49 protein-coding genes and 1 pseudogene (1 of these 50 only partly in view) are annotated in these 57,483 nt (G+C 72.4%); 37 read left to right on the top strand and 13 right to left on the bottom strand.

The window, feature by feature from the left end; all coding sequences use genetic code 11:
• The 6 genes in view from IE172_RS21265 to mnhG are tightly spaced (each overlapping or abutting the next) and all read left to right on the top strand, a layout consistent with a single transcriptional unit that may run on beyond the window.
• On the top strand, nt 1-533 hold the final stretch of the coding sequence (locus tag IE172_RS21265) for a Na+/H+ antiporter subunit A (RefSeq protein WP_190098863.1). Its footprint begins 2,296 nt before the window's first position; 533 of the gene's 2,829 nt are visible here — the last part of the coding sequence; its start codon lies beyond the left edge, outside the window; the stop codon is at nt 531-533.
• The gene (locus IE172_RS21260; protein ID WP_190098862.1) at nt 530-955 is read left to right on the top strand and encodes a Na(+)/H(+) antiporter subunit C; all 426 of its coding nucleotides are present in this window, start codon (nt 530-532) and stop codon (nt 953-955) included. Before IE172_RS21265 ends, IE172_RS21260 begins: the two co-directional genes overlap by 4 nt.
• Nucleotides 952-2,484 carry a Na+/H+ antiporter subunit D gene (locus IE172_RS21255; protein ID WP_190098861.1) on the top strand — a complete coding sequence of 511 codons (1,533 nt, stop codon included), beginning with the start codon at nt 952-954 and terminating at the stop codon, nt 2,482-2,484. The genes IE172_RS21260 and IE172_RS21255 overlap by 4 nt, the downstream gene beginning before the upstream one ends.
• Nucleotides 2,481-3,092 (top strand): Na+/H+ antiporter subunit E, encoded by a 612-nt coding sequence (locus IE172_RS21250; RefSeq protein WP_190098860.1) that lies wholly within the window; start codon nt 2,481-2,483, stop codon nt 3,090-3,092. Before IE172_RS21255 ends, IE172_RS21250 begins: the two co-directional genes overlap by 4 nt.
• A complete protein-coding gene (locus tag IE172_RS21245; protein WP_190098859.1) occupies nt 3,089-3,355 on the top strand; it encodes an MrpF/PhaF family protein in 267 nt (88 codons plus the stop codon). Before IE172_RS21250 ends, IE172_RS21245 begins: the two co-directional genes overlap by 4 nt.
• Nucleotides 3,352-3,744: a monovalent cation/H(+) antiporter subunit G gene (gene mnhG, locus IE172_RS21240; protein ID WP_190098858.1), complete on the top strand. Its 393-nt coding sequence runs from the start codon at nt 3,352-3,354 to the stop codon at nt 3,742-3,744. Before IE172_RS21245 ends, mnhG begins: the two co-directional genes overlap by 4 nt.
• Nucleotides 3,745-3,830: 86 nt before the next feature.
• Here the strand turns inward: mnhG and htpG are convergent, their stop codons facing one another.
• On the bottom strand, nt 3,831-5,729 hold the full coding sequence (gene htpG, locus IE172_RS21235) for a molecular chaperone HtpG (protein ID WP_190098857.1): 1,899 nt from the start codon (nt 5,727-5,729) through the stop codon (nt 3,831-3,833).
• Between the two features lie 188 nt (nt 5,730-5,917).
• On the opposite strand from htpG, the gene IE172_RS21230 reads away from it, so the two are divergent.
• The 7 genes from IE172_RS21230 to IE172_RS21200 all read left to right on the top strand — a co-directional run bounded on the left by IE172_RS21230 (nt 5,918) and on the right by IE172_RS21200 (nt 14,310).
• Entirely contained in the window at nt 5,918-6,724 is an 807-nt protein-coding gene (locus IE172_RS21230) for an alpha/beta fold hydrolase (RefSeq protein WP_190098856.1), read from the top strand.
• Entirely contained in the window at nt 6,721-7,998 is a 1,278-nt protein-coding gene (locus IE172_RS21225; RefSeq protein ID WP_190098855.1) for a PP2C family protein-serine/threonine phosphatase, read from the top strand. Before IE172_RS21230 ends, IE172_RS21225 begins: the two co-directional genes overlap by 4 nt.
• Complete coding sequence (locus IE172_RS21220; protein ID WP_190098854.1) at nt 7,995-8,315, top strand: STAS domain-containing protein; 321 nt, start codon at nt 7,995-7,997, stop codon at nt 8,313-8,315. Before IE172_RS21225 ends, IE172_RS21220 begins: the two co-directional genes overlap by 4 nt.
• A gap of 187 nt (nt 8,316-8,502) precedes the next feature.
• Nucleotides 8,503-9,699 carry a carboxylate-amine ligase gene (locus IE172_RS21215; RefSeq protein ID WP_190098853.1) on the top strand — a complete coding sequence of 399 codons (1,197 nt, stop codon included), beginning with the start codon at nt 8,503-8,505 and terminating at the stop codon, nt 9,697-9,699.
• A gap of 184 nt (nt 9,700-9,883) precedes the next feature.
• A complete protein-coding gene (locus IE172_RS21210; RefSeq protein WP_190098852.1) occupies nt 9,884-11,668 on the top strand; it encodes an N-acetylglutaminylglutamine amidotransferase in 1,785 nt (594 codons plus the stop codon).
• 2 nt (nt 11,669-11,670) lie between these two features.
• Nucleotides 11,671-13,776 carry a S9 family peptidase gene (locus IE172_RS21205; RefSeq protein WP_229886243.1) on the top strand — a complete coding sequence of 702 codons (2,106 nt, stop codon included), beginning with the start codon at nt 11,671-11,673 and terminating at the stop codon, nt 13,774-13,776.
• 90 nt (nt 13,777-13,866) lie between these two features.
• Nucleotides 13,867-14,310 carry an ATP-binding protein gene (locus IE172_RS21200; protein WP_190098851.1) on the top strand — a complete coding sequence of 148 codons (444 nt, stop codon included), beginning with the start codon at nt 13,867-13,869 and terminating at the stop codon, nt 14,308-14,310.
• A 24-nt stretch (nt 14,311-14,334) separates the two neighbouring features.
• Here the strand turns inward: IE172_RS21200 and IE172_RS21195 are convergent, their stop codons facing one another.
• Nucleotides 14,335-15,267, bottom strand: a complete 933-nt coding sequence (locus IE172_RS21195; protein WP_190098850.1) for a phosphotransferase family protein — start codon at nt 15,265-15,267, stop codon at nt 14,335-14,337.
• A gap of 117 nt (nt 15,268-15,384) precedes the next feature.
• Between IE172_RS21195 and msrA the strand changes: the two genes are divergently transcribed.
• The gene (gene msrA / locus IE172_RS21190; protein ID WP_190098849.1) at nt 15,385-15,897 is read left to right on the top strand and encodes a peptide-methionine (S)-S-oxide reductase MsrA; all 513 of its coding nucleotides are present in this window, start codon (nt 15,385-15,387) and stop codon (nt 15,895-15,897) included.
• Between the two features lie 61 nt (nt 15,898-15,958).
• Here the strand turns inward: msrA and IE172_RS21185 are convergent, their stop codons facing one another.
• Nucleotides 15,959-16,432 (bottom strand): carboxymuconolactone decarboxylase family protein, encoded by a 474-nt coding sequence (locus IE172_RS21185; protein WP_190098848.1) that lies wholly within the window; start codon nt 16,430-16,432, stop codon nt 15,959-15,961.
• Between the two features lie 177 nt (nt 16,433-16,609).
• On the opposite strand from IE172_RS21185, the gene IE172_RS21180 reads away from it, so the two are divergent.
• The 10 genes from IE172_RS21180 to IE172_RS21135 all read left to right on the top strand — a co-directional run bounded on the left by IE172_RS21180 (nt 16,610) and on the right by IE172_RS21135 (nt 29,426).
• Nucleotides 16,610-16,834 carry a hypothetical protein gene (locus IE172_RS21180; protein WP_190098847.1) on the top strand — a complete coding sequence of 75 codons (225 nt, stop codon included), beginning with the start codon at nt 16,610-16,612 and terminating at the stop codon, nt 16,832-16,834.
• Between the two features lie 293 nt (nt 16,835-17,127).
• Nucleotides 17,128-19,404: a catalase gene (locus tag IE172_RS21175; RefSeq protein WP_190098846.1), complete on the top strand. Its 2,277-nt coding sequence runs from the start codon at nt 17,128-17,130 to the stop codon at nt 19,402-19,404.
• 230 nt (nt 19,405-19,634) lie between these two features.
• Nucleotides 19,635-20,816, top strand: a complete 1,182-nt coding sequence (locus IE172_RS21170; protein WP_190098845.1) for a spore photoproduct lyase family protein — start codon at nt 19,635-19,637, stop codon at nt 20,814-20,816.
• Nucleotides 20,817-20,894: 78 nt separating this feature from the next.
• Complete coding sequence (locus tag IE172_RS21165; RefSeq protein ID WP_190098844.1) at nt 20,895-21,749, top strand: ABC transporter ATP-binding protein; 855 nt, start codon at nt 20,895-20,897, stop codon at nt 21,747-21,749.
• Complete coding sequence (locus IE172_RS21160) at nt 21,746-22,720, top strand: ABC transporter substrate-binding protein (protein ID WP_190098843.1); 975 nt, start codon at nt 21,746-21,748, stop codon at nt 22,718-22,720. The genes IE172_RS21165 and IE172_RS21160 overlap by 4 nt, the downstream gene beginning before the upstream one ends.
• Nucleotides 22,721-22,724: 4 nt before the next feature.
• On the top strand, nt 22,725-24,791 hold the full coding sequence (locus IE172_RS21155) for an iron ABC transporter permease (RefSeq protein WP_190098842.1): 2,067 nt from the start codon (nt 22,725-22,727) through the stop codon (nt 24,789-24,791).
• 399 nt (nt 24,792-25,190) lie between these two features.
• A complete protein-coding gene (locus IE172_RS21150) occupies nt 25,191-26,849 on the top strand; it encodes a DEAD/DEAH box helicase (protein ID WP_190098841.1) in 1,659 nt (552 codons plus the stop codon).
• A gap of 146 nt (nt 26,850-26,995) precedes the next feature.
• On the top strand, nt 26,996-27,349 hold the full coding sequence (locus tag IE172_RS21145; protein WP_190098840.1) for an SCO5918 family protein: 354 nt from the start codon (nt 26,996-26,998) through the stop codon (nt 27,347-27,349).
• A gap of 143 nt (nt 27,350-27,492) precedes the next feature.
• Nucleotides 27,493-28,260: a sulfite exporter TauE/SafE family protein gene (locus IE172_RS21140; RefSeq protein WP_190098839.1), complete on the top strand. Its 768-nt coding sequence runs from the start codon at nt 27,493-27,495 to the stop codon at nt 28,258-28,260.
• A 119-nt stretch (nt 28,261-28,379) separates the two neighbouring features.
• A complete protein-coding gene (locus IE172_RS21135) occupies nt 28,380-29,426 on the top strand; it encodes a glycoside hydrolase family 5 protein (RefSeq protein WP_190098838.1) in 1,047 nt (348 codons plus the stop codon).
• Nucleotides 29,427-29,518: 92 nt separating this feature from the next.
• Here the strand turns inward: IE172_RS21135 and IE172_RS21130 are convergent, their stop codons facing one another.
• Nucleotides 29,519-30,316, bottom strand: coding sequence for an SDR family NAD(P)-dependent oxidoreductase (locus tag IE172_RS21130; RefSeq protein ID WP_190098837.1), 798 nt, complete (start codon nt 30,314-30,316; stop codon nt 29,519-29,521).
• Between the two features lie 170 nt (nt 30,317-30,486).
• Between IE172_RS21130 and ppk2 the strand changes: the two genes are divergently transcribed.
• On the top strand, nt 30,487-31,494 hold the full coding sequence (gene ppk2, locus IE172_RS21125) for a polyphosphate kinase 2 (RefSeq protein ID WP_190098836.1): 1,008 nt from the start codon (nt 30,487-30,489) through the stop codon (nt 31,492-31,494).
• Nucleotides 31,495-31,500: 6 nt separating this feature from the next.
• Here ppk2 and yicI read toward each other — a convergent pair whose 3' ends face one another.
• Complete coding sequence (gene yicI / locus IE172_RS21120) at nt 31,501-33,771, bottom strand: alpha-xylosidase (protein ID WP_190098835.1); 2,271 nt, start codon at nt 33,769-33,771, stop codon at nt 31,501-31,503.
• A 294-nt stretch (nt 33,772-34,065) separates the two neighbouring features.
• On the opposite strand from yicI, the gene IE172_RS21115 reads away from it, so the two are divergent.
• The 4 genes from IE172_RS21115 to IE172_RS21100 are packed head-to-tail and all read left to right on the top strand — an operon-like array spanning nt 34,066 to nt 38,535.
• Nucleotides 34,066-35,325, top strand: a complete 1,260-nt coding sequence (locus IE172_RS21115; RefSeq protein WP_190098834.1) for an ABC transporter substrate-binding protein — start codon at nt 34,066-34,068, stop codon at nt 35,323-35,325.
• A gap of 11 nt (nt 35,326-35,336) precedes the next feature.
• Nucleotides 35,337-36,290 carry a carbohydrate ABC transporter permease gene (locus IE172_RS21110; RefSeq protein WP_190098833.1) on the top strand — a complete coding sequence of 318 codons (954 nt, stop codon included), beginning with the start codon at nt 35,337-35,339 and terminating at the stop codon, nt 36,288-36,290.
• A 5-nt stretch (nt 36,291-36,295) separates the two neighbouring features.
• Nucleotides 36,296-37,123 (top strand): carbohydrate ABC transporter permease, encoded by an 828-nt coding sequence (locus IE172_RS21105; RefSeq protein ID WP_190098832.1) that lies wholly within the window; start codon nt 36,296-36,298, stop codon nt 37,121-37,123.
• Nucleotides 37,124-37,155: 32 nt separating this feature from the next.
• A complete protein-coding gene (locus IE172_RS21100; protein WP_190098831.1) occupies nt 37,156-38,535 on the top strand; it encodes a GH1 family beta-glucosidase in 1,380 nt (459 codons plus the stop codon).
• A 19-nt stretch (nt 38,536-38,554) separates the two neighbouring features.
• On the opposite strand, the gene IE172_RS21095 is transcribed toward IE172_RS21100, so the two are convergent.
• Both IE172_RS21095 and IE172_RS21090 read right to left on the bottom strand, forming a co-directional pair.
• Nucleotides 38,555-39,769, bottom strand: coding sequence for a PP2C family protein-serine/threonine phosphatase (locus IE172_RS21095; protein ID WP_190098830.1), 1,215 nt, complete (start codon nt 39,767-39,769; stop codon nt 38,555-38,557).
• Between the two features lie 101 nt (nt 39,770-39,870).
• On the bottom strand, nt 39,871-40,623 hold the full coding sequence (locus IE172_RS21090) for an IclR family transcriptional regulator (RefSeq protein WP_190098829.1): 753 nt from the start codon (nt 40,621-40,623) through the stop codon (nt 39,871-39,873).
• Between the two features lie 139 nt (nt 40,624-40,762).
• On the opposite strand from IE172_RS21090, the gene IE172_RS21085 reads away from it, so the two are divergent.
• The 5 genes from IE172_RS21085 (at nt 40,763) to IE172_RS21065 (ending at nt 45,606) form a co-directional block, all read left to right on the top strand.
• Nucleotides 40,763-41,968 carry a glycoside hydrolase family 64 protein gene (locus IE172_RS21085; protein WP_190098828.1) on the top strand — a complete coding sequence of 402 codons (1,206 nt, stop codon included), beginning with the start codon at nt 40,763-40,765 and terminating at the stop codon, nt 41,966-41,968.
• Between the two features lie 146 nt (nt 41,969-42,114).
• Nucleotides 42,115-43,215: an AI-2E family transporter gene (locus IE172_RS21080; protein ID WP_190098827.1), complete on the top strand. Its 1,101-nt coding sequence runs from the start codon at nt 42,115-42,117 to the stop codon at nt 43,213-43,215.
• A gap of 34 nt (nt 43,216-43,249) precedes the next feature.
• Nucleotides 43,250-44,467: a cysteine desulfurase-like protein gene (locus tag IE172_RS21075; protein WP_190098826.1), complete on the top strand. Its 1,218-nt coding sequence runs from the start codon at nt 43,250-43,252 to the stop codon at nt 44,465-44,467.
• Nucleotides 44,460-44,987, top strand: coding sequence for a DUF1990 family protein (locus tag IE172_RS21070; protein ID WP_190098825.1), 528 nt, complete (start codon nt 44,460-44,462; stop codon nt 44,985-44,987). Before IE172_RS21075 ends, IE172_RS21070 begins: the two co-directional genes overlap by 8 nt.
• A 46-nt stretch (nt 44,988-45,033) precedes the next feature.
• Nucleotides 45,034-45,606: a GNAT family N-acetyltransferase gene (locus tag IE172_RS21065; protein ID WP_190098824.1), complete on the top strand. Its 573-nt coding sequence runs from the start codon at nt 45,034-45,036 to the stop codon at nt 45,604-45,606.
• A gap of 24 nt (nt 45,607-45,630) precedes the next feature.
• Here the strand turns inward: IE172_RS21065 and IE172_RS21060 are convergent, their stop codons facing one another.
• Both IE172_RS21060 and IE172_RS21055 read right to left on the bottom strand, forming a co-directional pair.
• Nucleotides 45,631-47,547, bottom strand: a complete 1,917-nt coding sequence (locus IE172_RS21060) for an AMP-dependent synthetase/ligase (protein WP_190098823.1) — start codon at nt 47,545-47,547, stop codon at nt 45,631-45,633.
• Between the two features lie 104 nt (nt 47,548-47,651).
• Nucleotides 47,652-49,213: pseudogene (locus IE172_RS21055) on the bottom strand (vWA domain-containing protein).
• Between the two features lie 284 nt (nt 49,214-49,497).
• On the opposite strand from IE172_RS21055, the gene IE172_RS21050 reads away from it, so the two are divergent.
• The 3 genes from IE172_RS21050 (at nt 49,498) to IE172_RS21040 (ending at nt 53,222) form a co-directional block, all read left to right on the top strand.
• Nucleotides 49,498-50,520, top strand: coding sequence for a LacI family DNA-binding transcriptional regulator (locus IE172_RS21050; RefSeq protein ID WP_190098822.1), 1,023 nt, complete (start codon nt 49,498-49,500; stop codon nt 50,518-50,520).
• Between the two features lie 241 nt (nt 50,521-50,761).
• Nucleotides 50,762-51,889, top strand: a complete 1,128-nt coding sequence (locus IE172_RS21045) for a glycoside hydrolase family 12 protein (protein ID WP_190098821.1) — start codon at nt 50,762-50,764, stop codon at nt 51,887-51,889.
• 247 nt (nt 51,890-52,136) lie between these two features.
• Nucleotides 52,137-53,222 carry a lytic polysaccharide monooxygenase gene (locus IE172_RS21040; protein ID WP_190098820.1) on the top strand — a complete coding sequence of 362 codons (1,086 nt, stop codon included), beginning with the start codon at nt 52,137-52,139 and terminating at the stop codon, nt 53,220-53,222.
• 122 nt (nt 53,223-53,344) lie between these two features.
• Here IE172_RS21040 and IE172_RS21035 read toward each other — a convergent pair whose 3' ends face one another.
• The 4 genes from IE172_RS21035 to IE172_RS21020 form a co-directional block, all read right to left on the bottom strand.
• Nucleotides 53,345-54,049, bottom strand: a complete 705-nt coding sequence (locus IE172_RS21035) for a S1 family peptidase (protein ID WP_229886241.1) — start codon at nt 54,047-54,049, stop codon at nt 53,345-53,347.
• A 248-nt stretch (nt 54,050-54,297) separates the two neighbouring features.
• A complete protein-coding gene (locus IE172_RS21030) occupies nt 54,298-55,539 on the bottom strand; it encodes a PP2C family protein-serine/threonine phosphatase (protein ID WP_190098818.1) in 1,242 nt (413 codons plus the stop codon).
• A 146-nt stretch (nt 55,540-55,685) separates the two neighbouring features.
• Entirely contained in the window at nt 55,686-55,892 is a 207-nt protein-coding gene (locus IE172_RS21025) for a hypothetical protein (RefSeq protein ID WP_190099081.1), read from the bottom strand.
• 1,156 nt (nt 55,893-57,048) lie between these two features.
• The coding region (locus tag IE172_RS21020; protein WP_190098817.1) for a LacI family DNA-binding transcriptional regulator at nt 57,049-57,483 on the bottom strand (435 nt) is incomplete at its 5' end.

Raw genomic sequence — 57,483 nt, 5'->3', positions numbered from 1 at the left:
TCCCGACCGCGCACTGGGACGAGCCCGTGCGGACCTGGCTGCCCGGCGCCGACGAACGCTCCGGCGGCGAACGATCGGTGCTGCTGGAGGTGGCCACCCGTCTGCTGTTCCCCTCGATCCTGCTGTTCTCGCTGTTCCTGCTGTTCTCCGGCCACTACCGTCCGGGCGGCGGCTTCTCCGGCGGCCTGGTGGCGGGCCTCGCCTTCGTGCTGCGGTACCTGGTGGGCGGACGGGCCGATCTCGGCGCGGCCGCACGGGTGCCGGCGGGCGTGGTCGCCGGCACGGGACTGCTGCTCGCGGCCGGCGTCGGCCTCGCGCCGCTCGCGTTCGGCGGCGTACCGCTGGAGAGCGCGCTGGTGACGGTCCGTCCGCCGGTGCTGGGCACGGTCGAGATCGCCACCAGCCTGTTCTTCGACGTCGGTGTCTACCTGCTCGTCGTCGGAGTCGTTCTCAAACTGCTGTCGGGGGTGGGCGTCGCGCTGGAACACGACGGCACCCCGGCGGACGAGGAAAGCGAGGGAAGCACCCGGTGAACTCGGTCGACGTGACGATGGCACTGGTGGTCGGCGGCCTGTTCACGGCAGGGTTCCACCTCATGCTCCAGCGGTCGCTGATGCGGATCGTCTTCGGCTTCATCCTCCTCGGCCACGGCACCAACCTGCTGTTGCTGGTCGTCGGGGGCAGCCCCGGACGGCCACCGGTGCTCGACGGGGAGGAGACCGCGCCGACGGCCGACCCCCTGCCGCAGGCCATGGCGCTCACCGCGATCGTGATCACCTTCGGGCTCACCGTCTTCCTCGTGGCCCTGGCCTACCGGTCCTGGCGCCTGTCCGGGCACGACGAGGTGCGCGACGACGTGGAGGACCGGCGGATCGGCACCGCCCGGGAACGCGCCCGGAACGAGCCCGGCCCTGAACACGATGCGCACGGCACGACGAACGGGGGGAACCGATGACGGGGGCACTGCCGGCCCTTCCCGTCCTGCTGCCGGTCCTGGGCGCCGGCCTGGTCCTGTTCCCCCTGCCCCACGCCGTGGTGCGGGCCCTCAGCACGGGTGTCCTGACCGTCGTCCTGGTCTGCGAGGCCGCGCTCCTGGTCCTGGCCGACAGCCGCGGACCACAGGTGCTGCACGTCGGCGGCTGGCCCGCGCCCCTCGGCGTCACCCTCGTGGCGGACCGGCTGTCGGCCCTGCTGCTCACCGTGTCGACGCTGGTCGCCCTGGCCGTGCTCGTCTTCGCCATCGGACAGGGCACGGCCGAGGAGCGGCCCCGCGCGGCGGTGGTCTTCCACCTCGCCTACCTGCTGCTCGTCACGGGCGTCAGCCTGGCGTTCCTCTCCGGCGACCTGTTCAACCTCTTCGTCGCCTTCGAGGTGATGCTCGCCGCGTCCTACGTCCTCATCACCCTGGACGCCGACGAGAGCCGCACCAGCGCGGGCATGACGTACACGATCGTCAGCCTGACGTCCTCCCTGCTGTTCCTCTCCCTGATCGCCCTGGTGTACGCGGCCACCGGCACCGTCACGCTGGCCCAGCTCGGCCCGCGGCTCGCCGAACTCCCCGACGGGCTGAACGGCGCGTTCGCCCTGCTGCTGCTGTCGGTCCTCGGGATCAAGACGGCCATCATCCCGATGCACTTCTGGCTGCCCGACAGCTACCCCACCGCGCCCTCGCCGATCACCGCCGTGTTCGCCGCACTGCTGACCAAGGTCGGCGTGTACGCGCTCCTGCGCACCCAGACACTGCTCTTCCCCCGCACCGACGTGTGGACCCTGCTGGCCTGCGCGGCGATCATCACCATGATCGTGGGAATCCTCGGCGCCATCGCCCAGGACGACCTCAACCGGCTGCTGTCCTTCACCCTCGTCAGCCACATCGGCTACATGCTGTTCGGGCTGGCCCTCTTCGACACCCGGGGCCTGACCGGTTCCATCCTGTACGTCGTCCACCACATCGTCGTCCAGGCGGCCCTCTTCCTCGCCGCCGGCCTCGTCGTGGGCCGTGCCGGGACCGCGGCCCTGCACCGCATGACGCGACGGCCGTACCCGGGTGTCCTGGTCGTCGCGCTGTTCGCGGTCCCGGCGATGAGCCTGTCGGGGATCCCGCCGTTCTCCGGCTTCATCGCCAAACTGGCCCTCCTCCAGGCCGGGGCCGCGCAGGGCGGCCCGGCGGCGTACGCCCTCGCCGCGTCGGCCCTCCTCACCAGCCTCCTGACGCTGTACGCGATGACCCGGGTGTGGACAGCGGCCCTCACCGCACGGGCGCCCGCCCACGGCGAGGAGCCACCGCCCGAGCCGGACACCCCCACGGCGCGCACGAGCGGGACGGGGCGGCTCATGCTCGCCGCGGCGGCCGGCATGACGGTGACCGGACTCGCGATCGCCGTGTGGGCGGGCCCGCTCGCCGACCTCGGCACCCGAGCGGCCGAGGACCTGCTGCACCCGCAGGCGTACCGCTCCGCCGTCCTGGGGGAGGGGAACCGGTGACCGGCCCGCCGACCCCGCCGCGACGCGCCCGCCGGGCGCTGCGCCATCTGCCGCTGGTCGTCTGGCTGTGGTTCCTGTGGATCCTGCTGTGGGGATCCACCGGATCCACGGGGCCGGTGGTCCTCGTCGGCGGCCTCCTCGTGGCCGTCGCCGTGGTCCTGTCCTTCCCCCTTCCTCCCCTCCAGCCGGGAGCGGTGCCCCGGCCGCTGCGGATCGCGCGACTGCTGGCCCACGTGTGCACGGAGATCGTCGGAGCCGGAGCGGCCGTCGCCTGGCAGGCCCTGCGCCACGGCAGGAGAACCTCCACCGCGATCATCGAGATCCCGCTGCGCGTCGACACCGACCTGCTGATCACCCTGGTGGCCGAGGTCGTCACCATCAGCCCGGGCACCGTGGTGACGGAGATCGACCGGCGCCGCGGGGTGCTGTACGTGCACGCCCTGCCGACACGCGACGAACAGGACGTCGCCCGCCGCCGCGACGAGGTACGGGCCGTGGAACGCCGGGTCGCGCGCGCGGTCGGCCACAGCCACCGTGCCGACGCCCAGGAGCCCGGTTCCGGTGAACGGGACGGGCGGGAGCAGCAGTTCCGGGAGGGAGAACGATGACCGTGCTCTACGGGATCACGCTGACCGTGCTGGCGGTGGCGGGCCTGCTGACCCTGCTGCGCCTGGTCCGCGGCCCGGCCGCGCTCGACCGCATCATGGCGCTCGACGTCCTCGTGACCATGGTCCTCGCCGGGACCGCGGTGGGCATGGTCGCGCGGAACGACACGACGTCCGCCCCCGTGCTCGTCGTCGTCGCCCTCCTCGCCTTCATCGGGTCGGTGACCGCGGCCCACCTGATCGAGAAGCGGAAGGGAATGCGATGACCGTCCTACGGGACGTGGTCACGGCGGTGCTCCTCCCGGCCGGGGCCGTCTTCTGCCTGCTGGGCGCGGTGGGACTGCACCGCTTCCCCGACACCGTGAGCAGGCTGCACGCCGCCGCCAAGGCCCAGACGCTGGGAGTGCTGCTCATCCTCGTGGGAGCGGCCGCGCAGATGTCCCTGCGGCACGCTCCGGTGCTGCTGCTCGTCGCCCTCTTCCAGCTGTTCACCGTCCCGATCACCAGCCAGATCATCGCCCGCACCGCCTACCGCACCCACGGACTCGACCGCGACCGGCTGCTGCGCGACGACCTGGCCGACCGCCTGGCCCGGGACGGCACCCCCGTGGAGGCGGAGGACGGCGCCGGACGGGACGACGACGCGGAGCGCTGACCGCCACCGCGCCCGGCATGCGCGGGCGGCCCGGCGGCGCGCCGGGCCCCGTCCGCGTCCGGACGCGGACGGGGCCCGCGGTCACCTCACAGGGTGCGCTCCAGCCGGTTGGCCATCTGCTGCACGAAGCGCGCCGGGTCCTTCGGCCGGCCGCCCTCCGCGAGCACGGCCAGCGAGTGGAGCAGTTCGGCGGTCTCCGTGAGCTCCGCGTGGTCCTCGCGCTCCCCGTACGCCTCGTTCAGGCTCTTCACCAGGGCGTGGTCCGGGTTGAGTTCGAGGATGCGCCGGGCGTGCGGCACCTCCTGGCCCATGGCCCGGTACATGCTCTCCAGCGCCGGTGACAGATCGTTCGCGTCGGCGACGAGACAGGCCGGGGACACCGTCAGCCGCGTCGAGAGGCGCACCTCCTTGACGTCCTCCGCCAGCCGCTCCCGCATCCAGCCGAGCAGGCCCGCGTACGCCTCGGCCTGCTTCTCCCGCTCGCCCTCACCGCGGTCGTCCTCCCGGGCCGCGAGGTCGATCTCGCCCTTGGCGACCGACCGCAGCCGCTTGCCCTCGAACTCGCCCACCGCGTCGGTCCACACCTCGTCGACCGGGTCGGTCAGCAGCAGCACCTCGACACCGCGCTCCCGGAACGCCTCCATGTGCGGGGAGCTCTCGACGCTCTCGCGGGACTCACCGGTGATGTAGTAGATGTCGTCCTGCCCGTCCGGCATCCGCTCCACGTACTGCTTCAGCGTGACCGTCTCCCCGTCCCCGCGGGTGGTCGCGAAGGACGCCACCGCGAGCAGCGCGTCACGGTTGTCGGGGTCGGTGACCAGCCCCTCCTTCAGCACCGCGCCGAACTCCCGCCAGAACGTGGCGTACCGCTCGGCGTCACCGGTCAGCATGCTCTTGACCGACGCCAGGACCTTCTTCGTCAGCCGGCGCTGCATCATCCGGATGTGCCGGTCCTGCTGGAGGATCTCGCGGGACACGTTCAGCGAGAGGTCCTGGGCGTCGACCACACCCTTGACGAAGCGCAGGTACGGCGGCAGCAGCGCCTCGCAGTCGTCCATGATGAAGACGCGCTTCACGTACAGCTGCAGCCCGTGCCGGAAGTTCTGGCTGAACAGGTCGTGCGGGGCGTGCGCCGGGACGAACAGCAGGGCCTGGTACTCGAAGGTGCCCTCGGCCTGCAGCTGGATGGTCTCCAGCGGTTCGCGCCAGTCGTGGCCGATGTGCTTGTACAGCTCGTGGTACTCCTCCTCCGACACCTCCTCCCGCGAGCGCGCCCACAGCGCCTTCATCGAGTTCAGCGTCTCGGGCTCCGCCGCCCCGCCGTCCCCGTCCTTCTCCCCGACCAGCCTCACCGGCCAGGTGATGAAGTCCGAGTAGCGCTTGACGATCTCCTTGACCTTCCACACCGAGGTGTAGTCGTGCAGCTGGTTGTCCGGGTCGGCCGGCTTGAGGTGCAGGACGACCGAGGTGCCCTGCGGCGCGTCGTCGACCCGTTCCAGCGTGTAGGTGCCCTCACCGCGGGACGACCAGCGGGTGCCCTGCGGCTCCCCGGCCCGGCGGGTGAGCAGGGTGACCTCGTCCGCGACCATGAAGCCCGAGTAGAAACCGACACCGAACTGGCCGATCAGGCCCTCCGCCCCGGCCGCGTCCTGCGCCTCCTTCAGCTCCCGCAGGAACTCGGCGGTGCCCGAGTTGGCGATGGTGCCGATGAGCTGCCCGACCTCGTCGTACGACATCCCGATGCCGTTGTCCCGCACGGTGAGCGTACGGGCGTCCCGGTCGATCTCCAGCTCGATGTGCAGGTCGGAGACGTCGGCGTCGAGCGTGTCGTCCCGCAGCGCGGCCAGACGCAGCTTGTCGAGCGCGTCGGAGGCGTTGGAGACGAGTTCCCGCAGGAAGACGTCCTTGTTCGAGTAGACCGAGTGGATCATCAGCTGGAGCAGCTGACGGGCCTCTACCTGGAACTCAAACGTTTCGGTCGGCATGGTTCGCGATTACCTCACTGGTCCATGAATCGCCGGATACTGGCGGGCCCACTGTAATCAACGCACCGTCACCTTCCGGCGGGCCGTCCCGGACCGGGCACCTTCACCGCCGGGTCCGGGAGCGGGCCGGGGCTTCCGGCCGGGACACCCACGAGGGGATCACCGGCGTGTCGTGCGAGCATGGTCGGATGAGCATCCACCGCAGGAACAACATCCGTGTGACCGGGAACGCCTCCGGCCGCACCGTGGTGCTGGTGCACGGATTCGGCTGCGACCAGAACATGTGGCGCCTCGTGGAGCCGGCCCTGGCCGAGGAGAACCGCGTCGTCCTCTTCGACTACGTGGGCGCCGGCGGCTCCGACCTGTCGGCCTGGCGGGAGGAGCGCTACTCGTCCCTGGACGGCTACGCCCGTGACGTGGTGGAGGTCTGCGAGGAACTCGATCTGCGGGACGCCGTCGTGGTCGGGCACTCCGTGAGCGCGATGACCGGCGTGCTGGCCCGTGCCATGGCCCCGGACCGGATCGGCGCCCTGGTCATGGTGTGCCCCTCACCGTGCTACATCGACGAGGAGGGCTACCGCGGCGGCTTCACCGCGGAGGACATCGACGAACTCCTCGAATCGCTGGAGTCCAACTACCTCGGCTGGTCGGCGGCGATGGCTCCGGTGATCATGGGGAACCCGGACCGGCCCCGGCTGGGCGAGGAGCTCACCAACAGCTTCTGCGCCACCGACCCGGACATCGCCCGGGTCTTCGCGCGCACCACCTTCCTGTCCGACAGCCGCAAGGACCTCGGGAACGTCACCGTCCCCACGCTCGTCCTGGACTGCGAGCAGGACGTCATCGCACCCCCGGAGGTGGGCCGCTACGTCCACGCCGCGATACCCGGCAGCGAGCTGGTCACCCTGCCCGCCACCGGCCACTGCCCCCAGCTCAGCGCCCCGGAGGCCACCGCCGCGGCGATCCGGTCCTTCGTCTCGGCCCTGGGACGATGAACCGGGCCGGGAGCGGGCCGGACGAGCCGGGCGCCGGCGTGCCCGGCACGCACGCCGCCTTCAGCGCGCTGCTGGAGGACTCGGCGGAAGAGCTCTACGAATCGGCTCCCTGCGGCTACCTGTCCACCCTGCTGGACGGCACCATCGCCAAGATCAACGCCACCCTGCTGGGCTGGCTCGGACTCTCCCGCGCCGACGTGGTGGGCCGGATGCGCTTCAGCGACCTGCTCACCGTCGGCGGCAAGCTCTACCACGAGACGCACTTCGCCCCCCTGCTGCGCATCCAGGGACACCTGGGCGGCATCGCACTGGAGCTGAAGACCGCGACGGGCTCCCGGCTGCCGGTCCTGCTCACCTCGACCCTCAAGAAGAGCCACGACGGCGAGCCGCTGCTGATCCGGACCACCGTCTTCGACGCCACGGACCGGCGCGCCTACGAGCAGGAACTGCTGCGGGCCCGCCGCGCGGCCGAAGAGGCCCACCGGCAGGCGGAGGCCGACCGCGAGCGGCTGCGCGAGACGCTGCAGGTGCTGCAGCGCAGCCTGCTGCCCGAGACCCTGCCCGACATACCCGGCGTGCGGGCCGCCTGCCACTACCACACGGCCTCCACCATGCAGCTGGGCGGCGACTTCTACGACCTCTTCGCGCTCGACGACACACGGACCGCCTTCTTCCTCGGCGACGTCTGCGGCAAGGGACCGCAGGCCGCCGCACTGACCTCCCTCACCCGCTACACCCTGCGCACCGCCCTGCTCCACGACGTCGACCCCGTCGCCGATCTCGCCGTGCTGAACACGGCGCTGCTCGACCGGTACACCGGCGACGACCCCCGCTACTGCACCGCCGTGGTCGGTGTCATGGACCGCGTGGGGGACACGCTGGAGGTCCGCCTGGCCTCCGGCGGCCACCCGCCCGCGCTGGTGCTGCGCGCGGACGGCCGGGTGGACACCCTCGCCACCGCGGGAGGCATGCTCGTCGGGGCCTTTCCCTCGGCGCGGTTCGCCCCCGCGCACACCACCCTGCAACCGGGTGACACGCTGCTGCTCTACACGGACGGCCTCACCGAGGCCCGTGTCGGCCCCCACCACGAGATGTACGGTGACGAGGCCCTGGAGTCCTTCGCCGCCGGGCTGGCTCCCACGGCTCCGCACGACCTGGTCGACGCCCTGAAGGACCTGCTCCGTGGTTTCGGCGACGGACTGGACGACGACACCGCCCTGCTCGCCATCGGCCTGCCCGCCCGCACCGACACCGGATCCAGAAGCGCGAGATGAAACCCCTGACGATCAGAGAGTCACCGACGTCCGCCGGCCTCGACCTGGAGGTCGCCGGCGACCTCGACTACACCAGCGCGCCGCGGCTGCGCCAGGCCGCGCACGCCGTGGTCCTGTCCACCGGACGGCGCCTGACCGTGGACCTCGGCAGGCTGGAGTTCTGCGACTCCAGCGGTATCACCGCACTGATCGCCGTACGCAACCACGCCGTCTCGGCCGGGGCCGAGGTCGTCCTGGTGGCCGTCCCCGCCAACCTCCGGCGTCTGCTGAGCCTCACCGGACTTGACCAGGTGTTCGACATGCGCGAGCGCCCGTAGGCAGGCCCCGGACGGCCCTCGCGTCCCGACCGCCGCGCGCGGCCCTCGGCCCGCTCATCCGAGCGGGGGAAGGCCGTCGTCCGATTGCGCCCACCGCTATCGGGGCACCCGGAACCTGCCGCATCCACCGCCGGTGACCTCGGGTCCCGGACGGGGACGGCTCGGACTACGGGCAAGGGGACCAGCAGTGACCGTGCACATCGGAGCAGAGGAAGAGTTCCACGTCGTGGACGTGGAGAGCGGCCGGCTCGTGCCGCGGGCCGACACACTGCTCGGACGGCTCGAAGGACCGGGATTCAGCCGTGAGCTGCAGCAGACGGCCGTGGAGAGCAACAGTCGCGTCCACGCCACACTGGACGGCCTCTTCACCGACCTGTCCGCCACCCGGCGCCGGCTGGACGCGGCCGCCTCCTCCTCCGGCCTGGCCGTCGTGGCCGCCGGCACCGTCCCGCTGGCCCACGTCACCTCCCACGACGTCACCGCGGACTCCCGGTTCCGGCGCATGGCCGACGACTACCGCCGGCTCGCCGACGAACAGCTGATCTGCAGCGCCCAGATACACGTCGACATACCCGACCGGGACACCGCGGTGCGAGCCATGTGCCTGGTCTCGCCCTGGCTGCCGCCGCTGCTCGCCCTGTCGGCCAGCTCACCGTTCTGGCTCGGGTCCGACACCGGCTACGCCAGCTGGCGCACCATGCTGTGGCAGCGGTGGCCGACCGCCGGACCCGCCGGCTGCTACCGGGACGCCGCCGAGTACGACGCCGCCATGGAGGAACTGATCGGCGCGGGCGTCATCAGCGACACCGGAATGCTCTACCAGGACGTACGGCCGTCGGCCCACCAGCCCACGCTGGAGCTGCGCGTCTGCGACGCCTGCCCGCGCACCGAGACCGTCGCGCTGGTCGCCGGACTCTTCCGCGCCCTGGTCATCGACGCCCTGCACCGCCTGGAGCGCGGGGAGCACACCGGATGCGACGGCCACCACGAGTGGCTGCGCGCCGCCACCTGGCGCGCCGCGCGGTCGGGCCTCGAAGGCCCCCTGGTCGATCCGGCCACCCGGCGCGCGGCTCCCGCCCCCGCGGTGCTGCGCGGCATGCTGCGCCGGCTGCGCCCCGCGCTGGAGCGGTCCGGCGACCACGCCACCGTGAGCGCCCTCCTCGAGGAGGCCCTCGCGACCGGCAGCGCGGCGCAGCGGCTGCGCCGGACGGTGGAGCGTGAGGACCTGCTCGCCGGCGTCGACCTGCTGGTCGCCGAGACCCGCGGCGACCCCCTCACGTCCGGCACCGTCGGCCACCGCCGTCCCCGCCCGGCCGGACGGCGCGGCACGGGCCGGAGCCCGGCCCCCGTCCACCCGGCCCCCGTCCCGGGCGCCACCGGCTGATCCGGACGGGCCACCCGACCCCGGGTCCCCCATGCGCGACCGCAACCATCCCCGACGAAGGAGAGTGTCACAGCGCCATGTGCAGCAGCACGCACGCTTCCCCGCCCCGGGAACAGAACCAGGACCAGGACCAGGAGCACGACAAGGGCCTTGATCCGGCCCCGAGGGACAGGAGGAGCCACTGATGTGCGGCCTCAGCGGGGAGATACGGTTCGACGGCGGGCGGCCGGACATCGCGGCGGTGGAGCGCATGACCGACCGGCTCGCGGCCCGCGGACCCGACGGGCGCGGCCTGTGGTCCCAGGGACCGGCGGCCCTGGGGCACCGCCGGCTGCGGATCATCGACCTGTCGGAGAGCGGCGCCCAGCCCATGACCGACCCCGGGGCCCGCCTCGCCGGCGTCTTCAACGGCTGTGTCTACAACTACCGCGAGCTGCGCGACGAACTGCACGCCCTCGGCCACCGCTTCTTCTCGCACTCCGACACCGAGGTGGTGCTCAAGGCGTACCAGCAGTGGGGCACGGCCTGCGTCGAGCGCTTCCACGGCATGTTCGCGTTCGCGATCGTCGAGCAGGACACCGGCCGCGTGGTCCTGGCCCGCGACCGGCTCGGCATCAAGCCGCTCTACCTCTCCGCCACACCCGAACGCCTCAGGTTCGCCTCCTCCCTGCCCGCGCTGCTCGCGGCCGGCGGCGTCGACACCTCGCTGGACCCCGTGGCACTGCACCAGTACTTCTCCTGGCACGCCACCGTCGCCGCGCCCCGCACCGTCCTGAGCGGCGTGCGCAAGCTGCCCCCGGCCACGGTGCGGGTCGTCCAGCCCGACGGCAGCCACCACGACCGCCTCTACTGGAACCCCGTCCACACCCGCCGGCCCGAGTTCGCCGGCCTCGGCGCCGACGACTGGACCGACGCCGTCCTCGACGCCCTGCGCACCGCCGTACGCCGCCGGATGGTCGCCGACGTCCCGGTCGGCGTGCTGCTCTCCGGCGGCCTGGACTCCAGCCTGATCGTGGCCCTGCTGGCCGAGGAGGGCCAGGACGACCTCGCGACCTTCAGCGTCGGATTCGAGTCGGAGGGCGACGAGGAGGGCGACGAGTTCCACTACTCCGACCTCGTGGCCCGGCACTTCGACACCCGCCACCACCAGCTGATGGTCCCCTCCGACCGGGTCGCCGGCGCCCTCGACGGGGCGGTCCGCGCCATGAGCGAGCCGATGATGAGCCACGACGTGGTGGCCTTCCACCTGCTGTCGGAACAGGTGGCCAAGGAGGTCAAGGTCGTGCAGAGCGGCCAGGGCGCCGACGAGGTGTTCGCCGGGTACGACTGGTACCCGGCGATGGCCGGCGCGTCGCGTGCCGGCGCCGCCGAGGCGTACATCGACACCTACTTCGACCGTTCGCACGACGACCTCGCGGCCATGCTCCAGCCGGACCTGCTGCCCGCCCGGGACACCTCCGCCGACTTCGTCCGCGCGCACATGGCGGCCGAGGGCGCCGAAACGGCGCTCGACGCCGATCTCCGCCTCGACACCCTCGTCATGATGGTCGACGACCCGGTCAAGCGGGTCGACAACATGACGATGGACTGGGGCCTGGAGGCCCGGGTGCCGTTCCTCGACCACGAACTCGTCGAACTGGCCGCCGCCTGCCCGCCCGAGCTGAAACTCGCGGACGGGGGCAAGGGCGTCCTGAAGGCCGCCGGCCGCCGGGTCCTGCCGCGCCAGGTCGTCGACCGGCCCAAGGGCTACTTCCCCGTCCCGGCGATCAAGCACATGGCCGGCCCCGTCCTCCAGCGCGTCCGCGAGACGCTGACCGCCCCCGAGGCCAGGGCCCGGGGCCTCTTCCGTGAGGAGTTCGTCGACGAACTCCTCGCCGCGCCCAACGAGCACCGCACCAGGCGAGGAGCGAACACCCTGTGGCAGACCGCGCTGCTGGAGACCTGGCTGCAGGCGCACGGGATCCGCTGACGGTGAGGGACACCCGCACCGACGCCACCACGCGGGCGCTGCCCGCACCGGAACCCGCCCCGCTCGCCGACACCGCCACGCCGTACGACGTCCCGCCCCCGGCCGTCCACGGCTGCTGGTACCCCTCGGTCGATCCCGAAGGGCGACACGTCGCCTTCATCTGCGACCGGGCCGGGGTGCCGCAGCTGTGGACCGCCCCGGTGGCCGGCGAGGAGGTGCGCCGGCTCGACGCCGAGCCCGATCCGGTCACGGAGGTGTCCTGGTCCCCGGACGGGCGCTGGATCGCCTACACCGTCGCGCCGGACGGCGGGGAGCTCACCAGCGTCCTGTGCGTGCGCCCCGACGGCACCGGCCGGCACCTGCTGGCCGGCGGTGAACCGGGCACCTCCGCGCGCCTGGGCTGCTGGCAGCACGACGGTTCGGCGGTCGCGGTGACCGTCACCGACTCCTCCCCGCCCGGGCAGCCCGTCACCCCCCGCCCCGGGGCGGACGGCGCCTCCCGGCCCGCCCGCGCCGGGTGGGACCCCCGGGCGGTGCTGCTGGAGCCCGGCGCGGTGAGGCCGCGCCGCGGAGCGGTCACGGACGGCGACCGGGCGCTGTCCGCCGGGGACCCGGAAGCCAGGGCCCTGTCCGCCTATCTCGTCGACCCCGAGGGCATGGCGGCGCCCGTGCTGCTGGCGAGCGAACGCGGCGCGGCCAACCAGCGCGTCTGCGACCTCAGCCGGGACGGCAGGCTGGCCCTGGTGTACCGGGGCCCCCGCGGACGCCGCGAGGCCCTCGTCGTCCGCACCGCCGACCGGGTGGTGACGTGTGCGCTGCCGGTGGCCGACGGCGACCCCTGGATCGGCGGCTTCTCACCGGACGGCGGCACGGTGTGGCTGCGCAGCGACGGCGGCCGCGAACACGCCGCCCTCGTCGCCGCGCGCCTCGATCCGCTGGGACACCTCCTCGGCACCACGGTGGTCGCCGAGCGGCCCGACTGCGGCCTGGAACTGCTCGCCCTGGGCCGGGACGGACGGCGGGCGGTCCTGGCGTGGAACGTGCGCGGGGTCAGCGAGCTGGAGGTGGCCGAGCTGACCACGTCCCGGTCGCCCGACCTGTCGGCCCGCCTCCCGTCGTCCCGCGCCCCTTCCGCCGGCGCCGCACGGACCGTCGACCTGCCCCACGAGGTGGTCACGCGCATCGCGCCCACCCCGGACCCCGACATCACCGTCGTCGCACTGTCCGGCTCCCGGCGGCACCCCGGTGTGTGGTGGCTGCCGCACGGGCTGCCCCTGCGCACCCCGTGGTCCTCCCGCGACGAGGACGCCCTCCCGGCCGGCCGCACCCCCGTACGGCCGATGCCCATGAGCCCCAGGGCCCGCGACGGACTCACCCTCGGCGGCTGGTACTACCGGGCGCCGGGCCGCTCGCCCGGCGAGCCCGCACCGTGTGTGCTGCACCTGCACGGCGGACCGGAGGAACAGGAACGTCCGGTGCTCGAACCGCTCTACCTCGAACTGCTCGGCCGGGGACTGGACGTGTTCGCGCCCGACGTGCGCGGTTCGTCCGGGCACGGCCGCTCCTTCGTCGACGCCGACCTGGGCGCGGGACGTTTCGACGCCATCAACGACGTCGCGGACTGCGCGGCACACGTGATGGTCCGCGGTCTGGCCGATCCGCGGCGGATGGCGGTGATGGGCCGTTCGTACGGCGGCTACCTGGTGATGGCGTCCCTGGTGTGGCACCCGGACCTGTTCCGCACCGGTGTGGCGGTCTGCGGCATGTCGGACTTCGCCACCTTCTTCGCCGGGACCGAACCCTGGATCGCGCAGTCCGCCGCCCACAAGTACGGGCATCCGGAACACGACCGGGAACTGCTGCGCTCGCTGTCGCCGATGAGCCGCGTCGACGCCCTGCGCGCCCCGGTTCTCGCCGTGCACGGCGAGCACGACAGCAACGTGCCGCCGGGCGAGTCCGAACAGTTCGTGCGGGCCGCGAGGGAACGCGGACTGGAGGCGGAACTCCTCCTGCTGCGCCACGAGGGCCACGACTTCCGGCGCGCCGACAACCGCCGCCGGTTCCGCCGCACCGCCGCCGACTGGATGGAACGGCACCTGGCCGACTGAGTTGTCCGAGGTACCTGTCACACTTCTGTGGCGTGCGGGGGAGCGATGCGGGTAGTCGCGCGGTGTGATCGGTGAGTAAAGGCGGACCGGATGGAACCAGTTCCTGTCGACGAGGGGGACACGGTGCCTCGCGCACCCGGGAGGCAGGCCTCCTACGCTCTGGAAGGGGACGGAGCCTGGATCGCCCAGGCCCGCCACCTCGCGGCCGCGTTCCTCACCCGGGCAAGGACGGAGGACGGCCTGTCGGTGTCGACCCGGGCGGTCGAGATCACCCAGCTCGTCGTGAGCGAGCTGGTCACCAATGCCCGCAAGTACGCGCCGGGCCCGGTCGGACTGGACCTGCGGCTCGCCGGCGACGCCGTCGAGGTGATCGTCCACGACGGCAACCCCGAGGCGCCCGTGGCGCGCAACGCCGATCCCGACCGGGTGGGGCAGCACGGCCTGGAGATCGTGATGGCCGTCGCCCAGGCCCTTGACGTGCGCCAGGGAGCGTCCGGGAAGAGCATCACCGCCCGCATCTCCCTCCTCGCCTGAGACCTGCCCGAGGGCCCCGCGTCTTCAGCCGTACCGCTCCAGCAGGGCCGCCAGGTAGTCCTCCAGCCTCCGCGTCAGGGCGCCGGGCGTCAGATCGGTGCGGCCCAGCTCCCGCCAGGGGACGGCCACCTTCTCCGCGTCGGGGGCGAAGGCCAGCGCGTCGAGCAGCCGCCAGTACAGGTGCGCGCCGGGCTCCTCCTCCAGCGTGCCGCCCGCGGCGGCGTACAGGTCCGCGAAACGCATCCCCGCGGGGACTCCGTGCAGCAGCGCCAGGGCCGTCGCACAGTGGGCGACGTCCAGGTCGGCCGGTCCCCACGAGGTTTCCACCCAGTCGACGACCCCGCTGATCCGCAGGTCCGCGCCGTCCCCGGAGAACAGCACGTTGCCGGGGTGGAAGTCACGGTGCAGGAAACACCCCCGGTACGCCGGTGGCTCCCGGCGGATGACGTCGACGGCGCGCCGCCACAGCTCCGGCCGTCCGGTGTCCTCCGGCGGACTCACCCGCTCGGGAGACGTCCACGCCTGATAGACGCGGGGCCGGCTCCGCCCGGTCACCGGCACGCGATGGATGCGCAGCAACTGCCGGGCGAGCGGCCCGGCACGTTCGGGAGCCTCCTCGTCGTCCACCCGTACCGTCCCGGGCAGCAGCGACATCAGCAGCGAGGGCCGGTCGCAGTGCCGCGCCGTCGCGTCCACCGCGACGAGCGCGGCGGCGGGCACGTCCGTGTCCCCGAGCAGGGCCAGCACCTCGGCCTCGCGGTTCAGCAGCCCCTCGGCGTGCCGTACGAAGAACGGGTCGACGAACGACCGCAGCACCAGGGACCGCCGCCCCGCGGGCCCGCGGAGATCCAGCCTGCGCATCCGCGACGTCCAGCCCCCGCGCAGCGGCACCACCGCCTCCACGCGTTCGCCCGCCGACAGTTCCCTCTCCACCCACGCCCGCGTGTCGACCAGCATGGCGGCAGAGTAGCCAGCCCGCCGCGGGGCGGTCCGCAGGGGGCCGGAACAATGGGGTTCCCGACGGGGTTTCCACGGGGGAACGTCGCAGGACACCTGGGAGAAGGGCGAGACGACATGACGAGGACCGAGGAGAGGGCACTGCTCGCGGGCGGCTGCTTCTGGGGCATGCAGGAGCTGATCCGCACCTTCCCGGGCGTGCTGTCCACCCGCGTCGGATACAGCGGCGGTGACGTGCCCGACGCGACCTACCGCAACCACGGCACCCATGCCGAGTCGATCGAGATCACCTTCGACCCGGCGGTGACCGACTACCGCAGGATCCTGGAGTTCTTCTTCCAGATCCACGACCCGAGCACCAGGAACCGGCAGGGCAACGACATCGGCACGAGCTACCGCTCGGCCATCTTCTACTTCGACGACGAGCAGAAGCGCGTGGCCGAGGACACGATCGCCGACGTCGACGCCTCCGGGCTGTGGCCGGGCAAGGTGGTGACCGAGGTGGCGCCGGCCGGGCCCTTCTGGGAGGCCGAGCCGGAGCACCAGGACTACCTGCAGCGCTACCCGGAGGGCTACACCTGCCATTTCGTACGCCCGAACTGGCGCCTGCCGCGGCGCGCGGAGTCCTGAGCCGGCGGCGCGGACAACAGGGGGCGCACTCGCCCGGCGAGTGCGCCCCCTCGTCATGGGCTCAGCCGAACTGGCCGGGCCGGTAGCCGCCCGCGGGCTGCCGGTTGATGACGTTGACGCGGTTGTAGGCGTTGATGACGGCGATCAGGGAGATCAGGGCGGCGAGCTGGTCCTCGTCGTAGTGCTCGGCCGCGTCCGCCCAGGCCTCGTCCGTGACACCGCCGGCGGCGTCGGCGATGCGGGTGCCCTGCTCGGTCAGCTTCAGGGCCGCGCGTTCGGCGTCGGTGAAGACGGTGGCCTCGCGCCAGGCGGCGACCAGGTGGAGGCGGAGCGGGGTCTCCCCGGCCGCGGCGGCGTCCTTGGTGTGCATGTCGGTGCAGAAGCCGCAGCCGTTGATCTGGCTGGCGCGGATCTTCACCAGTTCCTGGGTGGCGTGCGGCAGACCGGAGTCCGTCACCACCCTGCCCGCCGAGTTGATGTGCCGCAGCACCTTGGCGGCGAGGGGGTTGCCGAAGAAGTCGAGACGCGCGTCCATGGGGGCCTCCTTGGTCGGTTTCGCTGGTCGCACCTCACTGACGGACCGGGTCCCGGCGGTGTGACGGCAACGCGGGTGTGACCTACGTCTCTTGAGCGCACGTCACCGTGCGGTCCGTCGCCCGCGGGGCACCGTACGGCCGATAGCCTGGCCGGGTGGACGGGGAGCGGAGCGTCGGTGAGTGAGCGTCGGGAACGCGACTGGACGGACATGACGCCCGGGGACTTCGACAGCGACGCCCCCCTGTGCCTCAACGTCGGCACGGGGCCCGTCGTGGTGCCGGCCGAGCCCGACGAGTACGGCACCGAGCCGCTGTTCGGTGAACAGGCCCCGCCGCGGCAGCCCGCCCCGCCCCGCCCGCGGCGCCGCACCACCCCGGCCGACCAGGGGCACCTGTTCTGACCCTGCGGCGCACACCGCGGCGAATCCGCATGCCTTGACTTCCCGCCGAGGGGTACGCGGGCTGGGCGGTCGATCCGGTGGGAGTGCGAAAGCGGTGTGCGGCGCGGGTGGTGCGACGCGGGGGTTCACTCCATCGCGCCACGCCCGCTGCGGGGCGGACCCCACCGTGAGACGTTGACGGAACCCGATGCCCTATTCGAGTGCTTTGCGCCATTGGATCGCCCGCAATCGGCAACCGAACACACGGCCACCGATCTTCCGTGGCCGGTCCTGAGCGGAGGAGTGTCACCTTCATGAGCGAGGCCAACCCCGTCAAGCGGGCAGCGAAGAAGATCACCGAGACCCTGCAGGGCGACGCCTCGGCCCCGGCCGACGGGATTCCCGGCCGGCCGAATTCCGAGCCGCCCACCGTGGCCGAGCCGACGGAGCCCCGCGACCCGCTGCCGCCGAAGCCCGACCAGAGCGGCCCGGACACCGTCTCGCCCACCGGCTCGCCGACCGGGGCCGACCAGGCCAGGATGGCGCAGTCCGGCAGCTATCTGACGAACGCGCAGGGCACACGGCTGCCCGACACCGACCACTCGCTCAAGGCGGGCCCGCGCGGTCCCGTGCTGCTCCAGGACCACCACCTGCGCGAGAAGATCATGCACTTCGACCACGAGCGCATCCCGGAGCGCGTGGTCCACGCCCGCGGCGCCGGCGCGCACGGGGTCTTCCAGTCCTACGGCACGGCGTCCTCGGTGACCAAGGCGGGCTTCCTCGCGCCGGATGTCGAGACTCCGGTGTTCGTGCGGTTCTCCACGGTGGTCGGCTCGCGCGGCTCCGCCGACACGGTGCGCGACACCCGGGGCTTCGCGACGAAGTTCTACACCAGCGAGGGCGTTTTCGACCTCGTCGGCAACAACATCCCGGTTTTCTTCATCCAGGACGCCATCAAGTTCCCCGACGTGGTGCACGCCGCGAAGCCGCACCCCGACCGGGAGATCCCGCAGGCGCAGAGCGCGCACGACACCTTCTGGGACTTCGTCTCGCTGCACACCGAGGCCACCCACCACACGCTCTTCTTCATGGGCGACCGCGGCATCCCGCGCTCCTACCGGATGATGGAGGGCTTCGGCGTCCACACCTTCCGCCTGGTGAACGCCGAGGGCGGCACGACCCTGGTGAAGTTCCACTGGAAGCCCAAGCTGGGCGTGCACTCCCTGGTGTGGGACGAGGCCCAGCTCATCAACGGCAACGACCCCGACTTCCACCGCCGGGACCTCGCCGACGCCATCGAGGCGGGCGCGTACCCGCAGTGGGAACTGGGCATCCAGACCTTCCCCGACACCCCCGACCAGACCTTCGAGGGCATCGACCTGCTGGACCCGACGAACATCGTGCCCGAAGAGCTCGCGCCGGTGCAGCCCATCGGGCTGATGACCCTCGACCGCAACCCGTCCAACTTCTTCGCCGAGACCGAGCAGGTGGCCTTCCACGTCGGGCACCTCGTGCCCGGTATCGACGTCACCGACGACCCGCTGCTCGCCGGACGGCTGTTCTCGTATCTCGACACCCAGATCACCCGCCTCGGCGGCCCCAACTTCCCCCAGCTGCCCATCAACCGGCCCCACGCGCCGGTCAACGACATGCTGCGCGACGGCATGCACCAGACCGCCGTGCACCGCGGGGTGGCCCCCTACCGGCCCAACTCCCTCGACGGCGGCTGCCCGTTCACCGCGGGCGCGGACATGGGCGCCTTCGTCGAGACGCCGGTGACCGTCCCGGAGGGGCGGAAGGTGCGGGAGGCGCCGGAGTCGTTCGCCGACCACTTCAGCCAGCCCCGCCGGTTCTGGCTGAGCATGAGCCCGGTGGAGCGCGAACACATCATCGGGGCCTACACCTTCGAGCTGGGCAAGTGCTACGAGGAAGCCATCCGGGTACGGACCCTGCAGGTCCTGGCCAACATCGATCCCGAGCTGTGCGCCGGCGTCGCCGAGGGCCTCGGGCTGCCCGCGCCGGAGCCCACCGTGCCGCTCGCCGACGTGGAGCCGAGCCCGGCGCTCTCGCAGCTCGGGCGGACCTGGCCGGTGGACGGCCGCGTCATCGGCATCCTCACCGCCCCGGACGGCGACCTCGACGGGGTGCACGCGGTACGCGACGCGGTGCTCGAGGCCGGTATGGTTCCGCTGGTCGTCGCGCCGAACGGCGGCACGCTCGGAACGGGCGGGAGCACGCTGACGGCCCAGCGCAGCTACGTCACGGCACGCTCCATCGAGTTCGACGCCGTCCTGGTGGCGGGCCCGCCGGCCGTCGGCGGCGACGCGCCCGGCGCGCGCGACGGCAAGGGCGCGCCCGCCGCGCCCCGGCCGTCGACCGACCCGCGGGTCGACCAGCTGCTGGCGGAGGCCTTCCGGCACGGCAAGGCGATCGGCGCGTGGGCGGGCGGCGAGACGGCCCTCACCGCGGCCGGCGTCCCCGCCGGCGCTCCCGGCGTCGTCGTCGCCGACTCCGGTACGACCGTCCTCGCGCAGGTCCGCGAGCTGCTGGGCGCGCACCGCGTCTGGGAGCGCTTCACCGCCCGGGCCTGACCCTCCCGGTCCCTGCGCGACCACCACATGACCGGACGGCCGCCGGTGACCTCCGGCGGCCGTCCGGCCCTGACCGTCCTGGCGGAGGCGCGGACCGGCGGTGACCCGCGGGGCCGTCGGCGTCGCCGGGCGGCCCGGCGCCGTACAGTGGAGCGGAAGACCGGGTTCCGCCGGGCCCGGCCGGCGGCCGCCTCCCGCACCGCCGCCCCGTCCGAGCAGCCGGTCAGGACATGAGCCACCACTCTTCCCGCTCCCACGGCCCCCAGGAGCCGCTCTTCGGACTCGACGAGCTGCTGCTGGAGCCCGTGACCGGGCCGGAGCCCGCCACTTCCGCCTTCCGGGACTCCGCGCAGGCGCGCCGGCTCCTCGCGATCCGGGAGATCCACGCCGAACCGGCCGCCGCGGTCTCGCCCCGCGGCCGGGAGATCCTGGCCCGGTTCCCCGGGGCCCGGCTGATCGAGGTGGACTCCCACTGGCGCATCCCCGAACTGCACGGCAACGAGGGAAGCGCGGACCGCTGGATGCGGATCAAACGCCACACGCTCGTGCTGGGCGTGAAGAAGACCCTCACCACGCGGCCCAACGGCCGGTCCGCCGACTGGATCGCCCCCGGCCCCTCCAACGGCTGCGCCCTGTCCTGCGTGTACTGCTACGTCCCCCGCCGCAAGGGCTTCGCCAACCCGATCACCCTCTTCACCAACATCGACGCGATCATCGCCCACCTCGGACGCCATGTCGCCGCGCAGGGCCCCAAACCGGAGCCCAACCAGTGCGACCCCGAGGCATGGGTGTACGACATCGGGGAGAACGGCGACTGCTCGGTCGACGCCCTCGTCTGCGACAACACCGCCGACCTGGTGCGCGCCTTCCGCGCCTGGCCCACCGCCAAGGCGTCCTTCGCGACGAAGTTCGTCAACCCCGACCTGCTGGACCTCGACCCGCGCGGCCGCACCCGCGTCCGCTTCTCGGTGATGCCGGCCGGGGACTCCCGCCTGCTGGACCTGCGCACCAGCCCGGTCGACCGGCGGATCGCCGCCGCCGCGGACTTCCTCGACGCGGGCTACGAGGTGCACTTCAACCTCTCGCCGGTCGTCGTCCGCCCCGGCTGGCAGGAGGCGTGGGCGGAACTGCTGCGGCACATGGACGACGTACTGCCCCGGCGCGTCAAACGGCAGGCGCTGGCCGAGGTCATCATGCTCACCCACAGCGCGGACCTGCACGAGGTCAACCTCCGCTGGCACCCGCGCGGTGAGGACCTGCTGTGGCGGCCCGCCGAGCAGGAGACCAAGCGTTCGCAGAACGGCGCCCTCAACCTCCGCTACCGCGCGGGCGTCAAACGGCACGCCCTCGCGGAGCTGCGCGAACTCCTCGCCCGCCACACGCCGTGGCTCGGCGTGCGCTACGCCTTCTGACGTCCGGCCAGGACCTTCCCGGCCTTGTCGCAGGTCACCCCCTGATCACGTCAGCTAAGGGTAGGCTAACCTTGCCCTGTGATTCCTGGTGAAGAGGCGGCCCTGGGCCCGCGTGGTCACGAACTGACGGCCACCGATGTGACCGTGGCGTACGACGGCACGGACGTCCTGCACGGCGCGGCGCTGACCCTGCGGCCCGGCGAGGTGACAGCCCTGGTGGGCCCGAACGGCAGCGGCAAGTCGACCCTGCTGCGCACGGTCGCCCGGCTGCAGCGGCCCCGCACTGCCGCGCTCACGCTCGACACCGCCACCGACGCACTCGCCCTCAGCCCGCGGGAGTTCTCCCGCCGCGTCGCCCTGCTGCTGCAGGCGCGCCCCACCCCCAGCGGGCTGACCGTGCGCGACGTCGTCGAGTTCGGCCGTTACCCGCACCGCGGCCGGTGGGGCGGCGCGGACCCCGGCGGACGCGCGGCCGTGGACCGGGCACTCGCCCTCACCGGCGTCTCGGAACTCGCCGGGCGCGGAGCCGAACACCTCTCGGGAGGACAGCTCCAGCGCGTGTGGCTGGCCGGCTGCCTCGCCCAGGAGACCGGCGTCCTCCTCCTCGACGAACCCACCACCTACCTCGACCTGCGCTACCAGGTCGAACTCCTCGACCTCATGCGCGACCTCGCCGAGGACCACGGCATCACGGTCGGTGTCGTCCTGCACGACCTCGACCAGGCGGCGTCCGTCGCCGACCGGATCGTGCTGCTCGCGTCCGGCCGCGTCGTCGCCGAGGGACGGCCCGAGGAGGTCCTCACCCCGGAGCGCCTGACCGAGGTCTACGGCATCCGGATCGACGTCGACACCGACCCCCTGACCGGCCGCCTGCGCACCCGCGCCGTCGGCCGCCACCACACCCGAAGCGAAAGGCTCCGTACCACCTCATGAGACGCCTCCTGCGCACCGCGCCCCTGGCCGCCGCCGCCCTCCTGCTCGCCGCCTGCGGAACCACCGAACCCGCCGCCGACGACACCAAGGAGTCCACCGAGGCGATCACCCTCACCGACGCCTCCGGCAAGAAGGTCGAACTCGACGGCCCCGCCGAGAAGGTCGTCGGCACCGAGTGGAACGTCGTCGAGCACCTGATCTCGCTCGGTGTCGACCCGGTCGGCGTGGCCGACGTCAAGGGTTACCAGGCATGGGACTCCGCCGTTCCGCTCAAGAACGAGCCCAAGGACATCGGCACCCGCGGCGAACCCAGCATGGACACCATCGCCGCCCTCGAGCCCGACCTCATCGTCGCCACCAGCGACCTCCAGCCGGCCGCCGTCGAGCAGTTGCGCAAGGTCGCCCCGGTCGTCACCGTGAAGTCCGCCGACGCCGCCGACCCGGTCGGGCGGATGCTGAAGAACCTCGACCTCATCGCCGAGGCGACCGGCACCACCGAGCGCGCCACGGCCCTGAAGAAGGACTTCGACGCCAAGCTCGCCGAGGGCAGGAAGGCCCTCGCCGACGCCGGCCTGAACGGCGCGGAGATCGCCTTCGCCGACGGCTACGTCACCTCCAACCAGGTCTCCGTCCGCCCCTACACGGCCGGTTCGCTCATCGGCGGGGTCAACGAGCGGCTCGGACTGAAGAACGCCTGGAAGCTCAAGGGCGACGAGGCCTACGGCCTGGCCGCCACCGACGTGGAGGGCCTGACCGGCCTGGGCAAGGTGCAGTTCGCCTACATCGGCAACGAGGGCGACGCCAACAGCGACCCCTTCGGCAAGGAACTCGCCGGCAACTCCGTGTGGAAGTCGCTGCCGTTCGTGAAGTCCGGCGACGTGCACCGGCTGTCCGACGGCATCTGGATGTTCGGCGGCACCGGATCGATGGAGGCGTACGCCGACGCCCTCGTCGCCTCGCTGACGAAGTAGCGCGATGGCCGTCACCGCCACCACTCCCACCGCCGGTCCGGCGACGGTCCCGTCCCGGACCGGCGCGGCCGCGGTGACGACCGCGCTCGTGCTCCTGGTCGCCGCGCTCGCCGTCGTCGACGTCACCCAGGGCACGGCCGCGGTCGGCCCGGCCGAGGTCCTCAAGGCCCTCACCGGACGGGCCGACCCGGCCGACGCGTCCGTGGTCATCGCCTCGCGCCTGCCCAGGATGACCGCCGGGCTCCTCGTCGGCGCGGCCCTCGGCATGGCCGGCGTCGCCCTGCAGGCCGTCAGCCGCAACGTCCTGGCCTCACCGGACACCCTCGCCGTCAACGCCGGCGCCTACCTCGCCCTCGGCATCGCCGCCATCACCGGCGTGTCGCTGCCGCTGCTCGCCTCCTCGGGCATCGCCTTCGCCGGCGGGCTCGCGGCGGCGGCCGTCGTCCTCGGACTGTCCGGCCTCGGCGCGGGCACCGTACGCCTCGTCCTCGCCGGCACCGCGCTCGCCCTCGGACTGACCGCCGTCACCCAGGGGCTGCTGCTGCTGTTCCCGGAGGAGACCGAGGGCCTCTACCAGTGGAACCAGGGCAGCATCGGCCAGAACGGCTTCGACGGCGTGCTCAGGATGCTGCCCGTCGCCGTCGTGGGACTCGCCGGACTGATGGTCGTCGCCCGCCGGGTCGACGCCCTCGCTCTCGGCGACGACACCGCCCGCGGACTCGGCGTCCCGGTGCGCGCCACCCGGATCTCGGCTGTCGTGCTCGCGACGCTGCTGTCCGCGGCGGCCGTCACCCTCGCCGGGCCCATCGGCTTCGTCGGCCTGTGCGCCCCGGCCCTCGTCCGCCCGCTCGCCCGCTGGTTCCGGGGCGTGACGAGACTGCGGACCGGGGTGCCGGTCGCGGGCCTGGTCGGCGCCGCGCTGGTCCTCGGGGCCGACGTGCTGCTGCGCGCGTTCATCGACTCCGACACCGCGGTGGCCGTCCCGACCGGGGTGGTCACCAGCCTCGTCGGCGCGGTGTTCCTGGTGGTGATGGCGGCCCGGCTCCGCGACACCGCCCAAGCCGCCGAGCCGGACCGGCTGCGCATCCGCGGCCGGGCCGTGTTCGTCACCACCCTCACCGTGCTCTCGCTCGCCCTGGTCGGCGTCACCGTCGCCGCCGTCCTCGTCGGCGACAGCAAGCTGCTGCTCGGCGACGTGGCCAACTGGCTGCAGGGCAGGGCGGGCCGCACCGTCTCCTTCGTCCTGGAGACCCGCACCCCCCGGGTGTTCGCCGCGCTCCTCGCCGGCGCCGCGCTCGCCCTGGCCGGCACCCTGGTGCAGGCCGTCACCCGCAACCCGCTGGCGGAGCCCGCCGTCCTGGGCGTCTCCGGCGGCGGCGCGCTCGGCGCCGTGATCCTCGTGACCAGCGTCCCCGTCGCCGGGGCGTGGGGCATCGCGGGGGCGGCCTTCGCGGGGTCCGCGGTCACCGCGGTCGTGGTGTTCGGCCTCGCCGCGCGCGGCGGCTTCCAGCAGAACCGGCTGGTCCTCGTCGGTGTCGGTGTCGCGGCCGGTACGACGGCCCTGATCAGCCTGCTGATCGTGCTCACCGACCCGTTCAACGCCACCAAGGCCCTCACCTGGCTCTCCGGTTCCACCTACGGCCGGACCCTGCCCGACGTCCTGCCGCTGGCCGCCGTGCTCGCCGTCGCCGTCGTGACGGCCGGCGTACGGCACAGGGAGCTCGACCTCGTCTCCCTCGACGAGGACACCCCCCGCCTCCTCGGACTCGACCTGACCCGGGGCAGGCTGGGCTTCCTCGTGCTGAGCGTGCTGCTCACCGCCGCCGCCGTGGCCGCGGCCGGCACGATCGGCTTCGTCGGCCTGGTCGCCCCGCACGCGGCGCGCGCCCTCGTCGGACGACGGCACACCCGGGTCCTCCCGGTCGCGCTGCTCCTCGGCGCGGTGCTGGTGTGCACGGCGGACCTGCTGGGCCGGACCGTCATCGCACCCGCCCAACTGGGCGCCGGCCTCATGACGGCCGTGATCGGAACCCCGTACTTCCTGTACGTACTGGTACGCGGCCGCCGCTAGCCGACCGGCCCGGCCCGGCAGCGGGTCTCGCGGCGGGGCGGCCACCGCCCCGCCGCGAGACCGCTGTCCCGGCCGGCCGGGACAGGGCCTCCTGTACGGCTCGGAACGCCCCGTGCTACTGTCGATCTCGGTTGTAGTCGTGGTGATCGTCGCAGTCGCGGTGATCGAAAAGCCGCAGGCCGGAAAGACCGCTCCTGCGCCCTGCCGACGTCTACGTCGCGGCTGGGGTCGTCACCAGAAGGTGCGGGCTCCGGTTCGCTGCTTTTCAGGGGTCTCGTCTCATGAACCGGGCGGAACAGCCGACGCGACCACTTCGATCCGGCTCGTTCTTGCAATTCCCTGCGTTGTTCCACCGCGGCGGACATTCCTTGATACGTGCCACATCAGGGAAGGTCCCACTTGACACAGGCTCGTGCGAACAATCGAACGACCCGCGCCCGCTCCGGCGGACAGGGATTCACCAAGGGAGGCCGCCGCACGGGAGCCGCGGCCGACCGCGTCGGCGCACAGCGGCGCCCCAAGGGCTCCGGCGGCCGGCGTACCCCGGCGACGGGCGAGTTCGCCCTCCCGGTGACCACCACCCCCGCGCTCCCCGCGGTGGACGCCTTCGCCGAACTGCCCCTGCCGGGCGAGATCCTGGCCACCCTCGGCCAGGAGGGCGTGACCGTACCGTTCCCCATCCAGGCGGCCACGCTGCCGAACTCCCTGGCCGGCCGTGACGTGCTCGGCCGCGGCCGCACCGGTTCGGGCAAGACCCTCGCCTTCGGCCTGGCGCTGCTGGCCCGCACGGCGGGCCTTCGCGCCGAGCCCCGCAAGCCGCTCGCCCTCGTCCTCGTCCCCACCCGCGAACTGGCCGGGCAGGTCACCGACGCGCTGACCCCGTACGCCCGCTCGGTACGCCTCCGGCTGGCCACCGTGGTCGGCGGGCTGTCGATCGGCAAGCAGGCGTCCGCGCTGAGGGCCGGGGCCGAGATCGTCGTGGCGACGCCCGGGCGGCTCAAGGACTTGATCGAGCGCGGCGACTGCTTCCTCGACGAGGTCGGCATCACCGTCCTCGACGAGGCCGACCAGATGGCCGACATGGGCTTCCTGCCGCAGGTCACCAGGCTGCTCGACCAGGTGCGCGCCGACGGCCAGCGGATGCTCTTCTCGGCCACCCTCGACCGCAACGTCGACCAGCTGGTACGGCGCTACCTGACCGACCCGGTGGTCCACTCCGTCGACCCGTCCGCGGGCGCGGTCACCACGATGGAACACCACGTCCTCCACGTCGACGACACCGACAAGCGCCGGACGACGACCGAGATCGCGGCGCGCGACGGCCGAGTGATCATGTTCCTGGACACCAAGCACGCGGTGGACCGGCTCACCAAGCACCTGCTGAACAACGGTGTGCGCGCCGCCGGACTGCACGGCGGGAAGTCCCAGCCCCAGCGCACCCGCACCCTGACCCAGTTCAAGGACGGACAGGTGACGGTGCTGGTGGCGACGAACGTCGCGGCGCGGGGCATCCACGTCGACAACCTCGACCTGGTCGTCAACGTCGACCCGCCCAGCGACCCCAAGGACTACCTGCACCGCGGCGGACGCACCGCCCGCGCCGGCGAGTCCGGCAGCGTCATCACCCTGGTGACCCGCGACCAGCGGCGCGAATTCAGCCGGCTGATGACACAGGCCGGCATCACACCGAGCATCACCGAGGTGCGGTCGGGCGACGCGGAGCTGAGCCGCATCACCGGCGCCCAGGCGCCCTCCGGCGTTCCCGTCGTCATCGCGGCGCCGGTCGTGGAGCGCCCCCGCCGTGCCGCGAACTCCTCGTCCCGCGGCCGCCGGGGCGGGCGCAACGCCCAGGGCCGTTCGCGGCAGGACCGCGACACGCAGGGCCGCACCGCCGAAGGCGGCACCACCGAGGCGCGTCCGGCGGCCGGCCGCAGGACACAGGGTGGCCGTCCGGCACCGGACCGCCAGGAACAGGGCCGCAACGCCCCCGCGCGGCGCACCGGTGAGGCACCGCGCCGCAGGCCGCGGACGAAGCCGTCCGGGGAGCGCGCGGCCTAGCACGCCACCGCGACCCACGACGACAAGGCGACATGACGACACGGCCCCGGTCGTCATGTCGCCCCCGTTCCTTCCCGACTCCAGCCCGCGGCCGGCCGCACACCCTCCCTCGGCCGGCCCGCTCCCTTCTCCCCATGTGAGGCACCATGCGCTGTGTCATCGCCCGTTACCCGTTCGACCTGACCAAGGCCGGCGTCCTGGAATCGATGAAGGGCGTCACCCCCGAACCGGTCACGGGGGAGTCGGTGACCGTCGGCCGCCGCCGCTACCCCGTCAAGCAGGTGGGACAGGTCATCACCCGGCAGGACCGCCGCGACTTCACCAGCGGTGAGGTCGTCCGGGCCATGACCCGTCTCGGCTTCACCTGCCATCCCCACCCCGAGGCCGAGCCGCCCGCGCCCGCCCTCTCCCCGCTCGAGGCCGCTTCGGAACTCCTCGGCGGCCCGCTCGGCCAGGCCGGCCCTGCCACGCCGGTCGGCCCGGCCGGCCCGGGGGTCTGAGGCACGGCACCGGCGCCCGCCGACGCCCACCCTTCGGCGGCCGCCGAAGGGTCCACGGGCTAGCGTCCTCCCATGAACGCTTCCCCGCGCCCCCGCCGCCCGCACACATCACCGGACGGTGACCGCGCGACGGGGGGCACGGCATGACGCCGGTGGAGATGCTCGGGGTGTTCGCGGCGGGCGTCGGCGCCGGCGCCATGAACGCGGTCGTCGGCTCGGGAACCCTGGTGACCTTCCCCGTCCTGCTCGCCACCGGACTGTCACCCCTCACCGCCACCGTCTCCAACGCCCTCGGCCTGGTTCCCGGTGCCGTCAGCGGAGCCGTCGGCTACCGGCGGGAGCTCGCCGGCCAGGCCCGCCGCGTGCGCAGGCTCGGCATCGGTTCGGCCCTGGGCGGCATCGCGGGGGCGACCCTCCTGCTGGCCCTGCCCGCCGAGGCGTTCGAGACCATCGTCCCGACCCTCGTCGGGCTCGCCCTCGTCCTCGTGGCGCTCCAGCCCTTCATCGGCAAGAAGGTGCGCGAACGGCGCCGGCCGGGGGAACGGCCCGCCCGGCCCGACGGCGGATGGCCGCTCTTCACCGGCCTCACCCTGGCCAGCGTCTACGGCGGCTACTTCGCCGCCGCGCAGGGCATCATCTACATGTCCCTCATGGGCCTGCTCCTCGACGAGCCCCTGCAACGCCTCAACGCCGTCAAGAACGTACTCGTCGCGATCGTCAACACCGTCGCCGCGACCTTCTTCCTCTTCGTCGCCGACTTCGACTGGACGGCCGTCGCGCTCATCGCCGTCGGCTCCGCCCTGGGCGGCCAGCTCGGCGCGGCGACCGGCCGCCGGTTCAGCCCCGCGGTGCTGCGCTCCGTCATCGTCGTCGTCGGCACCGTCGCCCTCGTCCAGCTGCTGCTCCGCTGACCCGGTGGCGCCCGGTCCCGGGAAGGCGGGCTTGTCGTGCACCTTGCAATCCAAGGCGGGCTCTGGTTCCTTCGGAGTTAGGAAACTTTCCTAATCGTTCAGTCCGGACGGAGCCCCCCATGACACCGGCACGTCTCCCGTTACGCCCCGCCGCGGCCGCCGCGGCGCTCGCCAGTGCCCTCCTCCTCACCCTGACCACCGCCCCCACCGCCCGCGCACAGGCCGGCACCCCCGTGGACGTCAACGGCCGCCTCGAGGTCTGCGGCACGAAACTCTGCAACCAGCACGGCAACCCGGTCCAGCTGCGCGGCATGAGCACCCACGGCACCCAGTGGTACGCGCAGTGCCTGACCGGCGGATCGCTCGACGCCCTGGCCGGGGACTGGGGGGCCGACGTGCTGCGCGTCTCCACCTACGTCCAGGAGGGCGGCTACGAGACGGACCCCGCGCGCTTCACCGACCTGGCCGACTCCCTGATCCGGCAGGCGAGCGAGCGCGGCATGTACGTGATCGTCGACTGGCACATGCTCGATCCCGGCGACCCCATGGCGAACCTCGACCACGCGCGGAAGTTCTTCACCGACATCGCGCACCGCAACAAGGGCCGCGCCAACATCCTCTACGAGATCGCCAACGAGCCCAGTGGCGTGAGCTGGTCGCGGATCAAGAGCTACGCGGAGCGGATCATCCCCGTCATCCGCGCCGTCGACGCGGACGCCCCGGTCCTCGTCGGCACCCGCGCCTGGTCCTCGTTCGGCGTCTCCGAGGGCGCCGGCGAGTCGGAGGTCGTGAACAACCCGGTCGACGCCTCCAACATCATGTACACCTTCCACTTCTACGCCGACTCGCACCGCGAGGCGTACCTGGCCGCCCTCTCCCGTGCCGCCGACCGGATCCCGGTGTTCGTCACCGAGTTCGGCACCCAGAACTACGCCGGCGAGGGCGCGAACGACTTCACCATGTCCCAGCGCTACCTCGACCTGATGGCCGAGAAGAAGATCAGCTGGGTCAACTGGAACTTCTCCGACGACCACCGCTCCGGTGCCGTCTTCCGCACCGGCACGTGCGACCGCGACGGCCCCTGGACCGGCACGTCGTCGCTGAAGCCCGCCGGCGTCTGGATCCGTGACCGGATCAGGACCCCCGACGCCTTCCCCGCCGGCTAGGACCCGCCCGCCCCCGTCCTCCGCCCGCCCGGTGCCCCGCCGGGCGGGCGAGGTGGGCGGCACGGGCGGCACACGGGCGTCACCTTCCCCGCTCAGGGCAGGATCGAGTCCACGTAGCCGCCGTCCACGCGCAGCGCCCCGCCCGTCGTGGCGGAAGCCTGGTCGGAACTGAGGTAGACGACCATGTTCGCGATCTCCTCGGGCTCGATCAGCCGCCGCAGCAGCGACTGTGGCCGGTGCTCGCGCATGAAGGCGCGCTGCGCCTCGTCCCACGGAAGATCCCGGCCCACCAGTTCGTGGACGAAGTCCTCCACCCCGCCGGTGTGCGTGGGCCCGGCGACGACCGAGTTCACCGTGACACCCGTCCCCGCCGCCTGCTTGGCGAACCCCCGGCTCACCGCGAGCAGCGCCGTCTTGGACATGCCGTAGTGGATCATCTCGGCCGGGGTGACGATCGCCGAGTCGCTGGCGAGGTACTGGACGCGCCCCCAGCCGCGCTCCGTCATGCCCGGCAGGAAGAGCCGGGTCAGCCGCACCGCGGCCAGGACGTTCACCTCGAAGTAGCGCCGCCACTCGTCGTCGGTGATCTCCAGCGGGTCGGCGGACCCGAAGACACCGAGGTTGTTGACGAGGATGTCCACCCGCCGTCCCAGGGCCTCGGCCACCTGCTCGGCGCCCGCCTCGGTGGTGACGTCCGCGGCGACCGGCACCACGTCGGCGCCCGGCACCTCGTGCTCGATCGCGGCGGCGCTCCTGCGCACGCGTCCGGTGGAGCGCCCGTTGACCGCGACCCGGGCGCCCGACCGGGCGAGCCCGGTCGCGATCGCCGCCCCGATGCCCTGGGTGGAACCGGTGACCAGAGCGGTACGGCCCTTCAGATCGATGTGCACGTCGTGCGTCCCCTCTGCCCTGATTGCGAAGGAAGGCTGCTCGCCCGTCGGCTCTCTACGCAACGTACCCGCCCGGGCAGGCTGCCGCCCCCGGGCCAAGTCCGCGGATTACCGCACCCGGTCGGCGGACATACGCTTGCCGTAGCGAACCGGAAGAGGCGGGAGACGACGTGACGGCCGACCACGCGGACACGCCGGAGGACCGTGCGGATGCCGGGGACTCCGCCCCCGGCACCAGCGGTGACGATCTGCTCCAGGGGCTGGAGGTGGACACCCGGCGCCCGGAGCGCCCCGTGCTGCTCGACGCCGACGGCACCCCGATCGAGACCTGGCGGGAGAACCACCCCTACGACCGCAGGGTCCGCCGGGCGGAGTACGACCGGACCAAGCGCATCCTGCAGATCGAACTGCTGAAGATGCAGCGCTGGGTGAAGGACACCGGCCAGCGGATCGTGGTGGTCTGCGAGGGACGGGACGCGGCCGGCAAGGGCGGCACCATCCAGCGGTTCATGGAGCGCCTCAACCCCCGGGGCGCCCGCGTGGTCGCCCTGGAGAAGCCGACCGAGAGGGAGGCCGGGCAGTGGTACTTCCAGCGCTACGTGGCCCACCTTCCGGCCCGGGGCGAGATCGTCTTCTTCGACCGCTCCTGGTACAACCGCGCCGGGGTCGAGCGCGTCATGGGGTTCTGCACGGACGAGGAGTACCACCAGTTCCTCCAGCAGACCCCGATGTTCGAACAGCTGCTCACCGACGACGGCATCATGCTGGTGAAGTTCTGGTTCTCCGTGTCCCGGGCCGAGCAGCGGACCCGGTTCGCGATCCGTCAGGTCGACCCGCTGCGGCGCTGGAAACTCTCCCCGATGGACCTCGCCTCCCTGGACCTGTGGGACGACTACACCAAGGCCAAGGTGGAGATGTTCCGCGCCACGGACACCCCCCACGCTCCCTGGACCGTGGTGAAGAACAACGACAAGCGCCGTGGCCGGCTCGAGGCGATGCGCAGTCTCCTCGACCGCTGCGACTACCCCTCCAAGGACCACGGGGCGCTGGGCAAGCCGGACCCGCTGATCGTCGGCGCGGCGGACACCCTGCTGGAGGCCGGTGAGGAACCCGCGGTCCTCTCACCGACCCCCCTCGCCGGCCCCGGTCACGGCCCGGGCAGCCACCCGGGGGCCTGACCCCGGTCAGGTCAGGGGCACCGTCACCTCGCCCGCGCCCCGCGCCTCGGCCCCGCCGGCGATCCGCACCGTGAACGGCCGGTCGGTCCCCGATGCCGTGACCCGCAGAGCGTCGCCGTTCCAGCGGACCCGGAAGGTCGCGGCGGGCAGCCCCGCCGTGTCCGGCACGACGACCTCGCTCGCTCCGCCGGGCACGGCCGGCGGATGGGCGAGCAGCACCGGCTCGTCCAGCCAGTCCCCGTCCGGCCGGGAGTCGTCGCCGGCCAGGGGCAGGACGGCGCCCTCGCGGACGTACAGGGGGAGGCTGTCGGGGCCGTGCCGTTCGGTGCGCCAGCACGGGCCGGTGACCCGGTCGCCGCTGAGCAGATGGGTCCAGGTGCCCTCCGGCAGGTACACCTCCACCTCGCCGTCCTCGCTGAACACCGGCGCGACCAGGAGGTCGGGGCCCAGCATGTACTGCCGGTCGAGCGGTCGGCACGCCGGGTCGTGCGGGAACTCCAGCACCATCGGCCGCATCATCGGCACGCCCGTGCGGTGGGTCTCGGCCGCCGCGCCGTACAGGTACGGCATCAGGCGGTGCTTGAGCCGGGTGAACCGGCGGGCCACCTCGACGGCCTCGTCACCGAACTCCCACGGCACCCGGTACGAGGTGGAGCCGTGCAGCCGGCTGTGCGAGGACAGCAGACCGAACGCGAGCCAGCGCGTGAACACCTCGGGGCTCGGCGTGCCTTCGAAGCCCCCGATGTCGTGGCTCCAGAAACCGAAACCGCTCAGGGAGAGGGACAGGCCGCCCCGCAGTGATTCGGCCATCGCCTCGAAGGACGACCAGCAGTCGCCGCCCCAGTGCACCGGGTACTGCTGTCCGCCCGCGGTCGCCGAGCGCGCGAAGAGCACGGCCTCGCCCTGCCCGCGCTCCTTCTCCAGGAGCTCGAAGACGGTCCGGTTGTACAGGTGCGTGTAGTAGTTGTGCATCCGCTCCGGGTCGGAGCCGTCGTGCCAGACGACGTCCGTCGGGATGCGCTCGCCGAAGTCGGTCTTGAAGCAGTCCACGCCCTGGTCGAGCAGCGGCTTGAGCTTCGACTGGAACCAGGCGCGGGCGTCCGGGCTGGTGAAGTCCACCAGGCCCATGCCGGCCTGCCACAGGTCCCACTGCCACACGTCGCCGTCCGCCCGGCGCACCAGGTGCCCGAGGGCGGCGGCCTCGTCGAACAGCGGGGACTTCTGCGCGATGTACGGGTTGATCCAGGCGCTGATGCGCAGGCCCCTGTCCTTGAGCCGGGCCAGCATGCCGTCCGGGTCGGGGAAGACGTCCGGGTCCCACTGGAAGTCGCACCACTGGTACTCGCGCATCCAGAAGCAGTCGAAGTGGAACACGGACAGCGGGATGCCGCGCTCGGCCATGCCGTCGACGAACGACGTCACCGTCCGCTCGTCGTACGAGGTGGTGAACGAGGTGCTGAGCCACAGGCCGAAGGACCAGGCGGGGGGCAGGGCCGGGCGTCCGGTGAGGGCGGTGTAGCGGCCGAGGACCTCCTTGGGCGTCGGTCCCGCGACGACGTAGTACTCCAGTGACTGGTCCTCGACGCTGAACTGGACCTCGCCGACCGACTCGGAACCGATCTCGAAGGAGACCGCGCCCGGATGGTTGACGAAGACGCCGTAGCCGCGTGAGGAGAGGTAGAACGGGATGTTCTTGTAGGCCTGTTCGCTGCTCGTGCCGCCGTCGGCCTGCCACACGTCCACGGTCTGGCCGTTCTTGACGAACGGCGTGAACCGCTCGCCCAGGCCGTAGACCTGCTCGCCGACGCCGAGCGACAGCCTGTTCAGCACATGGTGCGTCCCCTCGCCGGTCGTGGCGAACGCCGTGCTCCTGGCGCCGGAGCGGGTCACCTCCCGTCCGTCCGCGTCGAGGAACGTCAGCCCGAAGGGGCCGGCGCCGTCGAGCCGCACGGTCAGGGGGCCACTGGTCAGCTCGGTGACCGTGCCGGCCCGGCGCACCGCCCCCGCGCCGCCCGACTCACCGGCGAGCGCGAAGTCGGGACCCGGCCGGTACTTGCCCGCGTGATGGGTGACCCGGACGCCGATGACGCCCTCGGCGGGGGAGAAGCACTCGACCGTGATCAGCGGTGCGTTGAGGGTGTCGCCCCTGCGTGTCACCTTCTTCACGGAGGCGTATCCGGTGAAGCGCTTCGATTCGGAGCGCACGTCACGCACTTCGGTGGCATAGGAGATCTGGACGCCGTCGCGGATGCGCCAGAAGCCGTCGGTGAATTTCATGGTCTTCCTCGGAGAGTGAGGGCGGCGGAGGGGCGAGTGTCAGCCTCTGACCAGCAACTATGACAGGCACTGTGGAGCCTGTCACGCCTTGGTGCGAGCAGATCCCGTGGCCGGGGGGCTAGCGCGACCGGCTTCCGCTGGCGTATTAGTAATCAGGCCAAACAAATTACACCCGGTGCAGCGCACGGCAACACCTCGGCGAGAGCCGCTTCTCGTCGAAGCGCTTCACCAGACTCCCTGAAAGAGCCACCGGCCCGGCACACGCCGGGCCGGTCCCACACAAGGGCCCCCACCGTGACAGCACATCCCCCGGTTGCCGCACCCCACCTGCGCGAACGCCCGCGCAGGGCCGTCACCTCGCTGGCCGCCGTCTCCGTCCTCGTCGTCGGAGCGGCACTGACCGGCTGCGCGCAGCAGCGCGACGGCGACGTCTACACCGTGATGAACTCCTCGACCGACGAGACCTACCACCGCTGGGACGCCGAGGCGATGGCCCGCTGCGGCGAACGGCTGGGGGTCACCGTCGAGCAGCAGAGCGTCCCCGCGTCCCAGGTGATGACGAAGGCACTGCGCATGGCCTCGTCCAAGTCCCTGCCGGACATCGTGCAGTTCGACGCCTCCGAGATGCCGACCTTCGCCGAGGCCGGCGGACTGGTCGACCTGCGCACCCTGGGACTGGAGACCGACGGCGTGCCCGAGGGCATCGTCGACTTCGGCTCCTACGAGGGCACCTACTACGGCGCGGCCCGCTCCGTGAACACCCTCGCGCTCTTCTACAACAAGGACATCCTGGACGCGGCGGGGGTCGAGGTGCCGACCACCTGGGACGAGCTGCGGCGGACGGCGAAGAAGCTGACCCAGGGCAAGCGGTACGGACTGGCCCTCAGCGCGGGAGGCGCGGAGGACGGCGTCTTCCAGTTCACCCCGTTCATGTGGTCCAACGGCGGTGACGAGAGGGACCTCGACAGCCCGGAGGTCGTCGAGGCACTCGACTACTGGAAGGCGCTGCTCCAGGACGGGTCCCTCTCCAAGTCCACGGTCAACTGGACGCAGGCCGACGTGAACGACCAGTTCATGGCGGGCAACGCGGCAATGATGATCAACGGTCCGTGGCAGGTGGAGACCCTGAACTCCAAGGAGTCGCTGCACTGGGAGATCGCCAGGATCCCCGTCCCCGAGCCGGGCGCCCACTCGGTGGGACCCCTCGGCGGCGCCGTGCTCACCGTGCCGGACACCGGCGACCCCGAACGCCAGAAGACGGCCGGCCGGATCGTCGCCTGCATGGCGGGCGAGGAGGAACAGCTCACCTACGCGCTGAACAGCTGGATGGTCCCGGCCCACGGCAAGGCCGCCGCCGAGTGGCGCGAGCAGGTGCCCGAACTGGACGCGCTGGCCGACCAGGTCGCCGCCGCCCGCTCCCGCACCGCGAAGCTCGGCGCCGGCTGGTCGGGCGTCTCGCTCGCCCTGCAGAGCGCCTTCCAGTCCGCCCTGACCGGCCAGTCCAGCGAGGCCGCCCTGAAGCGTGCCCAGCAGCGCGCCACGAGCGGGAACTGAGGTACGCGCCCATGACCACCTCCACCGTCACCGCTCCGGCGTCCGCCAAGACGCCCCGCAAGGCCGCGGCGCCCGACCCGGACCGCGCGCGCCGGCGCCGCAGGCTCGCCCAGTGGGGCTTCGTCGCGCCCGCCGTCGCCTTCATGCTGCTGTTCTTCGGCTACCCGCTCGTCCGCAACGTCGTGATGAGCTTCCAGCACTACACCCCGAAGACGTTCTTCACCGGCGAGGCCCCGTTCAACGGCACCGACAACTGGGCGTCCGTCTTCCAGGACGTCCTGTTCGGCAAGGCGCTGTGGCACACCCTGGTGTTCACCGCCGGCTCCCTGCTCGGCCAGTTCTGCGCCGGCCTCGCCCTCGCCGTCTTCTTCAACCGCAGGTTCCCCCTCGGCGGTGTCCTGCGGTCGCTGATCCTGCTGCCCTGGCTCGTGCCCATGGTGGTGTCCGGCATCGTCTGGCGACGCATCCTCGACCAGGACACCGGCGTACTGAACACCTTCCTCGACACCTTCGGCCTCGGCGGGAACACCCCATGGCTGACCAGCCCCGACATGGCCCTGCTCTCGGTGATCCTGGTCAACATCTGGATCGGCATCCCGTTCAACATGGTCATCCTCTACGGCGGCCTCCAGGAGATCCCCAAGGAGCTGTACGAGGCCGCGTCCCTGGACGGCGCCTCCGCCTGGCGCACCTTCCGCTCCGTCACCCTGCCGATGCTCAAGCCGGTGATCACGGTCGTCCTCGTGCTGGGCTTCATGTCGACGGTCAAGATCCTCGACCTGATCCTCGCCCTCACCGACGGCGGCCCCGCCGACGCCACCCAGACCCTGGGCACGCTCACCTACCAGAACTCCTTCGTGGAACTCGACTTCGGCGCCGGAGCGGTCGTCGGCAACGTACTCATCCTGATCTCCGCGGTGTTCGCGGTGTTCTACCTGCGGGCCAACCGCACCGAGGGGAAGTGACCGACATGGCCGCTCACGCACCCACCGCGTCCCGCCGCCGCTGGGGCTCCACCGTCGCGGGGCTGCTGGTCCTCGCCGTGATGCTCTTCCCGCTGTACTGGATGCTCAACACCGCGCTCCAGCCGGATTCCGATCTGCTCCAGGTCGATCCGGTGCCCACCGGCCTCGACCTCTCCGGGTTCTCCAAGGCCCTCGGCGACCAGGGCGGCCACCTGCTGACCTCGCTGGTCGTCTCGTTCGGCGCGGTCGCCATCTGCCTGGCCGTCTCCGCCCCGGCGGCGTACGGACTGGCCCGCTTCGGCCTGCGCGGCTCGCGCACCATCGTCTTCGGCACCCTCATCACGCAGATGGTGCCGGGCATCGTCATCGCCAACGCCCTCTACAACTCCTACGTCGACCTGGGCCTGGTGAACTCCTACCTCGGCCTGATGCTCGCGGACGCCTCGCTCGGCATCCCGTTCTCCATCGTGCTGATGCGCTCCTTCATGGTGTCCATCCCGGGCGAGGTCGTCGAGGCGGCCGAGATCGACGGCGCCGGGCCGGTACGGGTCTTCCTGCGCGTGGTGCTCCCGATGAGCCGCAACGCGCTGATCACCTCCGGCCTGTTCGCGTTCCTGTTCGCCTGGAGCGACTTCATGTTCGCGCTCACCCTGAACACCACCGACGACGTCAAGCCGGTCACGCTGGGCATCTACCAGTACATCGGCGCGCACGTCGGCGACTGGGGGGCGGTGATGGCCGCGTCCGTGCTCTCCGCCGTACCGGCCGCCGTCCTCCTCGTCCTCGCCCAGAAGTACATCGCCGCCGGCATCACCGGCGGCTCCGTCAAGTGATCACCGCACAACCCGGGATGGACCTGAACCGCATGAGCGACTTCCCCCGTTTCCCGTCCGGCTTCGTCTTCGGCGCCGCGACCGCCGCCTACCAGATCGAGGGGGCGGCCCGGGAGGACGGCCGCGGCCCGTCGATCTGGGACACCTACAGCCACACCCCCGGCCTGGTCGCGGGCGGCGACACCGGCGACGTGGCGTGCGACCACTACCACCGCTACCCGCGGGACGTCGCCCTGCTGCGGGACCTCGGCGTCGGCTCGTACCGCTTCTCGATCGCCTGGCCGCGCATCGTGCCCGACGGCTTTGGACCGGTGAACCCCAAGGGCCTGGACTTCTACTCCCGTCTGGTCGACGAACTCCTCGACGCCGGCATCGAGCCCGCCGCCACCCTCTACCACTGGGACCTCCCGCAGGCCCTGGAGGACCGCGGCGGCTGGCGGGTACGGGAGACCGCCGAACGGTTCGCCGAGTACGCGGCCGTCGTCGCCGGACACCTGGCCGACCGGGTGCCGCGCTGGATCACCCTCAACGAACCCTGGTGCAGCGCCTTCCTCGGCTACTCCGTGGGACGCCACGCCCCGGGCGCCCGCGAGGGCCGGGGCGCCCTGGCCGCCGCCCACCACCTGCTGGTCGGCCACGGACTGGCCGTCCGGGCGCTCCGGTCCGCCGGGGTCCGCGAGGCCGGCATCACCCTCAACCTCGACCACCACCTTCCCGCCACCGACTCCGCCGCCGACCGGGCGGCCGTCGTGCGCGCCGACACCCTGCACAACCTGGTGTGGACGGAGCCGATCCTCGCCGGGCGCTACCCGGACACCGAGGAGGACACCTGGGGCGAGCTGATCACCGCACAGGACTTCCGCCACGACGGTGACCTGGAGCTGATCGCGCAGCCGCTGGACTTCCTCGGCATCAACTACTACCGGCCGATCGTCGTCGCGGACGCCCCGTACCGGGAGAGCGACCCCGCCCTGCGGGTGGCGACGGACAACCGGTACGCCGAGACACCGATGCCCGGGGTCCGCCGGACCGCGATGGGCTGGCCGGTGGCCCCCGAGACCCTCACCGGCCTCCTGGTGGACCTGAAGGAGCAGTACGGCGACGCCCTGCCCCCGGTCCACATCACCGAGAACGGATCCGCCGAGGACGACGAGGTGGCCCCCGACGGCGCCGTGCACGACACCGACCGGGTGACCTACCTGCGCGACCACCTCACCGCGCTGCGGGTCGCGATCGACGAGGGGGTCGACGTGCGCGGGTACTACGTGTGGTCCCTGCTCGACAACTTCGAGTGGGCCTTCGGCTACGACAAGCGCTTCGGCATCGTCCGGGTCGACTACGACACCCAGGAGCGCACCCCGAAGGACAGCTACCACTGGTACCGCCGCATGATCGCCGCCCAGCGCACCTGACGCGGGCCGGGACCGGGCGTCAGGCCGCGCCCTCACGCTCGCCGAGGCCGCCGGCGGCCGGCGGGAGGCCGTGAGGGCGCGCACCGGCGCCCGCGGCCCCTGCGGCCAGGGGCATGCGCAGCAGGAGCAGCGCCGCGTCGTCGTGCAGCCGGCCGCCCACGTGATCCAGCAGATCCTGGTGCACCGCGGCGAGCGTGCGGTCCGGCTCGTCGCACAGGTGCCGGGCGAGGCCCTCGGCCAGGGCGTAGAACTCACGGCCGGCGTCGCGGGCCTCCGTGACCCCGTCGGTGTAGAGGAGCAACTGGTCCCCCTCGCCGAACGGCACCACCTGGAGGCAGGGCGACTCGTCCGACAGGGTGCGCAGTCCCAGCGGCGGCGCGGGACGGACCGGATCCACCGGCACCACGTCGGTGCCGCGGATGAGCAGCGGCGGGGCGTGCCCGCAGTTGACCATCTCGAGGCGTCCGGGCTCCGGGTACCCGGCGACCACGGCGGTGACGAAGTCGTCGCTGCCGAGGTTGCGGGCCAGGCTCCGTTCGATCCGGCCGACGACGTCCCGCAGGTCCGGCTCGTCGTGGGCGGCCTCCCGGAACACACCGAGCACGAGAGCGGCGGTCCCGACCGCAGGCAGCCCCTTGCCGCGCACATCACCCACGATCGCCCTGACACCGAACGGGGTGTCGACGAGCGCGTAGAGGTCACCGCCGATCCGTGCCTCCGCCGCCGCGGCGCTGTAGCGGACCGCTGCCTGGAACGGCCCGACGCTCCCGGGGACCGGCTGGAGCAGGGCGTGCTGGGCGGTCTCCGCGACCGAGCGGACGGCGGCCAGCACCCGTTCACGGCGTACCCGCAGCGCGCCGGCCAGCGTGCCGGCGAGGGTGACGGTCAGCAGTGCGGCGAGTACGGCGATCAGCTGCGAGGCGTCCACGTCGTGGCGGGCGCCGATGCCCGCTCCGAGCAGGGCGGCCAGGAACCCGACCCCCAGGACCCCCGCCGGCCGGCTGGTCGCCGCCGCCAGCGCCGGTCCGGCCGACAGCAGCGGCAGCCAGATCCTTCCGGTTCCGCCGAAGAGGTCGACGCACACCACGAGGAGGACGATGAGGAGCGGCAGGGCGGTGGTGCAGGCGGCCCAGTGCGCGACCGTCAGTACCCGGGGTGACCAGGTGCGCCCGGCCCTCCGGAGGCAGGGCCTCGCGGGCGAAGGGCCGCGTCCGTGCTGCTGGGCGTGACTCATGCGTCGTCCGGTGTCCTCACCTCTGCGCGCCGTACGCGCTGCCTGAAAGGTCTGCTCATTCAGAAAAGGTGATGGTCGGAAATGTCACAAGGGTGCGCTTTTCAGATAGTGAGTGACAGGCCCCGGGTCACCCGCCCGGCGGTGGGAAGGAGCCGCTCGCGGACCTCGTCGAGCCGGGAGAGCCGGTCCTTCGGCATCGACACACCGAGCGATCCCAGCGTGCGGCCGCTGCGGACCGGTACCGCGACGCACACCGTGCCCAGCGCGTACTCCTCCAGGTCCGTCACGGCCGGCGCCAGGGCGGTGGTCTCGATCTGGCGGATCAGTGCCGGGGCGGCGGTGATCGTCCGGGGAGTGAGGTCGTTGAGGGGGTGCCGGGAGAGGTACTCCCGGCGCGCCTCGTCGTCGAGCTCCCGCAGCACGGACTTGCCCAGCGCGGTGGCGTGCCCGGCGTCCTCGAAACCCACCCAGAGGTCCACCCGGGGAGCACGCGGACCGTCGACGATCTCGGCGACCCGGATCTCACCGTCCTCGTAGAACGTGAGGTAGGCGGCGCTGGACAGCTCGTCGCGGAGCGCGGCGAGCGCGGGCCGGACCCGGCTCAGCAGCGCCTGCCCGCTGCCCGCCGTGTTCAGGTCCCGCATCCGGTCGCCCAGCACGAACCCGCCGTCGTCCAGCTTGCGCAGGTATCCGTCGTGCACGAGCGTGCGCAGCAGGTGGTACGCCGTGGCCGGCGGCAGCCCCGTCTCCCGCGCGAGTTGCTTCGCCGGTGCGCCGTTGCGGTGCGCGCTCACCGCCTCCAGCAGCCGGAAGGCCCGCTGCACGGAGGAGATCAGCGTCGGGCCGGCACCCATGTGACCAGCCTGCGCCGGACCGCCGCCTCAGGCAAGGGCTGCTCCCGCCGCGCCAGCCGTTGACAGGTTCATACCAGGGCGGGACGCTGCTGAGAGCGCTCTCAGGAAGGTTCCGGCCACGGTCGAACGGAGAAGGAACATGCTGCGCACCCTCAGACGCAAGGTCACGGCGGTGGGACTGGGCATCGCCACGGCGCTCGGCGGGTCACTGCTCGCCACCGGAGCCCCGTCCCCCGCCCACGCCGCGGTCCCCGACACCATCCCCATGACGGTCACCAACAACTCCGGCCGCGGCGAGCAGGTGTACCTCTACAACCTCGGCACCGAGCTGTCGACCGGCCGGCAGGGCTGGGCCGACGCCAACGGCACCTTCCACCCCTGGCCCGCGGGAGGCAACCCGCCCACACCCGCACCCGACGCCTCGATCCCGGGTCCGGCGGCAGGACAGACCAAGACCATCCGCGTCCCGAAGTTCTCCGGCCGCCTCTACTTCTCCTACGGGCAGAAGATGGCCTTCCGGCTGACCACGGGCGGCCTCGTGCAGCCGGCCGTCCAGAACCCCACGGACCCCAACCGGAACATCCTCTTCAACTGGTCGGAGTACACGCTCAACAACGACGGCCTGTGGCTCAACAGCACCCAGGTCGACATGTTCTCCGCGCCCTACACGGTGGGCGTGCAGCGCGCGGACGGCAGCACGGTGACCGCCGGCCGGCTCAGGCCCGGCGGTTACAACGGAGTCCTCAACGCCCTCAGGGGACAGTCCGGCGGCTGGGCCAACCTGATCCAGACCCGGCCCGACGGCACCGTCCTGCGCGCGCTGTCCCCGCTGTACGGAGTCGAGACGGGTGCGCTGCCGGCGTCGATCATGGACGACTACATCAACCGGGTCTGGCAGAAGTACTCCGGTACGACGCTGACGGTCACACCCTTCGGCGACCGGCCCGACATCAGGTACCACGGCCGGGTCTCGGGCGGCGTCATGCGGTTCACGAACGGCTCGGGTGCCGTCGTCACCAGTTTCCAGAAACCCGACGCCTCGTCCGTCTTCGGCTGCCACCGCCTTCTCGACGCACCGAACGACCAGGTGCGCGGACCGATCTCCCGCACCCTGTGCGCGGGGTTCCACCGCACCACCCTCCTCACCAACCCCGACCAGCCCGACTCCACTGCGGCCGGCTTCTACCGTGAGCCCGTCACCAACCACTACTCCCGGATCATCCACGCGCACATGGCCGACGGGAAGGCCTACGGATTCGCCTTCGACGACGTCGGCCACCACGAGTCGCTCGTCCACGACGGCAACCCGCGCCAGGCGTCGTTCACCCTTGACGCGTTCAACTGACCTCCGGGAAAGCGGAGATCCCCGTGTGACGGCACGGCACCCGTGCGTCACCCGGGCCCCCGCGACCGCGCACCCTCCGACGCCCGTAGTCCGCAGGCGGGCTCCCGGGTGATCACAGCGGCGCGCGGGCACCGTAAGGTGCCTCCATGTCTGCGACGTTGAACGCGGGGAAGACCCGGGCCGCACTGCGCACCTCGGCGCGCGTCTCCGGTGAACTGCTGCTGGTCCTGGTGGCCGCCGCGGTGGTGCTGTGGGCGCTGGGCCGGATGTGGTCGGTGGTCTGGCCCCTCGTGGTCGGTCTGCTCCTCACCACACTGACCTGGCCCCCGGCCCGTTACCTGCGCCGGCGCGGCATGCCCCCCGCGCTCGCCGCGACCCTGGTGACCGTGCTGTTCCTCCTGGTGGCCGCGGGCACCGTGGCGCTGATCGCGGTGCCCGTGGCGTCGGAGTCCGGCAAGCTGGGCGACGGCGTCGTGGAAGGCGTCCAGCGGCTGCGCGAATGGGCCGCAGGGCCGCCGCTGAACATCGACGACGCGCAGATCTCGGACGCCTTCGACGCCGCGACCGCCCGCCTCCAGGACAGCGCCGGGTCCATCGCCACCACCGCCGTCACCGGTGTGAGCACCGTGGTCAGCGGTGTGGTCACCGCCGTACTGGCGCTCTTCCTGATGTTCTTCTTCCTCAAGGACGGCCCGCGTTTCCTGCCGTGGCTGCGCCGCCAGCTCCCCGGCCGGCTCGCCACCGACATCCCGGTCGTGGCCGAGCGGTGCTGGCTCACCCTGGGTTCGTTCGTGCGCTCCCAGGCGCTCGTCGGCCTGTTCGACGCCGTCCTCATCGGCCTGGGCCTGTGGATCCTCGACGTACCGCTGGTGCTTCCGCTGGCGGTGCTGACGTTCGTGTCCGCGTTCGTGCCCATCATCGGCGCCCTGTTCGCCGGCCTGGTCGCGGTGCTGATCGCGCTGGTGTCCAACGGACTCATGGACGCGCTGCTGGTGCTGGCCATCATCGTCGTGGTGCAGCAGCTCGAGGGCAACGTGTTCCAGCCCGTGATCCAGAGCCGCGGTCTCGGGCTGCACGCGGCCGTCGTGCTGCTGGCGGTCACCCTGGGCGGCAGCCTGGCCGGCATCGTCGGCAGCCTGCTCGCGGTACCCGTCGCCGCGCTGATCGCGGTCGTCTGGAACTATCTGCGCGAGCAGCTCACCGACCCGCCGCGGGAACCGGCGCCCGACGCCCCGCCCAGCAGCTGACCGGCGCACCGGCCCCGTCGAGAGGAAGCCCCACGTGACGTACGACCTCACCGCCCTGCGCGCCCAGGTACCCGCCCTGGCCGCCGGCACCGCGCACTTCGACGGCCCGGGCGGCACCCAGACGCCGCAACCCGTCATCGACGCCATCGGAGCGGCGCTCTCCGGGCCCCTCTCCAACCGCGGCGGACTCCTGCCGGGCGAGCGCAACGCCGACACCCAGGTCACCGAGACCCGCCGCGCCATGGCCGACCTGCTCGGCGCCGACCCGGCGGGCATCGTCTTCGGCCGCAGCGCCACCCAGCTCACCTACGACTTCTCCCGCACCCTCGCCGCCGGCTGGTCGCCCGGCGACGAGGTGGTCGTCACACGGCTGGACCACGACTCCAACATCCGCCCCTGGGTCCAGGCGGCCGAACGGGCCGGTGCCACCGTCCGCCACGCCGGCTTCGACCCGGACACCGGTGAGCTCACCGCCGACGACATCCGCGAGCGGCTCTCCGGGGGCACCCGTCTGGTCGCCGTCACCGCCGCCTCGAACCTCATCGGCACCATCCCCCCGATCGCCGAGATCGCGCGGATCGTCCACGAGGCGGGCGCCCTGCTCTACGTCGACGGCGTGCACTACACCGCGCACGCCCTGGTCGACGTCGGGGCGCTCGGCGCGGACTTCTTCGTCTGCTCCCCCTACAAGTTCCTCGGCCCGCACCACGGAGTGCTGGCCGCCCGCCCGGAGCTGCTGGAGACCCTCCACCCGGACAAGCTGCTGCCCTCCTCCGACGCCGTGCCCGAGCGATTCGAACTCGGCACCCTGCCCTACGAGTTCCTCGCGGGCACCCGGGCGGCCGTCGACTTCCTGGCCGGCCTCTCCGGGCAGCCGGACGGCGACCGCCGGGCACGGCTCGCCCGGACCTACGAACTGCTGGAGGAGCACGAGGCCGTACTCAGGGACCGGCTGGAGAAGGGCCTGGCGGCCCTCGACGGGGTCACCGTGCGTTCCCGTGCCGCCCGGCGCACCCCCACCCTGCTGCTCACCTTCGACGGCCACCGCACCGAGGACGCCTACCGCTTCCTCGCGGAGCGCGGCGTCCACGCACCCTCCGGCAGCTTCTACGCCCTGGAGGCCTCCCGCCACCTCGGCCTGGGGGACACCGGCGGACTCCGCGTCGGCCTGGCCCCGTACACCGACACCGAGGACGTCGACCGGCTCCTGGCCGGCCTCGCGGCCTTCCTGGAGCGGCCGGCGCATGGGTGACGGCACCGGCCTGAGCTACCCCGCCCGGGGTGCCACCTCCCCGGGCACCCCGGTCTGGCCCGCGTCCCCCGCCGGTTTCCGCCGGTACGAGACGACCGTGACGATCGGGCACGGGGACGACACCTGGGCGGCGGCCAGGGACGCCCTGGCGCACTGGGAGATCAAACGCCGCAGCGGCTTCTCCGTCGCCCCGGCCGACGGCGGCGGCCTCCGGGCGCGGGAGAGCGGCCGGTACACCATCACGGCCGGATGCGGCCGGTTCGCCGTCCGCGAGCCGGTCGAGGTCGTCGCCGTGGTGGAGAGAGGGAACCGGAGCGGCTTCGCCTACGGCACCCGCTGGGGCCACCCGGTCAGCGGCGAGGAGGCCTTCATCGTGCACCGGGACGACGACGGCCGGGTCCTGCTGACGCTCCGCTCACTGACCCGGGCGGCACCGGCGGGCCCCTGGCGGCTGCTCTTCCCCCTCCTGCTCCTCGTCCAACTCGGCGTCCGCGCCCGCTACCTCCGCGCGCTGCGGTGAACGCGGCGGCACGGCGCCGCCCGGTGGGACGTGGCATCGTGACCGTATGACCATCGAAGTCCGCCCGGCCTCCGTCTTCGAGGACGTCCGCACCGTGCTCGGCCCCAAGTCGCCGGGGGCGAACGTGTGCTGGTGCCTGAGCTACCGCATCCCCTCCAAGCTCAACCGGGAACTGCGCGGTCCGGCCCGGGGCGAGTACGTCGCCGCACTGTGCCGGACCGGCACACCCCTCGGGGTGCTCGCCTACGACGGCGACGAGCCGGTCGGCTGGGCCGCCGTCGCACCGCGCGCGGACACCTCCTTCGCACGCAACCGCAAGATCCCCCACGTCGACGACCTGCCCGTCTGGTCCCTGTGGTGCGTCCGGGTACGCCCCGGCCACCGCAAGCAGGGCATCTCGCACGCCCTCATCACCGGCGCGGTCGAGTTCGCCCGCGCCCACGGCGCCCCCGCGATCGAGGCCTATCCCCTTGACAACGGCGACGCCCGCGTCGACCTGACGATGGCGTACGCCGGGATCCGGAAGAACTTCGAGCGGGCCGGGTTCACCCACGCCGCCGACACGGCCTCGGTCCTGTCCGGCCATCCCCGCGTCCTGATGCGTCTCGACCTGCGCTGACGGGACGCGGGCGGGTCGGCGGCGTCAGGAGTACAGGGCCGAGATCTCCGCCGCGTACGCCTGCTCGGCCGCCTGCCGCTTGACCTTGAGGGAGGGGGTGAGCAGTCCGTTCTCCTCGGTGAACTCGCCCTCCACCAGCGTGAAGGCGCGAATGGACTCGGCGCGCGACACGGCCTCGTTGGCGTAGTCCACGGCCCTTTGCACATCGGCGCGCATCCGGGGATCGCGGACCACCTCGGACATCGGGGTGTCGGCGGGCAGCTTGCGCACCGACAGCCAGTGCGCGACCGTCTCGGGGTCGAGGGTGATCAGCGCGCCGACGAAGGGCCGGTTGTCGCCGACGACGAGGCACTGGCCGACGGGCGGGCGGCTGCGCAGCCGGTCCTCCAGGACGGCGGGGGAGACGTTCTTGCCGCCGGAGGTGACGATGATGTCCTTCTTGCGCCCGGTGATGGTCAGATAGCCGTCCTCGTCGAGGGAACCGAGGTCGCCGGTGGTGAACCAGCCGTCGTCGAGCACCTCGTCGGTGGCGGCCGGGTTGTTCCGGTACGAGCCGAAGACGATGCCGCCCTTGACGCACACCTCGCCGTCGTCGGCGATCCGCACCGCGGTGCCGGGCACGGGCAGGCCGACCGTGCCGGGGCGGGGGCCGAGCGGCGGGACGATGGTCGCGGCGGCGGTGGTCTCGGTCAGGCCGTACCCCTCGTAGATCATGATGCCGGCGGCGTAGAAGAACAGGTTGAGGTCGCGCTCCAGTGGGGAGCCGCCGCTGATGGCGTACCGCACGCGCCCGCCGAGTTCCTTGCGCACCCGGCGGTAGACGAGCAGGTCGTACAGTGCCCAGGCGGCGTACAGGCCGGGTCCGGGGCCCTTGCCGCGGCCGAGGAAACGGTTCAGATGGGCCTCGCCGAAGCGGACGGCGACGCGATGGGCCCGCTCGAAGGAGGCGCCGCGGCCCAGCTTCTCGGCGGTGGCCCGGCCGGTGTCGTGGATCTTCTCGAACAGGTAGGGGACGCCCACCAGGAACGTCGGCCGGAACGCCTTGAACCTGGGCCGCAGTTCGTCCGGCTTGATGCTCGGGCAGTGGCCGATCTCGATCCGGGCCATCAGACAGGAGATCTGCAGGGTGCGGCCCAGGATGTGGGCGAGCGGGAGGAACAGCAGAGTCGAGGCGACCTGGTCGGTGACCTCCTTGAAGACGGGGTGCAGCAGCTCGATGGTGTTCGCCGCCTCCGCGTGGAGGTTGGCGTGGGTGAGGACGCAGCCCTTGGGACGCCCGGTGGTGCCGGAGGTGTAGCAGACGGTGGCGACGGTGTCGGGGGAGAGGGCGGCACGCCGCTTGGTGACCTCTTCGTCGGACACGCCCGCACCGAGTGCGGTGAGGTCGGCGAGGGCGTCCGCGTCGATCTCCCACAGCCGCGGGGGCGCCGGGTGGGCGGCGGTGCCCGTACGGACCGTGGCGGTGTTCTCCGAGGTCTCCGTGATCGCGTACCGGGCGCCGGAGTCGCCGATGATCCACTCCACCTGATCGGCGGAGGAGGTCGGGTAGACCGGCACGGTCTGGCCGCCGGCGGACCAGATCGCGAAGTCGAGCACCGCCCACTCGTAGCGGGTGCGGGACATCACGGCGACCCGCTCGCCCGGTTCCAGTCCGGCCGCGATCAGGCCCTTGGCCACGGCGGTGACCTCGCGGGCGAAAGCCGCCGCCGTGACCGGGCGCCAGACGCCCCGTTCCTCGCGGCGCAGCACCACCGCGTCGGGCGCCTCGGTCGCGTTGGTGAACGGGATGTCGGCGGTGGTGCCGGTGGTCTGCCGCGGGGCGAGGGCCGCCGTACGCGCCTCACGGACGACGCCCCGTTCGTCCCTGACGGTCTCGACTCCGGTCCGCCCCGCCAGATCGGTGCGTCGTTTCGCCCGTTTCAGATCCTTGCGTACACCCATGACGGCTCCCGGTCGCGGCTGATGCTGTCGTGCTGGTTGCTGCCGTGCTTACTTACTCAGGAGTCAACTTACCCGCGCGTAAAGCAGGGGCAAAGGGCCGGGGGTCATTCCAGACGGTCCGCCCGGCGGATCGCCTCGGCCAGTTCACGGACGTCGTCGTCCTCGGTCCGGTCCGCCAGGGAACCGGCGCGCTCGGCGAGTTCACCGAGCCCCGGGGCTCCGGGCAGGGCACTGTGGCGGTGGCCGGGGGAGCGCAGCGCGTCGGCGAAGTAGGCGGCGGTGGCGGAGACCGCCAGACCGCCGGACGCGCGCCACACGGAGCCCGCGAGGCCGCCGGTCTCCACGTCGCCCGTCTCCTCGTGCGGGGTGCGGCTGCCGGGGTCCAGCCAGCGCACGGTCGCCGTCGCCAGATGACCCTCGGCACCCGGGCGGGTGCGCACGGCGTACAGGGCCGTCACGGTGTGACCGGGTCCGACCTCGCCGCCGTCGACGCCGTCGTCGCGGAAGTCCTCGTCGGCGACCCGGCGGTTGTCGTAGCCGACCAGGCGGAACGCGGCGACCGTCCCCGGGTCGAAGGCGACCTGCGCCTTCGCGTCCCGCGCGGTCAACTCGATGGCGCGCGGCAGCTGTTCGCAGAACACCTTGCGCGCGTCCTGCTCGTCGGACACGTACACCGTGTGACCGTCGCCCCGGTCCGCGAGCTTCTCCATGAGCGCGTCGCCGTAGTCGCTGCCGACGCCCACGCCGAACAGGGTGAGCCGTGCTCGCGGCGGGAGCCGGCGATGCGTTCCAGGATCGCGTCGGCCTCCGTCTCCCCGGTGTTGGCGAGCGCGTCCGAGACCAGGACGACCCGGTTGGTGGCGCCCTCGCGCAGCCCTTCCACGGCCGTCTCGTACCCGGTCTCCACGCCCGCGCCGAGGTTGGTGGAGTCGGTGGGCTCCAGGCTGTCGATCGCGTCGTGGATCTCGCCCCGGTTCCCCCCGAGTCCGGTCATCGGCAGCACGGCCTCGGCCTCGTCGCTGAAGGTGACGAGGGCGACCGAGTCGTCGTCGCGCAACCGGTCCGTCATCGTGCCGAGGGACTCCTTCGCCAGGTCGAGTCGGCCCGGCTCGGCCATCGAGCCCGAGACGTCGATGACGAAGGTCAGGGCGGCGGGCGGCCGTCGACCGCTCGGCTCGGCGGCCCGGGTGGCCAGGCCCACACGGACCAGGGACCAGTCCTTCTCCCCGGTGCGGGCCCCGTCCACGGTGACCGTGAACCCGTCGCCGCCGGGACGGTCGTAGTCCTGCCGGAAGCTGTTGACGAACTCCTCGGGGCGCACGGTCGACGGGTCGGGCAGCCTGCCCTCGGCGAGGGTGCGACGGGCGTAGCCGTACGAGGCCGTGTCGACGTCGAGGGCGAAGGTCGACAGGTGGTCGGGCGCCGGGGAGACGTCCCCCGAGTCCTGCTCCCCCTCACGCCGTTCACCGTCGTACTGTCCGCCCGGACCCCGGGGGGCGTCCGGTGCGGGCGACGGCGCCGGACCACCGCCGAGGCGGTCGTACGACGCGTCGCCCGCCCTGGACCCGCTGTCGCTGCCTCCGCTGCATCCGCTCAGCAGCAGTCCGCTCGCCGCCGCGAGCGCGACCAGCGCTCCGGCCGGCCGACGTGCCCCGTACCGCTTCATCGTCCGTACCCCCTCGGTTGGTTGATGCCGCCTTCCCCGACTGTGACGGCGCGGCGGGCCGGAACGTGCGGCACGGGGCGTTGCGGGTGCGTCTCGAAGTGGCCACGGAGAGGGCCCACCGAGACCGGTAGGTGATCCTCCGTCGGCCCGCGGCGTCACACCCCGGCCCCCGAAACCGCCGCCGGCCGGTGAGAACGGCGCCCGGCGTGGGCGTCACACGGGACCCTGGGCCTCCGAACCGGGGCCCGGGCGCCGTAGGATCGGGTGATCTCGTGGGGGTGGTCATGGTCAGGCAGCGTCCCGGCACACCGACGCTCGAGGAGGTCGCCGCGCTCGCCGGAGTGGGGCGGGGCACCGTCTCCCGCGTCATCAACAACGCGGCGGGCGTGAAGGAATCGACGCGCCGCACCGTGCAACGGGCCATCGCCGAACTGGGGTACGTCCCCAACCTGGCCGCCCGCTCGCTGGCGGGCCGGCGTGCCGACGCCGTCGCGCTGGTCATGACGGAGCCGGACTGGCGGATGTTCGGCGAGCCGTTCTTCTCGGAGATCGTCCGGTCCGTCGGTGACGCGCTGACCGACACCAAGGTCCAGCTGCTGCTCACCCTCGTCCGCACGGACGCCGAACGCCGGCGCTTCGTGGAGTACGCGCGCGGCGGACGGGTGGACGGCGTCATGCTGATGTCCGTGCACGCCGAGGACGCGTTGCCCGACATGCTCGCCGAGGTGGGACTGCCCACCGTGCTGCTGGGGAGGCGCTCGGGGGACGAGGGGGTGACCTACGTCGACGCGGACAACGCCGGAGGCGCCCGCAGCGCGGTGACGCACCTGCTGGACACCGGCCGCCGCTCCGTCGCGACCGTCACCGGTCCGCTCGACATGTACGTGGCCCAGTGCCGGCTGCGCGGATACCGCGAGGCGTTGCGGCGGGCGGGGGCCGAGAGCCGGCCGTCCTGGATCGCCGAGGGTGACTTCTCCGAGGGCAGCGGGCGCCGGGCGACCGCCGAACTCCTCGCGCGTGCCCCGGAGATCGACGCGGTGTTCGCCGCCTCGGACACCATGGCCGCCGGGGCGCTGCACGCCCTGCGCGCCGCGGGCCGCCGGGTGCCCGAGGACGTCGCGGTGATCGGCTTCGACGACTTCCCGCTCGCCCAGCACACCGATCCGAAGCTGACCACGGTGCGGCAGCCGCTGGAGGACATCGGCCGGACGATGGTGCGGCTGCTGCTGGAGGAGATGGAGGACTCCGCGGTGGCCTGGCGGCACGTCATCCTCCGCACCGAGCTGGTACTCAGAGGATCGGCCTGACGCGCTCCGCCCCCGGCGCGAAACCTTTCGGGAGCGCTCCCGACGCGTACCTGCTCCTGGATCACCCCGCTGACCTGCGGCTTCGAAATGAATTCGACAGGCCCGTGCACACAGTCTTGTCAGGGACATGTGAGCCTTCTACAGTCCGGATCCGAACCAGTTTTGGGAGCGCTCCCATCACATGGGGAGACGGGAGCGCTCCCACCGGTCGCCCACGCACCCTCCAGGAGAGGCCCCCCGCATGCGACGGTTACCGCACCAGACCCGCGCCCCACGCGCCCTGTTCGCGACACTCCTCACCGCCCTCGCGGTGGTCGCGGCGCTGATGACCGCGACGGCTCCCGCGCAGGCCGACACCACGGTCTGCGAACAGTTCGGATCGACCACCATCCAGGGCCGCTACGTCGTCCAGAACAACCGCTGGGGCACCAGCGCCACCCAGTGCGTCACCGCCACGGACAACGGCTTCCGCCTCACCCAGGCCGACGGCTCGGTGCCCACCAACGGCGCCCCGAAGTCGTACCCGTCGGTCTTCAACGGCTGCCACTACACCAACTGTTCGCCCGGCACCCGGCTCCCGGCCCGGATCAGCGGCATCTCCGCCGCACCCACCAGCATTTCCTACGGCTACGTCGGCGACGCCGTGTACAACGCCTCGTACGACATCTGGCTGGACCCCACGCCCCGCACCGACGGCGTGAACCGGACCGAGATCATGATCTGGTTCAACAAGGTGGGCCCGGTCCAGCCGATCGGCTCCCAGGTCGGCACGGCCACCGTCGGCGGACGCACCTGGCAGGTGTGGTCGGGCGGCAACGGGACCAACGACGTGCTGTCGTTCGTCGCGCCGTCCGCGATCAGCAGCTGGAGCTTCGACGTCATGGACTTCGTCCGGGAGACCGTCGCGCGCGGGATGGCGCGGAACGACTGGTACCTGACGAGCATCCAGGCGGGGTTCGAGCCCTGGCAGAACGGAGCGGGCCTCGCGGTGAACTCCTTCTCCTCCACCATCGAGACCGGCGGCGGCAACCCGGGTGAACCCGGCGGCACCACGGCGTGCACGGTGTCGTACGCCACCAACGTCTGGCCGGGCGGCTTCACCGCGGACGTCACGGTGCGCAACACCGGTTCGACCCCCGTCGACGGCTGGACGCTCGCCTTCACCCTGCCCTCGGGGCAGCGCGTCACCCACGCGTGGAACGCGTCCGTCACTCCGTCCTCGGGTGCCGTCACGGCCAGGGCGACGGACAACAACGCCCGTATCGCGCCCGGCGGGAGCCAGACCTTCGGGTTCCAGGGAACCTACGCCGGCTCCTTCGCCCAGCCGGACGGCTTCCGCCTGAACGGCAACGCCTGCACGACCGCCTGACACGACGGAAGGGCCGCGCGCCCGCCGTCCCGCGGTTCCGGGGCCCGCCGTCCCTCCCCGCACCGGCGGGACGGGCCCCGCGTTCCGCCCCCTCAGCCCCCTGCCCGGTCCGGTCGACGCCCCTCCCGGGACGGGCAGGGGCTCCACTCCCTCACCCCACCGGCCGCTCCTCCCGCTTCGCCGCCCCCTCGTCCCGGCGCAGGCCGGGCCACCGATTCACCAACCCGCCACCGGCACAGGAGACCCCATGGCCTTACGGAACAGATTCATGGCCCTCGCAGCGGTACTGGCCACCCTCCTCGGAGGGCTCGGCCTCAGCTTCCTCTGGCAGAGCAACGCGCAGGCACACGGTGTGGCGATGATGCCGGGCTCGCGCACCTACCTCTGCCAGCTGGACGCCGTCACCGGCACCGGAGGGCTGAACCCGAGCAACCCGGCGTGCCGCGACGCGCTGAACCGGAGCGGCGCCACGGCGCTGTACAACTGGTTCGCCGTCCTGGACTCCAACGCCGGTGGCCGCGGCGCCGGTTACGTGCCGGACGGCACGCTCTGCAGCGCCGGCGACCGGTCCCCGTACGACTTCTCCGCCTACAACGCGGCCCGCTCCGACTGGCCCCGGACGCACCTGACGTCCGGGTCCACGATCAAGGTGAAGTACAGCAACTGGGCGGCCCACCCCGGTGACTTCCGGGTGTACCTCACCAAGCCCGGCTGGTCGCCCACCTCCCAGCTGCGCTGGGCCGACCTGGAGCTGATCCAGACCGTCACCGACCCGTCCCAGCAGGGTTCGGCGGGCACCAACGGCGGTCACTACTACTGGAACCTGAACCTGCCCTCCGGCCGCTCCGGGAACGCGCTGATGTTCATGCAGTGGGTCCGTTCGGACAGTCAGGAGAACTTCTTCTCCTGCTCCGACATCGTCTTCGACGGCGGCAACGGCGAGGTCACCGGCATCGGTGACTCGGCGCCCGACCCGGACCCGACCCCCACGGATCCGACTCCCACGGACCCGCCTCCGCACACCGGTTCCTGCATGGCCGTCTACAACGTGGTGAACTCCTGGAACGGCGGCTTCCAGGCCTCGGTCGAGGTCATGAACCACGGGACCTCACCGCGCAACGGCTGGGCGGTGCAGTGGAAACCCGGTGACGGGACCCGGATCGCCAGCGCGTGGAACGGTTCGCTGTCCACCGGTTCCGACGGCACGGTGACGGTGAGGAACGTCGACCACAACCGTGTGATCCAGCCCGACGGAAGCGTCACGTTCGGCTTCACGGCCACCTCGTCGGGCAACAACTTCCCGGCGGGAACGATCGGCTGCGTGACACCGTAACGTCCGCCCGGGGCACCTCACCGACGGGCCCCGGACCCAGGGCCCCGTACCGCCGCGCGGTACGGGGCCCGTCGTGCGGTACGGGACCCGTCGTGCGGTACGGGACCCGTTGTACGGTCCGGTCAGACGCCCGCCACCGACTGGATCCAGGAGCGGTACGCCGTCACGTTGGTGTACGCGGTGGTCGTCTGGCGGTCGCTGGTGGAGGCGACACCGACCTGGACGCCGTTCGCCATCATCGGACCGCCCGAGTCCCCGCCGGCGGTGATGCCGTCGCCCCGGCGGGCACAGATGGCGGAGCCGCCGTATGCGTCACCGCACCCGCCGGTGACCGTGACGTTCGCGACCTTCAGGTAGCGGGACTGGCAGGTCGCCTCGGAGCCGCACCGGGAGGTGGCGCCCCAGCCGTACACCTGCACGCTCTGGCCGACACGCACGGTGCCCGGTTGGCCGAGGTTCGCGTAGGTCGCCTGCACGGAACGGTCCAGGCGGACGAGCGCCAGGTCCGAGCTGTGGGTGTAGGTCTGGACGCCGTTGGCGAGGGTTCCACCGCTGTGCTGGTCCAGACTGCCGATGCGGAAGGACAGTCCGCCGCCGCTGACGCAGTGCTTGGCGGTGAGGATCCAGGTCGGGGCGATGATCGTCGCCGAGCAGGTCTCCCTGCCGTTGGAGAACAGCCGGGCGGCCCACGGGCCGCTGCCCGCCTGACCGCCGCCGATGATGGGCTGCGGGCCCTTGGTGACCGCAGGTGCCGGGGACTCGGCCGCGGCGGCGTGGGGAGCGAGAAGCGCGAGGACGGAGACCGCTGCGGCGGCGAGAGCGGGCATGAGCCTTGATATGCGCAAGGTTCCTCGATTCCGGAGGCACGCCCTGCGGGCGCGCGGGTGTGGGGGAAGCGGCCCCGAGGGCCGCACGCCGGCGAAGTCCTCCGTGTGCACGGGGAGTTCGCCGGGGCATCGCCCAGAATTCCGGAGAATCGTTGAACGGTGGTACTCACACTTGGTGATAACGCGGTGCTATACCCGGTGCGTGGGGGAGCGCGGCCCCCGACGAGACGGCCGGAGCAACCGCCGGACTACAGCCGGACGATGATCAGGGCGACGTCGTCGGCCCCGCCGTCGGCCACGCCGAGGCGCGCGAGCAGGGTGTCCGCCAAGTCCTCGGGGTCCAGCCGGGCGTGCCGGGCGACGGCCCCGGTGAGGCGGAGCAGCCCCGTGTCGATGTCCTCACCACGGCGTTCGACGAGACCGTCGGTGTACAGCACGAGGGTGTCGCCCGGCCCGTAGGACACCGTCGCCTGGGGGCGTGGTGACTGGTGGGTCAGGACGCCCAGAGGCGGGTCGGTCGCCTTGTCGAGCAGCTCGACGCTGCCGTCCGGGCGGCACAGGACCGGCGGCAGGTGGCCGGCGCTGGTGTAGGTGATCCGGTGGTTGCGGCGGTCGACGACCGCCTTGGCCGCGGTCGTCGCCAGCGCGCTCTCGAACGTACGGGCGTACGTGCTGAGAACGTCCATGGCCTTGCCGGGCTCGGGGATGGCCCGGACGGCAGCGGAGAGGGCGCTGCGGAGCATGCCCATCACGGCGGCGGCCTCCAGACCGTGGCCGACCACGTCACCGACCGCGACGGTGAACCTGTCGTCGGGGAGGTCGACCACGTCGTACCAGTCACCGCAGATGTTGAGGGACCGGGTGGCCGGCATGTACCGCACGGCGATCTCACCGTGCCCCGCCAGGTCCGGGGAGTGGAGCATGGCCTTCTGCAGGGTGATGGCGGTCAGGCGTTCCCAGTCGTGGGCGTCGCGCAGTTCGTCGTTGACGAGTTGCAGGTCCTGCGCGCGGGTGAACAGTTCCAGCTCGACGCCCTCACGGCTCTTCTGGGCCTCCCCGGGCTCGCTCCGCAGAGGACGGGACAACATGAACTCCGTCAGGTCCTCCACCCGGTGGATGATCCACCGGACCTCTCCGTCCGGTCCCAGGACGGGTGTGTTGACGGGGGACCACCACCGCGCCTGGAACACTCCGGGTCGCCCGGTGACGGCGAGGTCGTACCGCTGCACCGCCATGGTGTCCGGCTGCTTGGTACGCAGCACCCGTTCCAGTGAGGCGGTCAGGTTCCGCACCCCGGTGGCGGCCGGGTCCGCCGGATTGTCGGGGTGGACCTCGAACAGCTCACGGCCGACGAGCTCGTCCCTCGTCCGCCCGGTGACCTGGAGATATGCCTCGTTGACCTCGACGATCACCAGATCGGGGGACAGCACCAGGAAAGGGCTGGGCGTCGCGGCGAACAACGCTGGGTAGTCGATCCGCGGTGTGCTCACGTGCGCTCTCCCGGTCGGTTCGCGGGCTCCCGTACGCCCCCTCTCCCTCTATTCGACCACGTGACCGGCCCGGGGCGGCGGAGTGTCGGCTCGCCCGGGACGACGTCCGGACGCGTCCGCCGTGGGCGGGCGGCGCCGTGTCCCGCTCAGCCGAGCCTGTTGCGCAGGCGTGCGACGGCGGCCTGCAGGTCGTCGAACGCGCGCTGTTCCTGGCGTGGAGTGGTCCGAGCCGTCGGGAAGAGGCTGTCGCGTGCCGCCCGGGCCCGGGCGTAGGCATCGAAGCGGACGACGACCTCCTCGACCAGGTCTCGCGTCGGGGGAAGGGCTTCACGGGGTTCGTCTCGGCGCGTCATGGCGGTCATTCCGGGGAGGGGAGAGGGGCTGTGGTCGCCGCGGCGGCGCAGGACGCGGCGTGCCCGTCGTGCGATCGGTCCGCGCGGGTTGTCCGGGCGCTTCCGGTGGGGGACCGGACGCCGGCCAGAATTTCCGGCGCACAGGGACGAACCATAGGCAGTCGCTCCGGACCATGACCGGTCACCAGGTCGGCAACCTTCCGGGCCGCCCGATTGCCGGGAGCAGGCAGAGTGGGGCGAGCCCTGCCGGTCGGCCCGGGGGGCCGGCGCGGCCCGCCCCCGCTGCCCCTCACTTCCCCCGGGCCCCAGGCCTCGGCGCCGTGGGAGGGGGCACCAGTCCATGCTCCGCAGCCGTCACCCACTCGGCCAGGGGCCTCACGTGATCAAGCCGTCGTCCGGCGCGACGAAAAGGCGGGTGCACCCCGGCGGGGACGGGGCCGGCGAGCTGCCGAACGATGCGGGACCCCTCAGACGGTCCAGGCACGTTGCCTCGGTCCGGTCCCGCGCACACCGGAAAGCGCACACGGCACCTTCGGCCGGGACCGTCCGAGCCGTCCCGATGGCAACGGCCTCAGCGCCCGGCACCCGGACCAGCCGGTTTCCGTGCCATGGATCCGCAAACGGGCTCGGCGCCCCGTGCGGCAGGTGTCCGACGCCCAGGGCAGCGCCGGTGACGGGCTCCGCCCCGCACGCCGGTCCGCGCACTCACGCAGGCGCGGGGGTGGCCGGCGTCCGACTGTCCATGCCGACGACCAGCACCGTCGACCGGCCTGTCGGCCCGCGCGTACCCTTCAGGCCCCCGTCCGCGCGGTGTCGGACAGCGCCCCGTGCGGCCTCCGAACCCGAGTCGCGGCTGCGGGCCGGGCGCGGGGCGGGAAGTGCCCGGCCAGACGCCCCCGGCCGACGACAGGCCCGCCGCGGGACGACCGTGAACCGGTTCGCGCCTGCGAAGAGCATCGGCGTCCTTCGGAGCACCACCCCGCTGCGAGCGGGCCCCCGGTCATCAGCCGAAGGGCGCCAGTCGGTCCAGCGCCGCGCCACCCGGGCGCACCGCGCCGACGACCGGCTCCGTCACCCCCGGACGGGAGCGGTGCGGGTACCGGACGCTCAGCGGCACCGCACGGCCGGGACACCGCAGGACTGCCGTAGGCAGGCCTCACGACGACTCGCGCACCACCAGCTCCGTCGGCAGTGTCATCTGCTGCCGGGGTGCGCCGTGGTGGGTGATGTCGGTGAGGATGCGAGCCATGGTGCGGCCCAGTTCCTCCACCGGCTGACGCACCGTCGTCAGGGGCGGATTGGTGTGCCGGGCGAGGACGGAGTCCTCGAAGCCGACCACGGCGACGTCGCCGGGCACCTGCCGCTTCTGGCGGCGCAGTTCGGCCAGTGCGCCGACCGCCATGAGGTCGGACGCGGCGAAGACGGCGTCCAGACCAGGTGCGCGTTCAAGAAGCAAACGCATGGCGCGACTGCCGCTCTCCTCGGTGAAGTCGCCCGTTTCGACCAGCAGTTCACTCGCCGGCACCCCCGCCTCCTCGTGCGCGGCGCGCCACCCGGCGAGCCGGCTGCGGCCGACGTCCATGTCCTGGGG

Origin of the sequence: Streptomyces griseoflavus (assembly GCF_014649995.1) — a bacterium.
GTDB classification, from domain to species: domain Bacteria; phylum Actinomycetota; class Actinomycetes; order Streptomycetales; family Streptomycetaceae; genus Streptomyces; species Streptomyces griseoflavus.
The sequence above is the reverse complement of the archived record's forward strand: the minus strand, read 5'-3'. Positions and strand labels throughout refer to the sequence as shown.

Bases quoted from the DNA above. Each gene is read 5' to 3' on its own strand.
- IE172_RS21100 (WP_190098831.1), top strand. From the start codon at position 37,156: ATGAGCGACTTCCCCCGTTTCCCGTCCGGCTTCGTCTTCGGCGCCGCG.
- IE172_RS21225 (WP_190098855.1), top strand. From the start codon at position 6,721: ATGAACCGGGCCGGGAGCGGGCCGGACGAGCCGGGCGCCGGCGTGCCC.
- IE172_RS21040 (WP_190098820.1), top strand. From the start codon at position 52,137: ATGGCCTTACGGAACAGATTCATGGCCCTCGCAGCGGTACTGGCCACC.
- IE172_RS21035 (WP_229886241.1), bottom strand. From the start codon at position 54,049: ATGCCCGCTCTCGCCGCCGCAGCGGTCTCCGTCCTCGCGCTTCTCGCT.
- IE172_RS21255 (WP_190098861.1), top strand. From the start codon at position 952: ATGACGGGGGCACTGCCGGCCCTTCCCGTCCTGCTGCCGGTCCTGGGC.
- IE172_RS21050 (WP_190098822.1), top strand. From the start codon at position 49,498: ATGGTCAGGCAGCGTCCCGGCACACCGACGCTCGAGGAGGTCGCCGCG.
- IE172_RS21160 (WP_190098843.1), top strand. From the start codon at position 21,746: ATGAGACGCCTCCTGCGCACCGCGCCCCTGGCCGCCGCCGCCCTCCTG.
- IE172_RS21070 (WP_190098825.1), top strand. From the start codon at position 44,460: ATGGGTGACGGCACCGGCCTGAGCTACCCCGCCCGGGGTGCCACCTCC.
- htpG (WP_190098857.1), bottom strand. From the start codon at position 5,729: ATGCCGACCGAAACGTTTGAGTTCCAGGTAGAGGCCCGTCAGCTGCTC.
- IE172_RS21045 (WP_190098821.1), top strand. From the start codon at position 50,762: ATGCGACGGTTACCGCACCAGACCCGCGCCCCACGCGCCCTGTTCGCG.
- IE172_RS21230 (WP_190098856.1), top strand. From the start codon at position 5,918: ATGAGCATCCACCGCAGGAACAACATCCGTGTGACCGGGAACGCCTCC.
- IE172_RS21060 (WP_190098823.1), bottom strand. From the start codon at position 47,547: ATGGGTGTACGCAAGGATCTGAAACGGGCGAAACGACGCACCGATCTG.
- mnhG (WP_190098858.1), top strand. From the start codon at position 3,352: ATGACCGTCCTACGGGACGTGGTCACGGCGGTGCTCCTCCCGGCCGGG.
- IE172_RS21145 (WP_190098840.1), top strand. From the start codon at position 26,996: ATGCGCTGTGTCATCGCCCGTTACCCGTTCGACCTGACCAAGGCCGGC.
- IE172_RS21140 (WP_190098839.1), top strand. From the start codon at position 27,493: ATGACGCCGGTGGAGATGCTCGGGGTGTTCGCGGCGGGCGTCGGCGCC.
- IE172_RS21135 (WP_190098838.1), top strand. From the start codon at position 28,380: ATGACACCGGCACGTCTCCCGTTACGCCCCGCCGCGGCCGCCGCGGCG.
- IE172_RS21195 (WP_190098850.1), bottom strand. From the start codon at position 15,267: ATGCTGGTCGACACGCGGGCGTGGGTGGAGAGGGAACTGTCGGCGGGC.
- IE172_RS21025 (WP_190099081.1), bottom strand. From the start codon at position 55,892: ATGACGCGCCGAGACGAACCCCGTGAAGCCCTTCCCCCGACGCGAGAC.
- IE172_RS21185 (WP_190098848.1), bottom strand. From the start codon at position 16,432: ATGGACGCGCGTCTCGACTTCTTCGGCAACCCCCTCGCCGCCAAGGTG.
- IE172_RS21065 (WP_190098824.1), top strand. From the start codon at position 45,034: ATGACCATCGAAGTCCGCCCGGCCTCCGTCTTCGAGGACGTCCGCACC.
- IE172_RS21155 (WP_190098842.1), top strand. From the start codon at position 22,725: ATGGCCGTCACCGCCACCACTCCCACCGCCGGTCCGGCGACGGTCCCG.
- IE172_RS21110 (WP_190098833.1), top strand. From the start codon at position 35,337: ATGACCACCTCCACCGTCACCGCTCCGGCGTCCGCCAAGACGCCCCGC.
- IE172_RS21200 (WP_190098851.1), top strand. From the start codon at position 13,867: ATGGAACCAGTTCCTGTCGACGAGGGGGACACGGTGCCTCGCGCACCC.
- IE172_RS21095 (WP_190098830.1), bottom strand. From the start codon at position 39,769: ATGAGTCACGCCCAGCAGCACGGACGCGGCCCTTCGCCCGCGAGGCCC.
- IE172_RS21170 (WP_190098845.1), top strand. From the start codon at position 19,635: ATGAGCCACCACTCTTCCCGCTCCCACGGCCCCCAGGAGCCGCTCTTC.
- IE172_RS21090 (WP_190098829.1), bottom strand. From the start codon at position 40,623: ATGGGTGCCGGCCCGACGCTGATCTCCTCCGTGCAGCGGGCCTTCCGG.
- IE172_RS21175 (WP_190098846.1), top strand. From the start codon at position 17,128: ATGAGCGAGGCCAACCCCGTCAAGCGGGCAGCGAAGAAGATCACCGAG.
- IE172_RS21210 (WP_190098852.1), top strand. From the start codon at position 9,884: ATGTGCGGCCTCAGCGGGGAGATACGGTTCGACGGCGGGCGGCCGGAC.
- IE172_RS21080 (WP_190098827.1), top strand. From the start codon at position 42,115: ATGTCTGCGACGTTGAACGCGGGGAAGACCCGGGCCGCACTGCGCACC.
- IE172_RS21085 (WP_190098828.1), top strand. From the start codon at position 40,763: ATGCTGCGCACCCTCAGACGCAAGGTCACGGCGGTGGGACTGGGCATC.
- msrA (WP_190098849.1), top strand. From the start codon at position 15,385: ATGACGAGGACCGAGGAGAGGGCACTGCTCGCGGGCGGCTGCTTCTGG.
- yicI (WP_190098835.1), bottom strand. From the start codon at position 33,771: ATGAAATTCACCGACGGCTTCTGGCGCATCCGCGACGGCGTCCAGATC.
- IE172_RS21245 (WP_190098859.1), top strand. From the start codon at position 3,089: ATGACCGTGCTCTACGGGATCACGCTGACCGTGCTGGCGGTGGCGGGC.
- IE172_RS21105 (WP_190098832.1), top strand. From the start codon at position 36,296: ATGGCCGCTCACGCACCCACCGCGTCCCGCCGCCGCTGGGGCTCCACC.
- IE172_RS21220 (WP_190098854.1), top strand. From the start codon at position 7,995: ATGAAACCCCTGACGATCAGAGAGTCACCGACGTCCGCCGGCCTCGAC.